54 protein-coding genes are annotated in these 42,077 nt (G+C 36.8%); 46 read left to right on the top strand and 8 right to left on the bottom strand.

The features are described 5' to 3' along the window. Positions 1-1,021: 7TM diverse intracellular signaling domain-containing protein (locus AC07XN_RS06055; RefSeq protein ID WP_494742392.1), on the top strand; the 1,021-nt coding region annotated here is incomplete at its 5' end. A gap of 893 nt (positions 1,022-1,914) precedes the next feature. On the opposite strand, the gene AC07XN_RS06050 is transcribed toward AC07XN_RS06055, so the two are convergent. Then, entirely contained in the window at positions 1,915-2,688 is a 774-nt protein-coding gene (locus tag AC07XN_RS06050) for a helix-turn-helix domain-containing protein (RefSeq protein WP_494742391.1), read from the bottom strand. Between the two features lie 109 nt (positions 2,689-2,797). Here AC07XN_RS06050 and AC07XN_RS06045 point away from each other — a divergent pair, with 109 nt between their 5' ends. From AC07XN_RS06045 to AC07XN_RS05920, 26 genes are all read left to right on the top strand, one after another. Further along, positions 2,798-3,052: a hypothetical protein gene (locus tag AC07XN_RS06045; RefSeq protein WP_494742390.1), complete on the top strand. Its 255-nt coding sequence runs from the start codon at positions 2,798-2,800 to the stop codon at positions 3,050-3,052. Then, entirely contained in the window at positions 3,004-5,001 is a 1,998-nt protein-coding gene (locus tag AC07XN_RS06040; protein WP_494742389.1) for a hypothetical protein, read from the top strand. Before AC07XN_RS06045 ends, AC07XN_RS06040 begins: the two co-directional genes overlap by 49 nt. A gap of 127 nt (positions 5,002-5,128) precedes the next feature. After that, complete coding sequence (locus tag AC07XN_RS06035) at positions 5,129-5,281, top strand: hypothetical protein (RefSeq protein WP_494742388.1); 153 nt, start codon at positions 5,129-5,131, stop codon at positions 5,279-5,281. Beyond that, complete coding sequence (locus AC07XN_RS06030) at positions 5,256-5,417, top strand: hypothetical protein (RefSeq protein ID WP_494742387.1); 162 nt, start codon at positions 5,256-5,258, stop codon at positions 5,415-5,417. The genes AC07XN_RS06035 and AC07XN_RS06030 overlap by 26 nt, the downstream gene beginning before the upstream one ends. Positions 5,418-5,438: 21 nt before the next feature. After that, a complete protein-coding gene (locus AC07XN_RS06025; RefSeq protein WP_494742386.1) occupies positions 5,439-6,353 on the top strand; it encodes an AAA family ATPase in 915 nt (304 codons plus the stop codon). Continuing rightward, the gene (locus AC07XN_RS06020; RefSeq protein WP_494742385.1) at positions 6,340-6,957 is read left to right on the top strand and encodes a hypothetical protein; all 618 of its coding nucleotides are present in this window, start codon (positions 6,340-6,342) and stop codon (positions 6,955-6,957) included. The genes AC07XN_RS06025 and AC07XN_RS06020 overlap by 14 nt, the downstream gene beginning before the upstream one ends. Positions 6,958-6,974: 17 nt before the next feature. After that, positions 6,975-7,199 (top strand): hypothetical protein, encoded by a 225-nt coding sequence (locus AC07XN_RS06015; protein WP_494742384.1) that lies wholly within the window; start codon positions 6,975-6,977, stop codon positions 7,197-7,199. After that, the gene (locus tag AC07XN_RS06010) at positions 7,177-7,500 is read left to right on the top strand and encodes a hypothetical protein (RefSeq protein WP_494742383.1); all 324 of its coding nucleotides are present in this window, start codon (positions 7,177-7,179) and stop codon (positions 7,498-7,500) included. The genes AC07XN_RS06015 and AC07XN_RS06010 overlap by 23 nt, the downstream gene beginning before the upstream one ends. Beyond that, complete coding sequence (locus AC07XN_RS06005) at positions 7,497-7,949, top strand: hypothetical protein (RefSeq protein ID WP_494742382.1); 453 nt, start codon at positions 7,497-7,499, stop codon at positions 7,947-7,949. The genes AC07XN_RS06010 and AC07XN_RS06005 overlap by 4 nt, the downstream gene beginning before the upstream one ends. Position 7,950: 1 nt before the next feature. Then, complete coding sequence (locus AC07XN_RS06000; protein ID WP_494742381.1) at positions 7,951-8,145, top strand: hypothetical protein; 195 nt, start codon at positions 7,951-7,953, stop codon at positions 8,143-8,145. A gap of 214 nt (positions 8,146-8,359) precedes the next feature. After that, positions 8,360-8,674, top strand: a complete 315-nt coding sequence (locus AC07XN_RS05995; protein ID WP_494742380.1) for a hypothetical protein — start codon at positions 8,360-8,362, stop codon at positions 8,672-8,674. A gap of 203 nt (positions 8,675-8,877) precedes the next feature. Then, positions 8,878-9,390, top strand: a complete 513-nt coding sequence (locus AC07XN_RS05990) for a host-nuclease inhibitor Gam family protein (protein WP_494742379.1) — start codon at positions 8,878-8,880, stop codon at positions 9,388-9,390. Continuing rightward, positions 9,387-9,815 (top strand): LvrA C-terminal domain-related protein, encoded by a 429-nt coding sequence (locus AC07XN_RS05985; RefSeq protein WP_494742378.1) that lies wholly within the window; start codon positions 9,387-9,389, stop codon positions 9,813-9,815. Before AC07XN_RS05990 ends, AC07XN_RS05985 begins: the two co-directional genes overlap by 4 nt. A gap of 53 nt (positions 9,816-9,868) precedes the next feature. After that, positions 9,869-10,102 (top strand): hypothetical protein, encoded by a 234-nt coding sequence (locus tag AC07XN_RS05980; protein ID WP_494742377.1) that lies wholly within the window; start codon positions 9,869-9,871, stop codon positions 10,100-10,102. 41 nt (positions 10,103-10,143) lie between these two features. Then, entirely contained in the window at positions 10,144-10,512 is a 369-nt protein-coding gene (locus tag AC07XN_RS05975; protein ID WP_494742376.1) for a hypothetical protein, read from the top strand. Further along, on the top strand, positions 10,509-10,973 hold the full coding sequence (locus AC07XN_RS05970) for a hypothetical protein (protein WP_494742375.1): 465 nt from the start codon (positions 10,509-10,511) through the stop codon (positions 10,971-10,973). The genes AC07XN_RS05975 and AC07XN_RS05970 overlap by 4 nt, the downstream gene beginning before the upstream one ends. 85 nt (positions 10,974-11,058) lie before the next feature. Next, on the top strand, positions 11,059-11,250 hold the full coding sequence (locus AC07XN_RS05965; protein WP_494742374.1) for a hypothetical protein: 192 nt from the start codon (positions 11,059-11,061) through the stop codon (positions 11,248-11,250). Positions 11,251-11,323: 73 nt separating this feature from the next. After that, complete coding sequence (locus AC07XN_RS05960) at positions 11,324-11,701, top strand: hypothetical protein (protein WP_494742373.1); 378 nt, start codon at positions 11,324-11,326, stop codon at positions 11,699-11,701. 136 nt (positions 11,702-11,837) lie between these two features. Then, a complete protein-coding gene (locus tag AC07XN_RS05955) occupies positions 11,838-12,179 on the top strand; it encodes a hypothetical protein (RefSeq protein WP_494742372.1) in 342 nt (113 codons plus the stop codon). A 41-nt stretch (positions 12,180-12,220) separates the two neighbouring features. Next, positions 12,221-12,721: a helix-turn-helix domain-containing protein gene (locus AC07XN_RS05950; protein ID WP_494742371.1), complete on the top strand. Its 501-nt coding sequence runs from the start codon at positions 12,221-12,223 to the stop codon at positions 12,719-12,721. Beyond that, a complete protein-coding gene (locus tag AC07XN_RS05945; RefSeq protein ID WP_494742370.1) occupies positions 12,708-13,151 on the top strand; it encodes a hypothetical protein in 444 nt (147 codons plus the stop codon). Before AC07XN_RS05950 ends, AC07XN_RS05945 begins: the two co-directional genes overlap by 14 nt. Before the next feature lie 11 nt (positions 13,152-13,162). Continuing rightward, positions 13,163-13,333, top strand: coding sequence for a hypothetical protein (locus tag AC07XN_RS05940; protein ID WP_494742369.1), 171 nt, complete (start codon positions 13,163-13,165; stop codon positions 13,331-13,333). Between the two features lie 442 nt (positions 13,334-13,775). Further along, positions 13,776-14,210 carry a hypothetical protein gene (locus AC07XN_RS05935; RefSeq protein ID WP_494742368.1) on the top strand — a complete coding sequence of 145 codons (435 nt, stop codon included), beginning with the start codon at positions 13,776-13,778 and terminating at the stop codon, positions 14,208-14,210. Between the two features lie 3 nt (positions 14,211-14,213). After that, positions 14,214-16,406, top strand: a complete 2,193-nt coding sequence (locus tag AC07XN_RS05930; protein ID WP_494742367.1) for an SGNH/GDSL hydrolase family protein — start codon at positions 14,214-14,216, stop codon at positions 16,404-16,406. Beyond that, complete coding sequence (locus AC07XN_RS05925; RefSeq protein ID WP_494742366.1) at positions 16,403-16,897, top strand: hypothetical protein; 495 nt, start codon at positions 16,403-16,405, stop codon at positions 16,895-16,897. Before AC07XN_RS05930 ends, AC07XN_RS05925 begins: the two co-directional genes overlap by 4 nt. 50 nt (positions 16,898-16,947) lie before the next feature. Beyond that, the gene (locus AC07XN_RS05920; RefSeq protein WP_494742365.1) at positions 16,948-17,196 is read left to right on the top strand and encodes a hypothetical protein; all 249 of its coding nucleotides are present in this window, start codon (positions 16,948-16,950) and stop codon (positions 17,194-17,196) included. 32 nt (positions 17,197-17,228) lie between these two features. On the opposite strand, the gene AC07XN_RS05915 is transcribed toward AC07XN_RS05920, so the two are convergent. From AC07XN_RS05915 to AC07XN_RS05885, 7 genes are read right to left on the bottom strand one after another with little or no spacing between them, the layout of a single operon-like run. Next, complete coding sequence (locus AC07XN_RS05915; protein WP_494742364.1) at positions 17,229-17,663, bottom strand: hypothetical protein; 435 nt, start codon at positions 17,661-17,663, stop codon at positions 17,229-17,231. After that, the gene (locus tag AC07XN_RS05910) at positions 17,663-18,217 is read right to left on the bottom strand and encodes a phage virion morphogenesis family protein (RefSeq protein ID WP_494742363.1); all 555 of its coding nucleotides are present in this window, start codon (positions 18,215-18,217) and stop codon (positions 17,663-17,665) included. The genes AC07XN_RS05915 and AC07XN_RS05910 overlap by 1 nt, the downstream gene beginning before the upstream one ends. Positions 18,218-18,219: 2 nt before the next feature. Continuing rightward, positions 18,220-19,086, bottom strand: coding sequence for a phage head morphogenesis protein (locus tag AC07XN_RS05905; protein ID WP_494742362.1), 867 nt, complete (start codon positions 19,084-19,086; stop codon positions 18,220-18,222). 20 nt (positions 19,087-19,106) lie between these two features. Continuing rightward, positions 19,107-20,309, bottom strand: coding sequence for a phage portal protein family protein (locus tag AC07XN_RS05900; protein WP_494742361.1), 1,203 nt, complete (start codon positions 20,307-20,309; stop codon positions 19,107-19,109). Further along, positions 20,309-20,761, bottom strand: a complete 453-nt coding sequence (locus AC07XN_RS05895) for a hypothetical protein (protein WP_494742360.1) — start codon at positions 20,759-20,761, stop codon at positions 20,309-20,311. The genes AC07XN_RS05900 and AC07XN_RS05895 overlap by 1 nt, the downstream gene beginning before the upstream one ends. 1 nt (position 20,762) lies before the next feature. Beyond that, complete coding sequence (locus tag AC07XN_RS05890; protein WP_494742359.1) at positions 20,763-22,286, bottom strand: hypothetical protein; 1,524 nt, start codon at positions 22,284-22,286, stop codon at positions 20,763-20,765. Then, the gene (locus AC07XN_RS05885; RefSeq protein WP_494742358.1) at positions 22,286-22,711 is read right to left on the bottom strand and encodes a terminase gpP N-terminus-related DNA-binding protein; all 426 of its coding nucleotides are present in this window, start codon (positions 22,709-22,711) and stop codon (positions 22,286-22,288) included. The genes AC07XN_RS05890 and AC07XN_RS05885 overlap by 1 nt, the downstream gene beginning before the upstream one ends. Before the next feature lie 228 nt (positions 22,712-22,939). Between AC07XN_RS05885 and AC07XN_RS05880 the strand changes: the two genes are divergently transcribed. The 19 genes from AC07XN_RS05880 (at position 22,940) to AC07XN_RS05790 (ending at position 42,002) form a co-directional block, all read left to right on the top strand. Next, positions 22,940-23,962, top strand: a complete 1,023-nt coding sequence (locus tag AC07XN_RS05880; protein WP_494742357.1) for a hypothetical protein — start codon at positions 22,940-22,942, stop codon at positions 23,960-23,962. A gap of 100 nt (positions 23,963-24,062) precedes the next feature. Continuing rightward, positions 24,063-24,902, top strand: a complete 840-nt coding sequence (locus AC07XN_RS05875; RefSeq protein WP_494742356.1) for a hypothetical protein — start codon at positions 24,063-24,065, stop codon at positions 24,900-24,902. A gap of 74 nt (positions 24,903-24,976) precedes the next feature. Beyond that, a complete protein-coding gene (locus AC07XN_RS05870; protein ID WP_494742355.1) occupies positions 24,977-25,621 on the top strand; it encodes a glycosyl hydrolase 108 family protein in 645 nt (214 codons plus the stop codon). After that, on the top strand, positions 25,593-26,048 hold the full coding sequence (locus AC07XN_RS05865; protein ID WP_494742354.1) for a hypothetical protein: 456 nt from the start codon (positions 25,593-25,595) through the stop codon (positions 26,046-26,048). Before AC07XN_RS05870 ends, AC07XN_RS05865 begins: the two co-directional genes overlap by 29 nt. A gap of 63 nt (positions 26,049-26,111) precedes the next feature. Beyond that, positions 26,112-26,450 (top strand): hypothetical protein, encoded by a 339-nt coding sequence (locus AC07XN_RS05860; protein ID WP_494742353.1) that lies wholly within the window; start codon positions 26,112-26,114, stop codon positions 26,448-26,450. Next, positions 26,451-27,614 (top strand): DUF2586 family protein, encoded by a 1,164-nt coding sequence (locus AC07XN_RS05855; RefSeq protein ID WP_494742352.1) that lies wholly within the window; start codon positions 26,451-26,453, stop codon positions 27,612-27,614. Positions 27,615-27,663: 49 nt separating this feature from the next. Beyond that, positions 27,664-28,077, top strand: coding sequence for a hypothetical protein (locus tag AC07XN_RS05850; protein WP_494742351.1), 414 nt, complete (start codon positions 27,664-27,666; stop codon positions 28,075-28,077). Between the two features lie 40 nt (positions 28,078-28,117). Then, a complete protein-coding gene (locus AC07XN_RS05845) occupies positions 28,118-28,423 on the top strand; it encodes a hypothetical protein (RefSeq protein ID WP_494742350.1) in 306 nt (101 codons plus the stop codon). Positions 28,424-28,621: 198 nt separating this feature from the next. After that, a complete protein-coding gene (locus AC07XN_RS05840; protein WP_494742349.1) occupies positions 28,622-30,691 on the top strand; it encodes a phage tail tape measure protein in 2,070 nt (689 codons plus the stop codon). Between the two features lie 88 nt (positions 30,692-30,779). Next, complete coding sequence (locus AC07XN_RS05835) at positions 30,780-31,199, top strand: DUF6046 domain-containing protein (RefSeq protein ID WP_494742348.1); 420 nt, start codon at positions 30,780-30,782, stop codon at positions 31,197-31,199. Then, positions 31,196-32,149, top strand: coding sequence for a hypothetical protein (locus tag AC07XN_RS05830; protein WP_494742347.1), 954 nt, complete (start codon positions 31,196-31,198; stop codon positions 32,147-32,149). Before AC07XN_RS05835 ends, AC07XN_RS05830 begins: the two co-directional genes overlap by 4 nt. A gap of 31 nt (positions 32,150-32,180) precedes the next feature. Then, on the top strand, positions 32,181-32,693 hold the full coding sequence (locus AC07XN_RS05825; protein ID WP_494742346.1) for a hypothetical protein: 513 nt from the start codon (positions 32,181-32,183) through the stop codon (positions 32,691-32,693). Between the two features lie 2 nt (positions 32,694-32,695). After that, positions 32,696-32,983, top strand: coding sequence for a hypothetical protein (locus AC07XN_RS05820; protein WP_494742345.1), 288 nt, complete (start codon positions 32,696-32,698; stop codon positions 32,981-32,983). Next, entirely contained in the window at positions 32,964-35,693 is a 2,730-nt protein-coding gene (locus tag AC07XN_RS05815) for a BACON domain-containing protein (RefSeq protein ID WP_494742344.1), read from the top strand. The genes AC07XN_RS05820 and AC07XN_RS05815 overlap by 20 nt, the downstream gene beginning before the upstream one ends. 12 nt (positions 35,694-35,705) lie before the next feature. After that, positions 35,706-36,530 (top strand): hypothetical protein, encoded by an 825-nt coding sequence (locus AC07XN_RS05810; protein WP_494742343.1) that lies wholly within the window; start codon positions 35,706-35,708, stop codon positions 36,528-36,530. Continuing rightward, positions 36,523-36,993, top strand: a complete 471-nt coding sequence (locus AC07XN_RS05805; protein WP_494742342.1) for a hypothetical protein — start codon at positions 36,523-36,525, stop codon at positions 36,991-36,993. The genes AC07XN_RS05810 and AC07XN_RS05805 overlap by 8 nt, the downstream gene beginning before the upstream one ends. Then, positions 36,990-37,685, top strand: a complete 696-nt coding sequence (locus AC07XN_RS05800; RefSeq protein WP_494742341.1) for a hypothetical protein — start codon at positions 36,990-36,992, stop codon at positions 37,683-37,685. The genes AC07XN_RS05805 and AC07XN_RS05800 overlap by 4 nt, the downstream gene beginning before the upstream one ends. Positions 37,686-37,749: 64 nt before the next feature. After that, the gene (locus AC07XN_RS05795; protein WP_494742393.1) at positions 37,750-39,717 is read left to right on the top strand and encodes a response regulator; all 1,968 of its coding nucleotides are present in this window, start codon (positions 37,750-37,752) and stop codon (positions 39,715-39,717) included. 98 nt (positions 39,718-39,815) lie between these two features. Further along, positions 39,816-42,002, top strand: coding sequence for a TonB-dependent receptor family protein (locus tag AC07XN_RS05790; RefSeq protein ID WP_494742340.1), 2,187 nt, complete (start codon positions 39,816-39,818; stop codon positions 42,000-42,002). Positions 42,003-42,077 lie beyond the last annotated feature (75 nt).

Raw genomic sequence — 42,077 nt, 5'->3', positions numbered from 1 at the left:
ATCAAGTATTCTGATGAAAAACTTCTTTTTAGAAATTCAAAATTATCAGTACTTGCAAAAACAAAATAAAAGCATGAATCAACAAATGTATTATTTTGTTTTTGAGAAATATAATGTGAAATATAGCCTCCTTGCTTTTACTACTTTCTTCCTATCTTTCATCACTTCACCTTTATTGGCAACGGAATATCATGCTAATAACGGGATTTTGGATTTAAGACAACATAACTTTAAAAAAGATAATACAGAGTTAAGAGGTCCTTGGGCATTTTATTGGAACCAACTATTAACTCCTCAGATGCTCGCTACTAAGCCTAAACCAAGTTATTATACCGATTTAACCAAAGTTTGGAATAAGCATGAGCAATTAAATATGCCTTATAAAGCTTTTGGGGTGGCTACGTATTCATTAGATTTGGTGATTGACCACAGGAGAAATCCTTCTTTAGCCTTCTTTCTGCCTGCTACTTACTGTACTTTTAACTTTTGGGTGAACGGAGAACTATTTGCTGTTAATGGAGTAGTTGCTAAAAATAAAGAACAGTATAAACCGCAATGGTTGCCCATCCTTAGGAATTACTATGCCACAACGGATACGTTGAAGTTAGTCTTACAGATTGCTAATTTCGAACATTACAAGGGTGGAATTTCTCAAATGATTGTGTTGGGTGATTCCGAAATAATGCATGAGCAAAGAGAAAGAGAAATTGCCTCTGATTTGTTACTCGCAGGCGTATTGTTTATGGGTAGTCTATTCTTTTTTGGACTTTACTTCATGGGGCAACGCGACCGCGAAATTCTTTATTTTGCCCTCTTTTGCTTATTTTTTATTTATAGAATCGTTGGTGTTGATAAGCAATATTATTTGCATCATATCCTGCCTAATTTAAATTGGTATTTTTCAATCCATGTTGAATATTTTGCGATATTCTTCTGCATTTTTATTTTTACATTATTTCTTAAAGACTTATATCCCGACGAAACCAAAGATTATAAGGGGGGTAGAAAGAAATGTACATAAGAGTATAAGAGAAAAAAGCCTAAAATTGACTAAAAAAGGACTGATTTACAGGTAGTTATGTGGATAACTGGTTTGAATAGGCACACAAAATGAAATGTACAATAGTACCATAGTGTACTATTATGGGTTAGTTTTTGATTTGCTTTGCTTTTGTTATTGTGCTGATACTACCATTACCCCTTGGTAAATGCTTTAAAAACGCTTAAAATGGCTTTAAATGGGCTGTTTTAAGCGTTTTTTGCTTGTATGGCATATTGGTATTAAATGACATTTAAAGCTCTCTTAAACGCTGTTTAATTGTTGGTACAAAACACCCGAAAAACAGAGAAAAACACCCGTTTGTCTGTACTTTTTGGGGTTGCGTACACAGTTGGATATACAGTTGCATACACAAGAGTATGTATTTTAATAGGCTGTAGTACCCCCCTAACAATACAAAATAAGGCTATTATTGCACAATTTTAGCGTGAAACACCCCCCTTAATTTAACAAAACCGTGAAACATTTAACGTTAAATGGTTGATTTATTGCGATTTATGAGTGTTTTTGACCTGTTTGAATAAAAAGAGGTGTGTTTTACTAGATTATCATTGATTAATACCGTACACTCTATTATGAAGCGTTTCTTTAGATTCGTTGTTAATGTTTTCAAAAACTGAGGTTGCTAAATAGAATAATGCTATTGCAATTATGACTTTTATATACGAGGATAACTTTAAATTTACTATTCTCATTAAAAAATCATGTGTAATAGGTATTAAATATAAAGCCAAAAAGAAGAATGTAAAGCTTGAAAGGTAGAAAGGACTTTGGAAGTTCATACAACCAAAAAGAATACAAAATACTGCTATAAATAAACGGAAAAAAGTAACCTGTGACATAGATATAAATGTTTAAAAGTTTCTAACTACTTGAATAATATTGTAAAGTTCGTAAACGTCTTTAAGGTATATTTTTCGGGTTGGGTAGAACTCTTTGTCTGGGTTGAGTGAAACGCAGGTGATAATACCTCGCTCTACATCGTGTTCAGATATGTGTTTGATGATTATGCCATCTTCGTGAACAATGGCAAAGTTTTGCCATTTGTTAATATGTAACTTTGATGTCCAGTACTGTTTTTCTACTTTTCTGCCTACGGCTATGTCATCTTCATAAATAGCATATTTTGAGTGGTCGTTCATGCTATCGCCTTTTACTGTAAAACTTCTGTATGTTCCCAAATGGTGTTTTTCTACTATTATTGATATTTTCGGTAATTCTTCTATATATGCTGGGTCGGAAAATCCTGATAAATAGCCTGCATAGGCGTATTGCTCAACAAGAGGGACAAACATTTGCATTCTGCCATTGCCCATGTCGATGAATTGGTTTTGACCTATCTGATAGACTAATTCATTTTCTTCAAAACTTCTTATTTCCCCAAGGTATTCGGCTTCATCATACAATTTTCTTCTTTTAATATCTCCTTCTCCTGATAGTATAAAGTCTGGATTGATTTCTACGCATTTTGCATACACTAAATCATGGTCAAAAGTGTTCCTTTTATGCCATGATGACAAGGTAGTTGGTGCAATTTCAAGAAACTTTGCAAATTGCGTATCTGTTTTAAAATCATAGTACTCTTTTATCTTATTGAGAATCAATGATTTATCTATATTTATACTCATTTTGAGGAGAATTTATAAAAAAGTTTAGAAATAATGTTGCTTTTCTACGCAAAATGCGTAATATTTGCATTGTAATATCAAATCATTCGCAATAATACGCAATAATACTATGACTGGAAAAGAATATTTATTAAACGGTGACTTGAAGATGTTAGCAATTAAGCTAAATCTCTCACAAAATCATGTTAGCATGGTTGCTAGGGGTGAAAGAAAAAGTAAAAGAGTTGAGGATGCGTTAGTAGGACTAATTAAAATACGAAAGCAGGAAGTAGAAGATTTAGTTAATGATTTAGACCCTAAAAAAATAGAAGGAATATGCCACACGAATGGAGCGGAAAACTTGCAGTTACAAAAAATGAATTGATACCAAATTTTTTCAATTCGGAACATCATTTAGCTATTACTCTTGACCGCTACAAAGACAAACCTTATGGTATTAAGCGGTTGCAGAGGGCTGGAAATGGTAGAATGTTATTGATAGACTTTGATTCGCTCGCTTTGGAAATACAGAATGCTCTAGGTGACCCACGCAAGGTTTATTTGAACAACTGGCTTGATAAGTTCTATATCAAGTCTTCTGAGGCTCTGCAATTCTATACTGCTTTTCGTTTTCCTGATGGCGGTGGGCTGAGTATCGAACACATTGAAAGTTATACGGTGAATGCGTCGGTTTTGAAGGCTTGTATTAATCTTAGAGAAGCTAGGGAACGAGAAAGAAGGACGAAAAGAGGTACGCTACTGGGAGTTATGAAAACTATTTGGGGTGATGCGATACACTTTCAAAAAGTCTTAGAAGAAAAGCACGGATGTCAGCATACTTTGCCACAAAACGAGCGTCGATTCTGTGAGGCTTATAAGAAGTTTGAGAAAGAGGGCTATCAAGCACTAATCAGCAAAAAGCATGGTATTAAGAATGCTTTGAAGGTGACGGACGATGTGGTGATGTTATTAAATGCGATGTATGCAGGGGTTAGTGTAAAGCCTACGCCTACGCACATTACAAGACAGTATAACGCTTTTTTGTCTGGACAAATAGACGTGGTTAATAATAGTACTGGTGAGGTGTATAATTCTAGTGAGTTTCCTGCTATTTCGGAAAGTACTATACAGAACTATTTAGGCAAGTGGGAGAATAGAATTGGAACATGGAAACTAAGAAGCGGAAACAGGCAAGTGTATATGAATAAGTTTAAACCTACACATAGTACTGAGGGCGTGGATTGGGCTGGTAGCTTGTTAAGTATTGATGATAGGAATCCTCCGTTTCTATCGCTTGAAAATGGAAAAAGAGTCTGGTTTTATGTTGGTGCGGATGTTTGTAGTGAAGCTATTACGTGTTGGGTACATGGTAAAACGAAAGAGGGAATTATCTATGAGTTTTACAGACAATTAGTGCGTAATTATGATGAGCTAAACTTGAATATGTCGGCTGAATTAGAATGCGAATCGTCTTTGAATACGCATTTAAAGGATACAGTTTTGAAAGAAGGCGTTTTGTTTAATCATGTGCGTATTGAGAAGAATAACGCAACTGGTAAGTATATCGAAAACATTTTTCGGCGAATACGTTACGGCGAGGACTATGAAAAGGATATTGAAAATCATACCAAACGCCCTAATGCTAAAAATGAAGCTTATCAGACTAAAGAGCTAGAAAATAAGAAAATGCCTTATGGGTGGATTATTGAACAGGTAGAGGCTTCTATAAGACGATGGAATAACTCAGAACATCCAAAAATCAAAGGGATGACACGATGGCAAGTATTTATGGAGAAACAACATCCGACTGGGACATTACCGCTAAACTGGAATGTGTTATTGCCAAACGTAGGATATGCGACTAAAACAAGCTGTAATACTGGTTTTGTAAGGTTGAATAAGATGGAGTTTTGTTTGGCTGTGAATCAAAAATTAGCATTGGGTAATGATTTGATTAACCTGATGAAGAAAGTTGAAGGACAGGAAATTACAGCATATTGGCTAGATGATAATGAGGGTAATGTTAGCAAGGCTGTTGCTTATTTGGATGGTAGATATGTATGCGACTTGATAAAGAAACCTACATATAAACGTGCATTGATAGAACGAACAGAGGAATGTGAAAGAAACTATCAGATGATTTCATCTTACGTTAGCACTGTTACGAGTTTCGGAACTAGACAAAGCAAGGCGGTTGAGAAAGTTACGGTATTGAATAATGCTGTAAAAGTTGAACGTCAGGCGGTTGAAATATTGCCTGCTTTGGATGATGAGGAAACATTTACAGTGAAAAGGTCGGCTCGTAGAGTATTGGACATTGCTGATAGATGGTGATAGTTGTGATTTAGTGAGTTGTGATTTAGTGATTATTTAAAACCCCTTCTTATTATGGTAACCGAATATGTAATAAATGCTATTGCCTTATTGGCAGAAATAGCACTAGGATTAATAGTAATATTTTATGGACTTAAAATTATGGATGAAAATGAATGATGCTACAATTAAAGCCCTTGCCTGTCTGGCTGGGCTAACCATAGAAGTGATATTAATAGTTTGGTCAGTTAACAAAATTAAAAACCTTCACAACGATGAGCATAACGATAGAAGTAAGTAACGACGAAGAATATAAGCTCGCATTTGAGAAGTATATGCCAATGTTGGGCGAACTGGGTAATAGTACTGTAGAGATTATCAAACTGTACGACGTAGAAGATAAAACGCTTGATTTCCTTTTTGTTGACGAAAAATAACCCCCTAAACACCTAACCAACATGCAAATTACAACAGAACTTAAAGAGAAGATAGTGCAAGAATTGCTTGCATTGAGAGACAATTTTGAGGGGGCGGATTCGGCTTTCTCTAAACAGTGGGGTATTAATTCAGCCGTGTTTAATAGGCTGAAAAAAGGCGAAACGGAAAAGATATTGAGCAATTCGCAATGGCTAAATATCGGGCGGGAGTTGAATGTTAGTTTGACAGAACGCAAGTGGAATGTAGCGAAAACGGATGTTTTTAAAATTATTGAACAGGATGTTTTATTCTGTAAAACATACGGTAAGTCGAAAATCTGTGTAGATGATTGCGGGATAGGTAAGACGTTCACGGCTAAGTATTTGGCTAGGACGGTTAAAAATTGCTTCTATGTGGATGCTTCGCAAGCTAAGACTAAGCAACTTTTTATTAAGCTATTGGCGAAAAGCATCGGGGTTGATTTTGGTAAGTATGCAGAGACGAAAGCGAATATTAAGTACTACTTAAAGCAACTCACAAACCCCGTCATTATCATTGATGAAGCTGGTGACTTGGAATATTCGGCGTTCTTGGAAATTAAGGAGTTTTGGAATGCTACGGAAAACGCTTGCGGATGGTATATGATGGGTGCAGATGGGCTTCGTGAGAAAATAGACAGAGGTATTCGGAGTAAGAAAGTAGGATATAGAGAGTTGTTCTCTCGGTTTTCAGAACGCTATACTACTACTGTACCGACTGGACAAGATGACAAAATTGATTTCTATAAGAGTCTTATTTCTGATGTGTTAGAGGCGAACGGTGTGAAAGAGAAGCAACTGAATGAGATTGTAAAAAAGTGCCTTATTCGTGACGCATCGGGGCAAATTGGCGGGTTAAGACGGGCGGAGTCTCTGTTAATAATTGAGAAAATGAAGGAACAAAATGAGGATAGTTAACATGGCGAATATGCTCAACGCTGAGCATGATGAATTTAAGTTTGACGGCGTATTTTTTGAAGTGATGGGCAATCCTGCGAGGGGCGGAATTTGGATAGTTTACGGCGATGAAAAAAACGGAAAGACATGGTTTTCGCTATTGCTTGCGAAGTATTTCGGGGATGCGTTAGGTGAGAAAGTTTTGTATGTGAGTGGAGAAGAAGGCATAGGAAAAGGCTTTACGGCTTCTGTGAAGCGGGCGGGGTATCAGAGAGGTACAAATGTGAAGTTTACCGAATATGTTCAGCTAAGCGAAATTAGAAGTTATCTGCAAAAACGAGGCTCTGCAAAAATACTTTTTTTGGATAATGCAACGGTGTACTCGGACGAACTGACACAAGCAGAATTGCAAAGACTGAAAAGAGACTTTCCGAATGTATTGTTTATTTTGATTGCTCACGAAAAAAAGAAAGAACCTTATCTCGCTGTAGCGGTATTAGCAAAAAAGTTGGCTGAAATAATAGTAAGAGTCGTAGGGCTTAGGGCAGACATTTCTGGGCGATGCGAAGGCGGTTCGCTGTACGTGGATGAAGCAAAAGCAAGTCTTTATCATGGAACAAATTAATCATTAAACATAGAAAAATGGAATTAGCAACACAAAGAACATTACAGGCTATTGAGGCTATTGTTGACTTCAAAATTGAAGGAACAGAAAGGGAAATTGTAGGAGAGGTTATCGAAGATGATTCTACAGATGCGATGTCTAGGGCGATGGAAATATGTGATTGTCTTGGAATACAGTACAGAGGGAACAGACGTGAAATATCTAAAACACTAATCGCACATGAAAGCAACATTGGAGATTGAAGATAGTAAGTATATCCGTCACTTACTTGAAATAAGTTGGGAAGAATGGAACGAAATGTTATTTAATGTCGGGGTGGCATTCCTCGAAAAGTGGTATCCTGATGAGTGGCTAAAAATTGCAGAGAAATCTAATTTTTGGGATTTATGGACGATGCACTTTGTGAGGGATGATATAATACTTAAAGACCGATTTTTACACGCAGTTCAAAATCAGGGACACTATGAGAACTTTAAAAATGCAATGCTATTCGATAGAGCTTTATTTGATTGCATTAATCAACACTTAATCTACAAAAAATGACAGGACAACTAAATAGGCAATTACACGCAGTACTGAATCAAGCGGGCGTGATGGAGCAGAAAGAAGCTTTAATCGCTTCATTTACGGACAATAGGACGGTTAAATCTAGCGAAATGTATGATTATGAAGCACGGCAACTAATTAATAGCTTAAACAAGCAAATAACGCAGGAAAAGGCGAAGGCTTTGTTTGCGGGTGGGGATGCTGAGAAAAATGATAGGTTACGCAAGTTGATAATTTCTAACTGGTACAAAGTCGAAAACGCTGAGACTAAGGAGCAAAAATCACAAGCGGTTAAGAATTGTTTAAGCTGGGTTTTAAAGTCATTTAAAAAGCCTTTAAACGACTTCTCTGGGGTTGAATTGTATAAAATTAAGCTGGCATCTGATAAGGTATTAACGGATAAGGCTAAGGCGATTAGAAAGGGGGTGGCGAAGGATGGAAATTAAAATGCCTAAACGAGCGGGACAGGATAATGCGGACGAGATTAGAAGGCGGAAAATGGAAAGCATGGCGGACTATTTCGAGGGCTTAAAGGATAATGAAGAATTTGAGATTGTAGGCAGTAGGTTATTGACACCGTTCGACCGTCTGAAATATCCAGTTTCATGGAATGGTGCATATTTTACAATTGTGATTGAGTGAGTTAGTGATTTTTTAAACTTTAACTAAAAAAATGAAATGTACTAAGTGTTTGAAGGAAAAAAGGGTAGTTCATAGAACTAAGCCTAAGGGTCAAAATGATGCAGGTTGGATGTGTGTTGATTGTATTCAGGGTGAGTACAAAGAATTGGCTAAGGAGTTGCAAAACGATAAGGTTTTGAATGACATTATAAACGCTACTAGAAACTAAAGCAAAATGAACAAAATAGATATTGCAATGCCTAGCCACATCGGGGCAAATAAGGTAAAAGAGATTATTGAGAATTTCTTGAAAAACAATTCTGATTTTCGATGCGAAGTAACTTACGTGAATACGGTTAGGGATGAGTCTCTTTATATGGTCGAATATAAGGAATCGTTAGCCTTATATCATATCGGTTTTGCTGTTTGTGGGATTGAAAAGGCTTATCCGAAGCCGTTGACGCATGATGAAGCGTTGGAGCGTGCGAAGATAGCATTAGCAAATCTAAAAAATGAACAATGGCAAGTACTACCTCCTGAAATGAATTGAAATGGCGGAGCGGTATCTGAATAACGATGGGACGATATATGAGATTAGTTTCTCGGAGGACAAGAAAAGTAAAACACGGGTGTGTTATGCTAGTTGCACGAACTCGGATTTAAAGCCCTCAACTCCCTTTTTAATAGATTATCCCAAATGGTTAGAAATGTTAAAATTTGGGACGTTTACAAAGCTTTAAAACAATTAATAAGATGGCTAATAAAGTAAAGAAAATTGTAGTAAAAAACGTGACAGAATCAGCGTTTAATGATTCGTTTCAGTCTTATGCAGTGTTGGATGCTAGACAAGTATCCATACTTGCAAAAATTGATGAGAAAGTCGCAAAGATTAGGCGTGAAGCAGAGGATGAGTTAAACGAGATAAAAGAGCAGAAAGAAGCTGCTTTTGAAGTTGTTCAAGTTTACTGCTCTGAGAATCCTCAAATATTTGGCAAGAAAAAGAGTTTTGAAAGCCTTCACGGTGTAGTCGGTTTTAGAACTGGAACACCAAAATTGAAAAATTTGAAGGGGTTTACGTGGGCTAGTATTACCAACCTTTTAAAAGAGTTTTATCCTGACTATGTCCGTATAAGTGAAGAACCTTGCAAAGATTTAATTTTAGCGAATAGGGATAATTTTAAGGAGGAAGATTTTAAAAAGATGGGTGTGCAGATTGTGCAAGATGAGGCGTTTTATATTGATTTGAAAAAGGAGGTGGTACAATGAGGAAATTCACTTACACCTCAAAACACATTATCGGAGAAGTTGTTTTAGGCTTCTCCGAAATTAATGATGGTTTAGTCTTCTTAGACTTATCACAAACAGAGTTGACAACCGACCAACACGCTACTTTTTTAAGACATATCCCGCTTACTTTAGAGTCTGTTAAATTGCTTATTGAAAAAGACAAAGAGAATAGGCAATTGACAGAAATAGTAGAGAATGTAACTTTTGACATGTTTTGGAAAAAGTATAATCATACTACATTGTCACATAAGAAAAAGTCTTTAGCGAAGTGGGAAAAAATGAGCGATACGGAGCGGATTAAGGCGTATAATTTTATTGCTAAGTATGATTTCTTAGTGATGAAACAAGGGACTGGTAAAAAGCATGCAGAAACTTATTTGAATGCGGAATTATGGAATAATTGATTTGTTTAGACTTTAAGATGTAAGATTTAAGACACAAGAAAAAAAGCAATAAAATGAGAATATTCATAACAGGTTTTTTACAGGTTTTCTTTGTTATCCTTAGCACTTATTTTGTGCTTAAAAAAAATATAATTGGCGTTGGTTTAGTTGGCTTTGTGATTGCAATTGTTTGGTGCTTGAATGTTAAGAAAATTTCGATAGGCACTTGGGGAGAAAGGCTAATGTATGCTACTGGAAGCTCTATAGGGTCTATGCTTAGTTTGTGGATTTCAACGCACTACTTATGATGAGTGTTGAACTACAAAAACTTATATCCCTTGCTAGTGAAATGGAAAATTACTACTCTCAACGGGTTCGGGATATTTGTCTAAAAAATTTGAGATATGCTTCTGATGGGTTTGGTTATAGTTTTGAACACTGGGAGCAGACGGGACGATGGATTAAATACACGGATTTGGAAACGGAATTAAAGCCCGTTTCCAAACCGATTAAACAGATTGATACGATAGCGGAAACGGATATAGTAGAAACGGTAAAAAAAGCCAATACACGGAATATGGGCGTATTTTCGACTGAAACGGGAACGGAAAAGGTTTGTGAATTTTGTATGAAACGGTTTGAAACGACACGGAAAATTAAACGGTTTTGTACGGATAAATGTAAAATTGATTTTAATAATTTAAAACGAAGAAAATGACAAATGAGGAAATTAAAAAATACAATAAAATGTGTGCGTTTTTTGTAGGATATTCAATTGTAGAGAATAACGAAAGAATTGAATTAAGAAACCCTCAAAATGTATTGATGGCATCTTATCCATGTGGATTTAAAGAAACTAAAGAACAAACATATAATCATGTTTTAGAGCTTGAGTTAAAGGTAGGATGGAGAAAATTTTATTCTGACTGGAATATGATAATGCAGGTGATAGATAAAATTGAGGACTTGGGTTACCTTTTTAATATAATGTGCTTTCATCCACCGTCTGGTGTTGTACTTAAATGGTATTCTATTGGTATTATGAAAAACAACTTAGAGTGTCTTATAAACAATACTTACGTTGTATCGTATCGTAGTGACCTTGAAAAACAAGAAACTAAAAAAGAGGCAGTTGTAAAAGCAATAAATCAGTTTTTGAGTAAATATTATGAATACTAGAAAGGAAATTAGAGAAAAAATACAGCAATTGAGATTGTCAATAGCTGAACAATCAAAGGAGTTACGAGAATTGCAAATACAAGATATGTTACTTAGTGATTCGGAGCAGTGGTACACAGAAGATGAAGAAGTACTATCTTATGAGCGAAGGCGTGACGGTTCAATAATGTCAAAAGTGCAAGTAGGTAGAATACACTGGGTAGAGAAGTTTGAAGAAGAAAAAACAGATATTCAGCGTAGTAAAATTGTTCGTGTGAATGGTGATTGGGTTGATTGATTAAAAATTTAGTAGTATTAAATAGCCGTCATGTTGATGGCTATTTTTTAACTTTAACCAAAAAACTAGAACAATGGAAATATACTATAAAAGGCTTTTAGAATTGAATAATCTTATTGAAAATGCAAATGATGATACGAAAATTTACGATATTGTATTTCCGATTGATTTTCCTAAAATTCTTATTAACCATAACTTGTTTCCTACTTCTAAAATAGAAGATGATTTTCTTTTTGCACAAAGAATGATGTGGAAAAAAAATCATTGGGATATTAAGTATAAAGATAAATATTTGTTTTCATCCGCTATGTTGCAAATTATTATTGAAATAGTAGAGAGCTATTCTCGACAGCAAGCGGAAATATTTTCTTTTGCATTGGATAACTTTAACGTGATTGTCGAAAAAGATAGAAGTAAAAAAGACTATCTTTTAGAGATGAAAAAGATGTAATAACCTCACCCCTTACCCCTCTCCTTCTGAGAGGGGATTTTTTTTGTCTTTTATTGAAAATAATTGCTTAAAAAGTTTGCATAGTGCAAACAATGTATTATCTTCGAAGTGTAAAACAAAAACGTTCTTTTACAATATGACAAACAAGCAACTTGCAGAAAAGCTACTGAAAGTAGCATCTGCCAACCCTAAAGGGTTCACGATTAGTTTGACTGACTTTCAACCTGTTAAAAGAGGTTGGGCGGTCGCTTTGAAAGAAACACAAGATTCTTTCGGTAAAGAGGGAGCTAGTAAAGTGATTGAGATAGCTCTCGAAAAAACAAGTGGAGTGGTTGGAGGTTGGAAATATGGCGATAAATTTTATTTTGATGCTGTATTGATAATCGAAGATGAAAACGAAGCGGTAAGGCTCGGAATTGAAAATGAGCAAATAGGCATCTATCAAATTCACACTAACACTTACAAAGAGTTAATTTAATAGGATGGGGCGAAAGCCCCACCCTTTAACATGATACGATAATGGAAAACATTGTAACAAATTTGTCTCGTTTAAGCTATTTAAGCGATTCACAAAAAAAAGCGATTGAGCAAAAAGCATTAGCACATCAGCGTTATAGTAATATTTCGTTTGAGATTATCTCTAGCAATGAAAATGATGTAGTAGTACAGGTAGTACAATTAAATCATTTAAGCGAAAATTATGCGAGTGCTGAGCGATTGAAAGAGATAGGGAAAGAGGTTTTTGCTCCGTTTCTGTATGGGAGGCGTTTGAAGGTTGGGGCAAAGCCTTATTTTGTTGCCCCTGCGGATGTGGTAACAATGCAATGGATTAAAGACCAGATGGCTAATTTAAAATTGAAAGCTACCGATTTAGAAAAGCTTTTAGGGATAGATAGAAGTACGTTGAGTCAGTTTTTATCTGGAAAAAGAGAACTTTCAAGGTCTACAAAATCAATGTTTTATTATTTTTTCTTATCTGAGAAACTAAAGCAAAAACTAGAGCAATATGAAAGCAAGTAAAAATTTGAAAATAAGATATAGCGAATTAGTAGAATTGTTGCTTTTTACTCAACGTTGTAGTACAAGAGTATATAATGTTTTAGTATTTCCAATTTTAAGAACTTATCGTATTTTAAAAGAAAAAGCTCTTTATCCTACTTTTTCTGGTGAAATTTCTGAATTGTTAGTTATATATAATATTAGAACTGAGCAAAGGGGAATTAAATTTCCAAGTAAAGAATTATTGTGTACAGAGGAAGAATTAGGCTTGCTTATTGGAGAAATTGATAAGATTAAAAAGGAAAGAATATGGATGAAGAAAAGGGATATATCAGGTTATTTTAAACCTATTATTTTTGATATGTTTGGTATGAGCATTTCTATTGATGTAGAAAGTGATTTTTTTAGAAATGAAAATTTATTTGAGATTGAGATAAAAAAAATAATGTAACTATTAACAAGATGAAAATTAAAGAAGCGATTGAAAAAGGTTTACTAATACTTAAAACGATTGATGGTAAACAATGGGTTGTAGAACATAGCGGTGAAAAGGTAATTGGGTATGTTAAGGACATTGAAAATGATGAGGTTAGTATTGATAGTGAGGGCATAGTAACAGGGGTATTTTTATAGTTAAAAACTAGCCTATCAAACTATATTAAGCTTTTAGTTTTGCAAAAGGGAATGGTCTAATTTTGACCATTCCCTTTTTTATTTTCTGCTATGATACACACAAATGAGGTCGATTTTTATAAGGTAAGAATCAAGAATATGTTTGAAATAACGTTCGTTTTTACGGATTTGTCTTTGCTAGACAAACAAATGAAAATGGAGGTTAGGCTTAGGAGCATGACTAATGTAGTGCTAACATTTAGCACATTGGACGGCTCAATTACGACGTCACTGGTCGGCGGAAATGTGGAGGTGAGGCTTTATAAGCCTGCTAACGAAATGGATATTCCACTGCGTCAATATCAGTACGATTTGTTAGTGTGGGATGTGGACACGGAGCATGTAGAAACACTTATGCAAGGCGGGTTTGAAATAATCACAAATATAACTAATCGGTAATTATATGAAAATAGTTGTTCGGAATTTTGGGGAAAATACAAGCTTTTTAGGTGCAAAAGGTAGTGAAGGGCTTTCGGCTTATGAAGTAGCTAAACGGAACGGTTTTGTAGGAACAGAATCGGAATGGGTTGCAAAGTCTTCGCCTTATCGTATTATGGGAACAGTACAGGCAATGTTTGATATGCCTTTTAACGAACGTGTTGAGGGTATGCTTGTGAAGGTCTTAGAGACTGGCGATTTATACGAATTAAAGGGAGGTGTTGAGAACGTGAATTTTGTTGTCTCTTACAATAAGTTTGAGCAAGTGCAAAACCTTGAAGATATAAGCGATAGTAATCAGCCCCGTTTAATTAGGGTTGATACTGATTCTAGTAATGACGGAGAAAGTGCTTGGTATTTGGGGATTAATGGTGTTATAGAGGAAATATTTACATTATAATATATGAAGGATTTAAGCTCGAAGATTAGAGGCAAAGATATAGGCAATAGGGGTTTGTCTAAAAATGATTATACTGATTTCGATAAAGGGTTAGTAGGTCAAATTACTTCAAAAGCTGATTTGGTTGGGGGTAAAATTCCGACATCTCAATTACCTGCTGTTGCTCTAGTAGAATTTTTAGGAACTGTCGCAAATCAATCTGCAATGTTAGCCCTTACGGGGCAAAAGGGTGATTGGTGTACACGTTCAGATACGAGTTCTGCTTATTTTATAGTCGGTGATAATCCTACGCAACTATCAAGCTGGCAAAAAATCTTAACGCCCGCATCACCTGTTTTAAGCGTTAATGGTCATATAGGTGATATTAATTTAAACATGCAGGATATTGGGATTGATAACAACTATACCACGACAGAAAAAAATAAGCTTGCAAGCATTGCGACTGGTGCGACTGTTAACGACTCTAATGCTAGTCTTAGAGATAGAGCGACACACACAGGAACACAGTCGGCGGATACTATCACAGACGGGGTTACGAATAAGGTATATACAGATGTAGAAAAAAGCTCGGTAAGTACTATTGTTCAGCTTATCAATTATCCGCTGACGCTTACAAATGGTAAGTATATCAACTTCGCAGGAACAGGCGAAAGTATCTCGGATATTAGATGCTATGCGACAATAATCAACGACGGTGCAGAACATTATATTACGTCAACAATTGGAGGGTCAGCAATGAAACTTTTGTTTTTCTACGACAATAATAATAATGTTATTTCATCACAGTATCAAGGGGATAATACGGGCGTAAATATTCCCTTTACAGACTTGAAAGTATTGTTTCCGAACAATTGTGCATATTATAAAGTAAACGGATTTGTGGCATCTGGAGGAGTTATTTTGAAAAAAAGACAAAATATGTTCTCTTATCTTGGTAATGTATTATCTAGTAATATAGTACAAATTCCTACAATTGAAGAAATAGGAAAATATCCATGGGTAAACGGGGTTATTCAAACAGAAACAACTCCAAGTAGAAAGTATAGGGAGTTTAATATTTCACCTTCTGATATATTAAAAGTTAATACTTCTGTAGGTGGTTCGGCTATGTGGGGAGTTATATATCGTAATTCTAGTAATCAAGTCGTAGGAACAGAGTTACAAGGTAGAGACGGCAATGTAGATTTTATTGTAGATTATAAGCTTACTATTCCACCTACAGCTACAAAAATGTACTTATCTGGGCTTATAGCGAATAGCTATAGTCTTACAAAATATACAGTCTTTACCAAAGCGGTATCGACAGAACAACTAGTAACGGAGCAGGATAGAATTAAGACTTTAGAGGACGCTTCAAAGCCTTTAAAAGATAAAAAAATAGTGCATGTTGGAACGTCTATTCCTTTTGGTGGACTATACCCAACAATGTCACCGCAACGACTTGGAGGCTTAGGTATCAACTTGTCAGTTGGCTCATCAATGATGCGAATTTCACGAGCTGATGGAACTACTAATGGGTTGGCTTACGCTAATGTTGGTTATTGTTTGATGGCTACAAACGCAGAGAAGTTACAGTTTATTAACGATTTCCCTACCGCCGTTTTGGGTGGTAAGCCTGCTACTTTAACGCAAGCTGAAAAAGATTTTATCATTTCTTGTAGCTTTGAAAATAGGGTTTTACCCTATTTAGATGGTCGACTTCCTGCTCCTGACTATTGGGCAATCGACCATGGGCGTAATGATAAAATAGATGAACCAGACGCTACAATGCTGGCTAATCCTGCTGTCAGAAACGACCGCAGAACTTATATCGGTGCAATGAATTATTTAATTGATTTGATTCTTAGTTACAATCCATACGCTAAGATTTTTATCGTAGGACATTACGAAAATACATTATTTAAGGCTGTCACTTTAGCACAACAATCAATAGCAGAACGTTATAATATACCATTGTTAGATATGTGGAATTATACAGGGTTCTCGCAAGAAAAAGTAGTAGGCAGTCACGTGAAATGGACTCAAGCACCTTGGAATACTGCGGGCTATATTCCAGTAGGTCAGGACTTAAATGAAGATATGACACGACTTCGTTATTTCTGTCCAGATGGTATTCACCCGCACAGCGATATATCTGGTAAAACGACTGAAGTACTTATACAAGCTTACACAAATTTCTTAAAAAGAATAGTATGACAAAATACATCATTTGCACCCTGTTAGTATTGTCGCTAATCGGGTGCGTTTCGGAATCAAAGAAACGTTTTAGGGCTGAGCAGTTCTATAATGAACACAAAGAAGAATTTGCGAATAAGTGTGCGGAGCAGTTTAAAGTACAGACAAAGTATGTGCAAGGTAGTACAGTTACACTGTATGATACCTTAATTGTAAAAGGTGATAGTGTTGATTGCCCAACACTTGTAAAATATGTTGAAAGGGCGGTAAAAGTCAAGTGTCCTGACTCGAAAATTATAAAAGTGTCTAGGGTTAGGGTTGATACTTTTAAGGTTGAGAATACGGCTAAGGTTGAGGCTTTGAAGTTATTGAGCAATCGTTTAAATACAGATATAAGCGTGATTAAAGCACAATTAAATAGTGTTGAAACGCAATCAAGTAACAGATTAAAATTACTGATTTTGTTTATGATAATTAGTTTTTTTACTGTATTTAAGCCATTTAAAAGTTAAAAGTGAAAGTTAGGTGAGTAATTACCGAACTTTTTTCTTTAATGTCCTGTTTGTCAGAATATCTAACTTTTGAAAATATGGCATATCAAGGGAAATTTCATGAAAAACAAGTAGCGTACATCATGCAGATATACGAAGAATGGAAAGAGCGGAACGGTGACCGCCCTGATACTTTCTTTGTTTCAAGAATTTTACCTCAGCGAGGTTATTTTATGAGCTATCAGGGGTTTATGAATGGATATAAAAATCCTAAGAAGAATCGTGAAACTGTAGATAGGAAACAATTAGCATTATTTTAAAGGCTCTGAATATATCAGAGCCTTTTTTGTTGTTAGACGTTATTAAGAGCTATTGAGTACGTAATTTTCCAGACTTTTACACTATCGTCTCTTTGTTGTTTCCGCTCGTTAGTTCGTATTAGTTTGCCCTGTCCTGCAAAAGGTGACCAACCGTGTAGTTTGCAGTGTAATTCCTCCTTAAAGTCCAATATTTTTAATGCTGAATCTTTCTGATTTTGCGGTGCTTTGGCAGAACTGTTTGTTAGTCTTATATCAGCTAATGTTATTACTATTAGCCCTACGCCCTGCTGTTTATAGCCTGCTGTATTAGTGAAATCGCCCGATGTGTAATCTATCAGCACGCAAGGGAATATGGCGGGCGGATATTGTTCGTAGTAGTCTAGTTGCCCTTCGTCGAAATCAATGAATTTTGCAAAATGACAGTTCTGTTCAATATGATTTTGAATGTTTAACAATAGCTGTTTCATTATTTCTTTTGTTTTAATTGTTCTTTGACTGCTTCGTTTAGTTCTTCAATATTTCTATCTATTGCACCTTTTATGATTTTATCTTGGTCGGGGTGATGTCCAACAAATTGGCGTTTTGTGATTATAATAGTATCACCTACTTTCTTCAAAGCCATCGCTTTATAAAACTCAGCATCATCCGATAATTCCTTATTCTTTTTGGTTTTAAGGGCTTCTTTTGTTTTGATGCTGAATTGTATTCCTCCTGCTGATTGATAGTATAAGAACCAAAAATATGACTTCATTTTAGCCGTCACTTTAATCTTACCGCCTTCGTTATGTATGCGAGCGTAAGGTGTAGAACTGGAAAAGCGAATGATATTATCTACTAATACAGCCTTGATACTTCTACGTAATTTGCCCGTTCGTATCAATAGCGAACCCCGTCTATTATTACGCCTTGTATCTTTCCATTTATCAGAAAAAAATCCTTTACGTTCAAAATTTTTATCAAACTCTTCTAAAAGTTCGGTTTTGATGTCGTTTAGGACGTTGTTTAAAAAGTCTTCTAACATTTTTACAGTTGGCTAATTACTTCTTTTGCACCTTCTACTTTATGATATGGATGTTCTGGTGGAAATATCACTTTGTCTTTTCCTGCATTAAAACGAAAAATTGCTAGTCGGTTAACTCCGTTTGCTCCGATTTCGGTTGTTGCTGTTTCTGCTAGTTTTGTGGCTTTTTCTTCGTCAGAAACTTCGTATTTGCTTTTTAATACTTCGATAGCTTTGCAACGACAACGCCAACCGTTTGGCGGATAATATTCGCTCCAAAAAGCACTATCAGCGGGCAAAGTAATACTATCTAAAGCTCTGTGTGATTGCCTTACACGTTCGTCGCCTGCTGTGCGATATTGAAGATTGTAACGACCTTTATTTTTTTCGATGTCAGCCCAATCGCTTGCCGTTTGTGCGGATGCCACTGCGAACTCATATTCAGCCTCTAAGTGATTAACATTGTACGTTTGATTAATCTTCTTATATTCCTGCTCAAACTCCTGAAATGAGCGTACTTTGCCATCTTCATTTGTAAGAGCTTGCGAAGCTTCTGTAAGCTGTGCATGAGTTTTCAGAGCAGAGAAAACAAATATATCTTGCTTGAGAGCTTTTAACATTTCGGGCGGTACTTCGTTATCGCCTGCTCCCTCAATTAAAGCGAGATTAAACTTGTTTTTAACGCCAATTAAAAGGTTTTTAAAATCCTTTTCCTTTAGCAGTTTTTTAGCATCGTAACCCAACTTGAAAACTTTCTTAAATGCCTTTTCGGCTAATCCTAATAAAGTATTATCAACCTGTTTTTTGTCTAAGGTTTGATACTTTGTTTGACAATCTGGACAATCGCAAGCGTATAGGTATTCTAAACGCTGATGCAATCCTTTAAACATCGCCCTGCTATGTGCAGGGCTTAGACGAAAAAATCGGCACCCGACGCAAGTTTTGTGTTTGCTGTATTATCAGGTTGCTTTTTGTCTTGAGCTTCGACACCGAAAGTGTCTTTAAGATATTCATTTGTGAAATCTTTATAGGGTAGTAGGTCTTTGACTATTGCCCATAATTGTGCAAGGTCTATTGTTTTTTGAAATTCAAATCTTACCTCTTGGTCAAAGAATCCTATCTCGTATAAAGCTGGGCAAATGGTTTGATTAAAATACATTTGTATTTGTTCCAAATCTGCTTGTATCAAACTATCTGCAATCAGTTTTGAGGTCTGTTCTTTGCTGTTAGAGCCGTTCTTTGTATCCTGTCCGATAATTACGCCTGTGATAATGTTTTGCATCGCATTATCTAATTTTGCTATAAGCTTATCGTAAACATCGCCATTGCTCGCAACCGCCTGAGCAAACTCAAATGTTTCCTCATCGTCAATAATAAAGTAGGCTGATGAACCCATCGTACGCATCATGTCCTCAGCTCGGTCAAGGGCTGATTTGTCCTGCGTATTGGTTTTCATTACACGGGGTGGTGTTCCGTATATTTCGGTGAACTCCGCCCAACATGAAGTAGAGAACCTTTTCATTAATGCTTTAGGAGCGCAGGCATTAAGCAAGCCTAAAGGCGTAGTGCCTCGGAACTCAAAAATATAAGTTTCAAATTCTGGGAGTTCTCTGTATTTTATACTTTGTGGAATGCTATAGTCTGGGAAGTATTCGCCTGTTTGTGGTACTACATTTTTCCTATCAAGTGTCACAAGGTTGTACTTTATTTCACCTCTTTTGTTTAGCTTAATATCCATTTCTGCTAAAGTGTAATCGTAGTATTCAGCCTCTTGAATGCCTGTGGCAAATTGCCTGTAAAGACCACTATCTATTAGTTTTGTTTTAAGGTCGTCGTTTTCTTCTTTGTTACTAATATTTTTAAGTACAAAGCTTCTACTAAAGATTGCTAGTTTCCTATTACGAGACTGAGAAAGTACCATGTCATCCTCTGATACAATTTCAAAAATATTTTGAAGTTTGTAGGTGCGAGGCATCTGTACGTTTTTCCACATATTGACAGCAAAGACATAATCTTTTATATCTTGTCGGGTGCGAGAAATAGCACGTGGTATGTATTGTAAGCTTCTGTTTTCTCGTGTTGCAGTAGCTTTTTTTGCTGTTTTATTTGCCATTATTCGTAATTAAATTTTTGTCTGCTACCTGAACGCCAATACTTAGTTTGTGTCGTTTCTTCTTCGTCTGGCAGGGTTGGTAAAGAGCTTAATGTTTGTGTTCCGTTTTGTATGTTAGTTAATAACTTTATTGTACGGTCGTAACGCTCTTTTACTTGTTCGTAGATAATATCTGCATTGCCTTTACGAATAATATACCATAGAGCAACATTTTTAGTATGTTCTAAAATAAACGTATTTCTAGCAGAGCCAACTGCTGAAAAAATAGCATTTACATCATATCGTACCCTTCCATCAATCCATTCTTTTTTTCCGTTAGTACTTAGAAAACTTCTTACCTCTTCAATTCCTGCCTCTATTGCTGTTTCTACAATAGAATCATCATTTTCGGTTATTTGGTCGATTACGTACTGATAACTTGCCGTTTTGAGTTCTTCTCTTGTTAAGTACATATTAGTATTTTTGGTTTGTCCGTTTGCCTGCTCTGTAAGTGTTATTCTTCTTTGCTTCTCTGCGTTCTAATATCCATACTCCGCCCTCTACGGCATCTGGAGCATCCATCATTTTGCTTTTAGGGCTTACCCCTAAAAACTGTTGAGAGGCACGTATCATGTGCGGATTTGATTCCTGTTTGCGATTAAATATTAATCGCCCGTTTCTGCTTTTAGGTTCTAATGTCCCTTCAATACGTTCGTATTTTTCTGGTTTTTTACGAGTGTCTGGGACGATGTTTAAATTAGTTCTTAGTTCCTGCTCTTTCTTACGAATAAGAGGTATTAACACTTGTGTATAGAAAGGGTCTTGTAGTGTGTTATTTTCAATATAGATTCTGTAAGTATCTACTTTCTTTTCCCTTAAATAAGTATTTGCTTCAAATAGCCAATCAACAAAGTTGTTGTTGGAAACGGTATCGCAAAAACACAAATAGACATAGTATTTTAAGTCTTTTACCCCGATTATAACAACGACTTTTGTCGATGCTCCTTTTGTTTTTTTGTCACTTGTTGCAGGGTCGGCATAAGTAATAACAGCATCACAAGTATTGATGGGCGGGCAATTGTCCCAAATTAACTCTTTGAATGTCGTACCTTCAATTACAGGATTATTCATATACTCTTTTTGAAAAGAGTTGTACGAAATCATCTTGCGAATACGGTTAATATTCTCAAGTGTGTTTTTAGCCTCCCATGTAGGTTTCCCATTTTTGTCTATGATATTGACTATATCAAAGCAATCGGCTTTTTTGCCCATTTCTGAAACGCAACAATAATCTGCGATAATGTTGCCACAAACTACGATTCTTAGCGGTCTTGAAATAGAACGGGTCGGTATTACTGCCTGCTCAATCCAGTCAATTTTTTGCTTAATTAAATCGGGATTTCGACATTCTTCGTCCGTGTCAATATCATCGAAAATTATTCCGTCTGGGCGGTATTCGTTTTTGCGAGTACCACGTGGCGATTGTCCTGCTCCTAAAGCTCTAAATGTGAAACCTTTTAAAGATGTAAATTCGTGAGCTTCCCACGAGCCTGTTTTTTCTTGTTTTCCATAATCGTTAATAATTCGATTATTCGATTCTAAGATTACTTTATAAGGCAAGAGCAAACGTTTTGCATTGTCAAAGCTGTTCGATATTAGTAAGATGTTTTTGAGTTGTCCAGTTAAGCACAAATACAAAAATTCCATCATTGTCCGCCCTGACTTACTGCTTTCTCTAGCCCATGCACGCACCTCATACCATTCAGAATTATATAGAATCCTTCGAGTTCCTTTTATGTGAAAATCAGCAGGCTCAGAAGTATAGAAGTTCTCAAAATAATACTTAAACCATTTTTCGGGGTTGGCTTCTAAATGTGCAATCCTTTTGATTTTGTCTGCATAGCTTTCAGTAAGGTCGATAGGCGTAGAATTACGCATATTTTCGCCTAGCCTTTCCCATTCAGCCCAATAGTCTTTATCTGTTTTTTTCTTTGCCATTATCGCTTGCTATTCATAAAAGCATCAAAGAGACTATACACTTCTTTTGCTTTGTTAATGTCTATGTTTCGTACGAAATTGATAAAGGCATTGCCAACGGTAAACATTTCACCTATACCCATTTCAGCCTCTAGGTTTTTAATGCCTCCTGTAAGCTCGTTAATTGCGTGTAGTTGTGCATAAGACGGCACTTTGCCCTGTATTTCCTCATTCATTAATGTAAGCGTAGCGTACATCAAATTGATATTATGAGGTTTGGTAATTAATAGTGATTGTCTAAGTTTTTCCCATCCATTAGCTTCTACCCATTTGCCTATTGTCTTTTCCGTCACACCGACCCGCTCAGCAATTTCTTTCTGTGAAAGCTTCTCTTGTACGTACAATATTTTCGCAAAGTCCTGCTCTAATTTCTTGCTTACACCCATCTGTTTTTTCTTTAATAATACTGTTTCACGATACGAAATTGAGGGTTTTTTAAGGGCTTTGAAACTTTTATGATAAGCTATAACAACATATTAGAATAGCGTAAAAAACGCCTGTAAGTTTGTCTCAACGATGCGAATAGGAGTACACAGATAGTTGTGGAAACTGAATACTGGATGTACCAAGGAGGGCGATTTATTCGCCCTACCTATTATTAAACTATTAAGAATGTGGCGAAAAAAAACGTGGTTAAAACATTCGTTTTGTGCGATGATACTATAAACGATTATGGATTTAATATAGACGTAGCAGGGATTGACCTTACAAGATTTTCGGGTAATCCTACTATGCTTGATTCGCATATTCAGTCGCTAAAAACAATTATTGGCAAGTGGAGAAATCTAAGAATTGAAAACGGCAAGTTGTTAGCTGATACAGATTTTTGGATGTCGAAAGATGGTGTTGAAATAATTGCGGATGGTGTAGAACAAGACTATATCGTAGCTGTTTCGATTGGCTTTGCCTATCTGGAAAGCGATATGGTTCAGAATCCTGATGGAAGTTGGACGCTTAAAAAGTGTGAGCTTTATGAATGCAGTTTTGTTGCGATTGGCTCAAACAAAAATGCGGTTAGACTATACAGCAAAACTAAAGAGAAATGGCTTGAAGGGGATGAATTAACACTAGCTCTTTCAAGTATTATGACTACTGAAACGAAAAAAACGGACATAGAGAAAATGGCAAAAATTAGTCTAACGTTAGCTACTGCTAACAAATTAAATCTAAGCTCGCAAGAGGTGGAGCAGAAAGATTTGGACGATGCAATTGAAAAGCTTACGGATAAGCATGCAAAGGAGTTGAAGGAGGAAAAGGACAAAGCAAGTGCATTGCAAACAAAGCTTGAGGCTTTTGAGGATGAAGCTAAAAAAAACAAAGAAGCACTTGCGGAAAAGCTTGTCAACGATGCTGTAGTGGCGGGTAAGTTGACCGCTTCAAATAAGGAAGACTTTAAGAAAATGGCTATTGATAATTTTGCTTTGGCATCTGGTGTTTTGGCGGGTATGCAGGCGAGAAATAGCTTAAAGGGTTTGGGTAGTGGTGGCGGTGAAAAAACTGACCTTAACGAAGATGAATGCTTTGATTACTTACAAAAACATGATACCGCAAAGCTTGCTTCAATTAAAGCGAATGAGCCTGAGAAGTATAAAGAGCTTGTGAGCGAATACGCAAAAGGTAAGCGATATAAAAAATAAAAACGACAGAGGGAATATCCCCAATTAAATGTGTGTTGCCCGTGCCTGCTGTAGGCACGGGCTTGGTTAAAAATTTACTCTCAAAATTATATAAAACTTTATGGCTGGGTTAAATAAAGAAATTTGGATTGCTGATTTGAAAGAGCAGTTCTTGCCAGAAACGTCATTTTTGTCTCAATCTACAGATATGAGTATGTGGATTGAAAATGATAAAATCAATTTGGCTGAGGCGGGTGTGATGCCTAACGTTTTGGTGAATAATACTACATTTCCTGTAGCTATCACAGACCGTACGGATGCACCTCTTGCATTAGAGTTGAATATGTATGACACAGAGAATACAAGATTGCGTCATGCTGATTTGATTGAGTTAGCATACGATAAGCGTAATTCTGTTATCAGAGGTCATCAGGAGGCTTTACGCCAAAAAATTGCGGCTCATGCTGCTTGGAACTGGACGCCTGCAACTACAGATACTTATAATACTGTACTTGACAGAAGTGGGAATGCAGGAATCACATTTAATGACATCATTGATTTGGCATTGACATACGACAATGTGGATGCACCTGAGGGGGAACGTACTTTAGTGTTACACCCAACTCATCAAGCTCAATTGCAAAAAGCAGATTTGGCACAATACAAGGCAATTTGGCAAAAAGGGCAAAATGAACTTTATGGATTCAAGGTTTTTAAATACTCGAAAACACCGAGATTCTCAAACCTTGGGGTTAAAAAGGCTTTTGGGTCGGCTAATGCGGGTAATGATATAATGTCATCTTTTGCTTTCTGTACTTCTGAGGTAATGACTGCGATTGGCACAGTAGATATGTTTGAACGTTTGAATGACCCTGAGGCTCGTGCGGATGTGATGGGCTTTCAAATGAGAGCTTTAGCATTGCCAATCAGAGGTAAGTATTGCTCTGCTTTGTTGAAATAGATTTGCTTTTGTTGAATGGTTAGGTAATTGGTAAAAGTGTGGGAGCTTCTCCCACACATTCTATTGAACAAATTATGAAACGATTTTTTTTATTGCTGACTGCTTTTTTATTGTTGTTGACACCTGTCAAGTCTGCTGATTTTGAAAAGGCTTTTGTTGAAACGATTCGATTTGAGGGGGTTGCTTTTACGTCATTTGCTTACGACAATGACGGGGGCGGGACAAAGTACGGGTTTACGCTCAAACGTTATGTGCAGATTGCGAAGGCAGAGGGTTGGAGAAATTATGACAATGACGGGGATGGTAAGATAACAAAAAACGACCTTAGACTGATTAAGATGGGTCAGGTGAAGCATTTGTACAAAAAGCATTATTGGGATGCGGTTGGTGGTGATATGTTGCCACAAATGACCGCCGAAATCCTCTACGATTATCTAGTTAATGGTGGTTTGAGTATCGTTAAAATGCAGGGTTGGGCGGGTGTAGCGAAGGATGGTAAGCTAGGCATAAAGACAATTGAGGCTATTAAAAAAACTGGTGATTGTAAGTATTCCGCCTTGGTGCTTAAAAATCGGGGTGATTGGTTATTTGTCAAAATGAAACAGTACCGCCCGCAAACGTATGCAGTTTGCAAGCGAGGATGGGCAAACAGGGTTAATATTCAAATTCAAAACTTTAACAAACAGTGTTATGAAAAACTTTCTTTTTATCGTGTTTAGCGTTTTAGCTTTCACTTTCGCAATGTTTAGTTGCACGCAATCGCCAAAGCCTACGAACGTAGAAGCTGATACAACTGTAAAGACAAAAGTAGTTGTAGCGGTGAACTTAGCTGATACCTTGCAAGCGTTGCAGGCTCAGAACTTTGTTTCTGATACGTCTTATACGAGTGTACAGAGTTCGTTAGCGTCTGCTCAGTCGCTTGCTAAGCAAATAGATGAAGGTACTTATAAAGCTTCTCTTGTTTATGATAGAATTAGTAATAAAATACGAAGACTTGAGAAACTTGAGCATGACTTAGATGATGCCATAGTTAAAAGTAAGAAAGTTCCTACGTCGATATTTCAGCCTGCATACGTTAGACATTACAAAGAGCCTGATACATCGCTTAGTGTTGGCTATCGGTTGTCTTATCAGTATCGAAAATAAGTAATTAACCTCATCGAATAGTATTACCCCTTACTTCAATAATGGGTATTAAATAAATGTAAAATGGAAATTGAAGAAAATAAAGCAGGTGGCGAAGGTGCTACAGACTTAAATGCTCAAGGTGGCGAAGGTACTACGGATTCGGGCAATTTGGATAATGTGACAAAAGATGTTACAAAGTCAAAAAAAAGCAAAGGAAAGGTTTTAAAAGTAGTTGAGGGTGAGGAAGGAATGTTTATTGAGAATGTGAATCCTGACTGGGTACAACCATTTTTTGACCACAACCCTACTGTTGATGTTTTGTATGGTACGCATGACGAACAGGCATTTGTAGGCATCGGGGATGCTAGAAACCATGCAAGATTTTTAGACGTGAAGGACGTTAAAACCTTCAATAGATAGATGGGGTTATTACCTAACGTATCGATAAGTTTCGAGGATGGAAATCTAGGATTTCAACCCGAAAATACGGACGGGTTAGTAGGCTTGATTGTAACGGGAACACCTCAAGGAACTGTTACAGTTTCTACAGCGTATAGAATAACACGTTTGAAAGATTTAGACGAGTTAGGCGTTACAATTGCTACTAATCCGTTGCTAGTTCGCTTTGTGCAAGATTTCTATAATAATGCTCAGGAAGGTACGCCAATGTGGTTTATGATTTGGGCATCTGTTGTTAGTGCTTATGGTGCAAATAAGGCTACTACGACTAAGTTGATTAGAGCAACCAACAATCAAGTAACAGCACTATTTGTTCTGGGTGCGGTGGGTACGTTTGCAGATGTTACTGCTTTTACAACGTTTGCCGTTTCTGCTTCAACTTATCGTAATGAGGTACTTGCTTCTGATAATACGCCAGTCATTCACGTCATTGATTTTATTGACTATGACAGTACTGTGACGTTAACGCCTATTATCACTGCTAAAGGTGTGGCGGGTTTTATTGGTAAGGATTCAGCGGGTAAAAGTTCAATTGGTGTGTTGGCGGGGAGATATGCTACTAATAGCATTCAGAGAAATATTGGGGCGGTGGCGGATGGTGGTCTAGTGGTGCAAGGCGGGGAACAATATCATGATGAAATCTTGGTGAAACAGATGGATAAAGCTGTTAACATCAATGATGCTCGTTTTATTAGCCTGAGAGTTCATAATAATCGTACGGGCTTCTATTTTATTGATGACCCTATGTTTGCTCCAGACACGTCTGATTATCGAAGTTTGACCGCTCAGCGTACAATTGATAAGGCTTACAGAATTGCTTTTTACCTGTTAACAGGTAAGTTATTGACTCAGTTAGCAGTGACGGCAACGGGTGCAATTCAGGCACATGAAGCGAAAGCAATTGAGGACGAAATTAGAAAGGAAATCAAATTGCAGATGACTGACAAAGGTCAATTGAATAGCGATTTTAATGACCCTTCTGATGCGGGTGTTATGGTTGGGATTGATACTGCTTATAATACTCAAGTTAATAGTAAGATTAAATTGAATTATTTGCGTGTTAAACCGTTTGGGTATGCTCGTTTTTTTGATGTGCCTTTGGGCTTTGTGCCAATAAGTCAATAAGCTTTGAGCTATAAGCTATAAGCATTAAGCTTTTTTAAAAACAAGTTTTATGGAAATCAATAATGAGATTTACGAATGGGGTGAGATTTGCTTGAGCATCGAAGGTGTGTCTTATGTTGGCTTTACGGGTATTAAGTATAAGTCTGGAGCAGAACAGGAGGAAGTATATGCAAAAGGACGAAACCCGCTTAAAATTGCGACGGGTAATTTAAAGTACGATGGCGAAATAGTTGTTTTGCAATCCGTTCATGCAGATTTAAAAAGGCGTTTCGGGCGAAGAATATTCTTAAAATATTTCAATGCTGTAGTGAGTTATGGCAATCCTAGTGAGGGTATTCCAATGACGACCGATGTCATTGAAAATTTCAAGTTCGTAGAAACAGAAAAAGGCATGAACCAAGGTGATAAGAAAATGGAAATCACTATGCCATTCATCGCATTAAATATCAGGGAGGACGTTTAGTTCTCCCTAGAACAATTCAAAATTTTAACTTAAATCAACAATGGCAAAAGATAAAAGAATTGCAGAGCCAACCAAAGAAGATATTGAGAGTTGGAAAAAAATACATGGTGATATTTATTTGGTGTCGCTAGATAGTAAAAAATGTTACATTAAAAAGCCTAGCAGAAAAGATATTGCTTACTCAAGCAAAGCGGGCGATTTCGTAAAAGGTAAAGAGTTGATTGCTGATGCGTGTGTGTTGGGTGGTGATGAGGATTTTTTGACAGACGATGATTTGTTCTTTGCTTTATCGAAAAGATTGGATGAGTTGACAGCCATCAAAGAGACTGAAATCGAAAAGCTTTAAGGGATTCAGAAGTAAACGAAAAAGCTGATTATATCAGAATTATGAATGCTCAGTTAAAGTATTACATGCACGTTCAGAATCCCGACGAGCTAAGTGATTTAGAATGGGCTTCACTGATAAATGATTTAAAGTATATTAGAGAAAAGGAGAAAGGGAGCGTGTCTTGATTTCTCCTTTTTTTGTTATCCAAAAAACAAAATGGCAAGTTCAATTGAATATGTTTTAAAACTTAGTACAAACGGGAAGACTGTTCTTAACGACTTGAGCGTAGGAACAGAAAGATTTGCTACAAGGTTGTCGGGTGTCGCTAGAACGTTTCAAATGACGATGGCAATACTAAGAGATAATGCCATTGTAGAAAGCTTGGAGCGGGCGGATGATAAAATAAAGGGAATGGCGGAATCTGGTATTAAACTAGATACTGCTTTGACGGAATTGAAGGCAATGACGGGTGTGACAGATACGGCACTGAAATCAATTGCGGATTCAGCTCGAAAAGCATCTAAAGAATTTGGTACAGAAGCTTATCAGAATGTCGATGCTTATACGCTCATCTTATCAAAGCTATCGCCAGAGATTGCTAAAAATGTGCCTGCCTTGGTAGAAATGGGTAGAAACGTAAGTTATTTATCTAAGCAAATGGGCGGTGATTCTGTAGCGTCTGCAAGCTTGCTTACAACTGCGATGAATCAATACGGAGTAGATTTGAGCGACCCTATGCGAGCAACACAGGAAATGACTAATATGATGAATATTATGTCAAAAGCGGCTCAAGATGGTTCTGCTCAATTGCCTGAAATTGGCTCGGCTCTTGAGAAGGCGGGGGCAATGGCGGTGCTTGCAAAAGTGAAATTCTCGGAGGTAAATAGTGCGATTCAATTATTAGATAAGGCAGGAAAGAAAGGAGCAGAAGGGGGAACGGCTATTAGTAATGCACTTAGCATTTTGGGGAAAGGACGGTTTATGCCTGCTGAGACGCTAAAAGCTTTGCAAAAAGCGGGTGTAGATGTTAAGCAATTATCGAATAATGCTTTGACGCTTGGACAACGTTTTAAGTTGTTGCAACCAATTATGAACGACCAAGCTTTGTTAAGTCAGATGTTCGGTGCTGAGGGAATTGTAGCGGGTAAAACATTAACGTTTCAAGCTGATGAATTGGACAGAATGGCTAAAGCTTTTGAGGGAACAAATAGTGCTGTTTCGCAGGCAGAAATATTGATGAGTTCTTACGCTGAAAAGCAAGCAAGGTCAGAGCAAAAAATTAAAGACTTTCAAATAAGTCTTTTTAATGCTACTAGTGAATTTTTACCATTTATAAATTATGCGACTCAGGCGGGTTCTGCGATTGGAGAAACAGCTTTGTACTACAATGCTTTTGAAACATTGTTGAAATCTGATTCAATCGTTAATGCGACAAAGTGGATAGGTTTGCAAATGACAGCTTTAAGGGGGTTGTCAATTTGGACGACATTAGCCACTTACGCAACAAATCTATTCTCTGTGGCATGGTGGTCGGCAAACTTTGCTATGCTTGCGATACCTATCGCCATCGGTGCGATAATTGGGGCGATTGGCTATGTTATCTACAAAGTGGATGGTTGGGGTGAAGCGTGGGATAACGTTGTAGAAGGTTTTAAGGATGGCGGAAAGATGATTGTAACTGCTGTTAGGTTGTATGGAAAAATGTTTGTAGAAACTTGGCTCTGGGCGTTTGACCAAATCAAATTGGCATGGTATAAGACAAAAGAACTTTTCGGTTCAAAAACGGCATCGGCTGAAATATCAGCGATAAAGATGGCAGGGGTTGAGCGAAGAAAAGCGATAATGGCAGATGCGAAATTGCTTGAGAAACAAGCAAAAGACACAGGTAAAAGTTTTGCAAATGCGTACGGGTCGTTATCGTGGAATAATGGCGAAAATAAAGGGTTTGCAAATACTTTCGGGCTTGGTGCTACTGATTTGCTAAAACCTAATGCAGGGTTTGGCAGTGTGTTGCCTGTACTTGGTGGCGGTGGTAATGGTGGCGGAACTGGTGGTGATGGTAATGGTGGTGGTAATGGTGGCGGAACTGGGAAGGCTACGGCGGATGCGATAGCGACGGGCGGAACAAAGTCAACTATCGTAAATATAGAATTTAAAAATATGGTTGAAAAGTTGACGATTACTTCAAGTACTGGGAAGTTTAGGGAGTCGGCTAGTGAGATGGAAAGGCAGGTGGCTGAGGCTTTGCAGAGGGTTTTAGCGATGTCGGCTTTGCATGCAGGGTGATTTTAGTTGTGATTGAGTGAGTTGTGATTTAGTGATTTTTTTTTAGTTGTGATTGAGTGAATTGTGAGTTAGTGATTATTATAATTCTATGGGACAGTTTTGGAGTTTGACGTTTAAAAATGAGTTAGGAAAATTTGTTTTTCCTATCGAAGTGAAAATAGATATTTCGGGCGAAAATATCATAGCGAAAAGGAATGTAGCGAAGGGTAAGCAGAGAGGAACTGTTAAAGAGCGATGGAGTCAGGACGATTATAAAATTACCATTTCGGGTGTTTTTATCAACGATGAGGAAAATGTATTTCCTGCTGAGTCGCTTGAGCAATTAAAGATGTTTTGTGAAGCTCCCTTGCCTATTCGTGTTTTTAGCGAATGTTTGCAGATGTATGATATTGATAGCATTGTGATTGAAAGTTATGAGTTTCCGTTCACTAAAGGAGAGGATACACAGTACTTTCAGATTTCAGCCGTTAGCGATAACGATATTGAATTACTTGTTTTAAGACGATGAAAAACATAAGTTGGAGTGTAGGGATTGGTCAATATGAATTGAAAGTAATAGAAGAAATTACGGTGTATCGTTCTGTTAGCCTTTTGGCTGATACTGCACAAATAAAACTGCCTACTGCTGTTATGAACAAAGCTATTCAATTACAATCGTTATTGAATAGAGGTGATGCGGTTAGTATTGAATATGGATATGATAATAATTTAGTCTTAGAGTTTAAAGGCTATTTAAGAACGATTCAGATTCAGAACGACGGAATTAATATCGAATGTGAAGATGATATTTTTCTTTTCCGTAAACCTGTAGCGAATAAGCAATTTAAAACCGTTTCGGTGAAAGGAATTATTGAATATGTTGTACAGCAATTAGGCTTAAAAACCAAACTGGACGTAACATTTGATATGACTTACGAAAAGTTTACAATCCATTCCGCTACAGGTTACGATGTATTAGCAAAGATACAAGAGGAAACAAAAGCTAATATCTATTTCCGCAATAACATACTGCATGTTGAGCCTGTGTATTTGCAAAAAGCGGGTGAGGTTCTGTATGATTTTGAAAGAAATATTGAAAGCGGTGATTTGACGTGGAAAAGTGAAGAAGATAGAAAAGTAGAGGTAGAAATTACCTCAACGACGTCAGGCGGAAAGATATTAAAAGCGACTGCGGGCGTCACTGGTGGCGAGCGAATCACACGAAATTTAGGCTCTCAGTTTGGGCAGACGGCTTTACAAAAGATTGCGGAGCAGGAATATAAGAATTACTCGTTTGACGGATATGAAGGCAATATAAAAGCGTGGTTAGTGCCTTATGTCGAACCAAGCTACACGGCTTACATTTATGATGAAGATTATCCTGAACGGGCGGGTGCGTATTACGTCGAAGCGGTTGAGAGTAAAATCTCAGAGGCGGGCGGTGAAAGGAATGTAACGATAGGCAGGCGATTGAATTAGTTGTGAGTTAGTGAATTGTGAATTAGTGATTATGGATGTATATGCAAAAATAGCTCAAGAGCTTCGGTCGATAACAGCGGGGCAAAAGTCTGTAGTTGGCGGAGCTTTGTTAGTAGCTGATGTATTGAGTGTTCAGGGGCAAACTTGCACGGTTAGTTATGATGGTTTTGAGCTTACTGATGTGCGTTTGACGGCTATCGTTGGGGAATTAGAAACGGGCGTGATTATCAAACCTAAGATAGGGTCAAAAGTTTTGCTTGCGAGCTTGGACGGGAATTTAGATAATTTATACGTGTTGAAAGCTCAAGAGTTTGACACTGTTTTGATGCAAACAGGTACTACAAGTTTTGCTCAAGATACAGACGGGTTTTTGCTCAAGAAAGGTGAGCAGAGTTTGCGAGGGCTTTTATTAGATATTGTAAGCTTGATTAAGAATTTGAAAGTTGCTACACCAGCAGGAGCATCTACTAATTTGATTACTCCCATTCCTGCGGATTTAATTGACATTGAAACACGAATTAAATCGCTTTTAAAAGACTCTTAAAGATGGATGATATACGCATTAATGATGATTATGAATTGCTAGTTAAAAATGGCGATTTCGTAATAGATAATTCAAATCAACAGCACATCGCTATTTTACTAAAAACCAACATTGGGGAGTTAAAGCAATTTCCGACGGCTGGGGTCGGTATAGATGGCATGTTACTAGGTGATGAGGTTGCAGAATTTAAACAGAAGATTAGAAAGCAACTCAAAGAAGACGGGGCAACGGTAACTAAATTAGAATTTAAGGACAATAAACTAACAGTGAATGCAGACTATAACAGTTAAAAATGGCCAGACAATATTTGATGTAGCTGTAGAGCATTGCGGTTCTGTTTACGCAGTATCGCAGATTGTACTGCTTAATCACATATCATTTACTGATAGCTTGGTAGCAGGACAAAAGCTTGTTTTGCCTGATATTTTAGAGCTTAAAGCTGTTAAGGAATACTTGATTGAAGGAATTAGTCCCGCCACGGACGAAGATGTAGCAGGATGGGCAGTTAATGCCCTACCTGACTTTAGCGTAGGTGGTGGCGATAAGGGTATCGTAATTGTAATTCCTGATGCTCCTTATCTTAGCATTGACCGAAATGTACTAACAGAAGGCAATGGACGTGAGACAACATTTAGAATTTATGTGCAATCAAATGTAAACTGGGTTGCTGAAAAGTCGGTATCATGGGTGATGCTAGTGGGTGCATCTGGTGGATATGATGGGAGCTTTGTTGTTGCTGTAGGTGAAAACGACGGAGCGGAAAGGACTACGACTATTGTAGTCAGAAATGCGGATAGTTCTATTGTTAGAAATATTGCAGTAACCCAAAAAGCAAAGTATGTTACACCACCAGTGCTTAATTTGTCGGATACATTTCTTTACGTCAGTAATGCGGGTGAAACTTTCTTTATGCGGGTATTCTGTGAAGCACCTTGGACTAGCACGCACAGCGATAACGTTACTCTTACGCCTACTAGTGGTATAGGTAATAGTACAGTGACGGTTACGGTTGCACCGAATACAGGAGCAGACAGAGACTTGTCAGCAAGCTTTACGGTTGGAGGTGCGACGGCAGTATTGAACATGAAACAGAAGAACACGAGTGGGAACGTTTTAGAAACGAGCTGGAATTTAGATGCAAATGTGCCTTATGAAGAACTAAGTTTTACTCATAGTGTGACTTGCAATGGTACGTGGAATGCTGTTGCTAATGTTTCATGGATTCAGATTGTAAAAACGAATACAAACGGAAATGGGAGTTTTCAAGTAACATTTTTGCAAAATAATACGGGTCATGCTCGTGTTGGAAAGGTTACAATTTCGACGTATGGGATTAGCATTGTACGAAATGTTAATCAAGCAAGTGAGTTTGAGTCTAATGATTTCTTTTTTGTTCCTTCTATTCCTATTTCTGCTCCTCCAATGTTAAATCAAGTTGATTATACATCTGTAGGTGAGTTTGACATACCACTACATACCGACGGTACGCCTAAGTTTCAAAGCCTGTTAGTTGGCCCGAATTTTCGTTCGCAAGCTACTGCAAGCAATGTACTTAGGAGGGGTTTTACGATGATTGACCACGGGGTAATGATAATAGGAACGGAAAGACAAGACCCAACTTATAATCCACATGTTTACGACCATGATTTTGTATCTTCATTATTGCCTAGACAACGAACCAAAAACCATACTTTGAATCCAAATTTAAAGCTAAATGGTTATTTCAGCCCTGCGGAAGATATATTATCTGTTCCTTATTCTGCATACTCAGACCCAACTGGCGACCTTACTGGTAATGTTAGTAAGTTTTTTGATGGGAGTAAGAATTACACAGATGTTGCAATTCTTTTTCTTGATATAGAAGTTCATGGATTTAACGATATGTCAATTAACGACTATGTTAATAGAATCATTGCTTTGTATCATGCAATGAAGCTAGGCGTAGGAGCTGATACTTTAGTTTGTTTGCATTATCAGTCCGCTCCTTATCCGCATGTCGGGTTAGGGGTTGTTGAGGCGAATTATGCAGATGCTCCAAATGCTCTTTGGACGACACCCGCATCAATGACACCAAATGCGATAGAAAAAGGGTTTCCAAGTGAACTAGTAGGATTGAGATTACAGGATTTAGATTACCTACTAACTGTTGTAGAGTTTTATCCGTTTTTTGAAGCTTTTCAAGTTGAAGAATATACAATGCTCAATGTGCTAAATGAGCCGTTGCGGGATTGGGGAGGAAATGATATTTCATTCTTATCTCATTTTGATATGTTATTGCCTTCATACTTTCACATTGCGTCACACCTTAACGCAATATTAGAAATTAATTTGCAGGCAGTTGGAAACCATAAGATACTACTTCAATCCTCTGTGTTTAACCAAGGTGGTGGCGGTTTTTATTTTGGCGATTTTGGGGGTAGTCAACCAAATAATACAAAATTAAAACAGTGTCATGATGAGTATGTATATGATATTCCTACTAGAATTGTCGAATACATGGAGCTGAATACACTCTTTTTGGGGTGTTGGTTCTATCCATGGATGGACACAGCCCCGATTTATCCAGTCGATAGAAGTTTAGGAAAAATTCATAATGCTACAGTAAGTCGTCGTGATTTTATTGGAATGACTGCATTATCAGCAGGAATGAAAAGGTTGTCGACCTACAAAGGAACGATAGACGGTATTGAGTACTCGGTAGCTGATTTAATTGACGGCTCGGAGGTTTATACAGGTAAAGACACTCAAGTTGATTATATCAACGCATACGGGTTTGAAGGCATAAGAGCCGTAAAAGGTACGGATATTAAGAAGCATCGTTTGCCTGTCGTTCGTTGTATTGTAAACGAAACAAAAGGGCTTATCGCTATCTTATTTTATCGTCCTTACGATGTTGAGTTACCGCCTCAAGCCAACGTCTATTATAACGATGTATTTCAGTATAAAGTAACTTTCACAGCGGGGGAAAATAAAATTTTAGTAGGAAAATTAAGAGTTTAATATAAACGAAAAATGGCTAGGAAAATAGAAGAAATCGTATTAGAGTTAGAAGCAACGAAAGCAAGCAGAGCAGAGCTTAACGCCTTTAACAGCACATCAAAAACGGCAATTTGGCGATTAATGTTTTATGTTGTCGCTGTGGCTATCTGGACATTAGAAAGTCTCTTTGATTTGCATCTTTCAGAAGTAGAGCAAAAGCTCACATTATTAAAACCGCACTCAGCAGAGTGGTATAAGAATGTTGTTTTAAATTTTAGGTATGGTCATGCTCTTGTAGATGGTCAATATAGCGATGATGGTTATACGGATGAGCAAATAACAGCGTCTAAGATTGTAAGCCAGTGCGTTGTTATCGACAATAATTCGGGCGATATAACGATAAAGGTCGCCAAAGATTCGGGTGCTACGCTTACCAAATTGAGTGTAGGAGAATTGACTGCACTAAATGCTTATATTTTGAAGATGAAAGACGCAGGCGTAGCGGTTGCCACATCTAGTTTAGATGCGGATAACCTAAAAGCTGAAATAACTGTTTATGTTGACCCGTTGCAAATCGACCTCAATGGGTATAAAATAGGTTCAGTCGTTAAACCCATTGAGCAGGCTATTATTGATTATTTGCTTTCATTGCCGTTTAATAGCGAATTGACAAGGATGAGTTTAACTGATGCTATTCAATTAGTAGAAGGCGTAAAGGTTGTTGAGATTTTGAGTATTTCAGCAAAACAACCTAGCGATATTGTGTTTGAGGTTATTCCGATAAGATACACCTCTTTTGCGGGATATATGAAGTTTGAGCCATCTGATTTGAAAATTAACTATTTAAGCTATGTTTAATCTCAATTTAAAGAAGCTTTCAAGAACGTTGTTGCCTGTGTTCTTGCGTAAAACTTCGCTTGTGGTTTGGTTAGAGGTTTATATGTATTCATTGCATACGCTTTATGTCCGCTTTGTTTCTAAGCGTAATTCGTTCAATTATCGTCTTGCCTATACATCGCAGGTATGGAGTATCGAAAAGGTCTTAAATGACCGATTTGACCCGTTAGACAGATTGATAACTATCGAAGATGGGGAGCGAATTGCAAAAGTTTATATAAATAAGCGAAGTAGCAACAAACCAAAGTATCTAGGAACTGTTTATTTGCCATCTAGGAAACGCAGTATTTACGGTTATGACTTTATTGTAAATGTGCCTGCCAGTAACGAAATATTTAGCAATAGAAGTCAGCTAGAAAGCTTTCAAAGAGTCCTTAATTATTACAAATTAGTTTCAAAGAAATATAGAATAGTAGCGATATGAAAAAGATTAATTTTGCGTACGGGGATGGATTTCCCTTTGACCAAGAAATACTCGAATTTATGCAGACTGGTTACTCCGAAGCAATTGCGGGGTTAGGCAGTTTTTTAGGGGGTAATGTGGTGTTGTCAGGGTGCGAGATAGTTGGTTCTATTATAACCAATGGAGTCGTGCTTTACAATGGCGAAGTGATGCCATTTGTGGGTGGTACGTTTACCGTTCCTACGACGATAGGTTACACAACTGTAGCGGATGCAGAAAGTGTTACGTATCAGGATGGTAATGTACACCCTGTTTTAAGAAAATGGTTTTTGTCGTTTACTACAGATAATACTGCTCCTAATTTTGTGACGGATTTTAAGAGGTTAGTACCATTTGCAGAGCTAAAACCACGCATAGAAGCGTTAGAGACGAAGCCATTTAGTATTTTGCATTCTGGGTCTGTACAGTTTACGGATGTGCCATCCGATGGGATTTCGGGGTATGTTGTTGATTTTGGCAAAACATTACCTACAGATAATTATAATGTTTTTGGTACGTTTAGGAGTGCGGGAACGCTTAATAATAATGCTAATAACCTCACATATTCGACGTTTACGCATAGAACATTTAATTTCCTGCTCAATATTAGAGAAAGTTTCTCGAAGTCAGAAACACCATTTTATTTTGATTATATTTGTGTTTCAAGGGTATAGTTTGGTATATAAAGATACAAAAAAAACACCACTTCGCAAAGTAAAGTGGTGTTTTTTTGTACAAATGAATTTGGGTTTTTGTACATTTGAATTTGCAGATTATAATTATTTTATCAAATTTGTAAGCTTTTCAAGCATATTTTATATCCTTATATTAATGCTGACGCCAATTTCTTTTTTTACGTTGGCCTCTCAGTTATTCCTTTTTATTGTATTATTCTTTATCGTATATAGTTTTTATGTAGCGATTAGGGCAGTAATTAATAAACGGGTAGGCTCGAAATATGCTTTTTTAAGTTTTTTATCGTTAGGAATTGCTATTGGACTCACTATTCTTAGTTACCTAAAAGTATTAGATGCGTCACCATTTTACTTCATTTTTGGTTTTTTAGGCTTTATATTTTTTCAAAACCTGATTCTATCTTACCGATTTGCCTTTTCTTTGCGAAAAGCTAAAGAACAAGCAGAACAAGGAGGACGAGCAAAATCTGAATTCTTGGCTAATATGAGCCATGAAATCAGAACGCCTTTGAATGGCGTAATTGGTTTTGTGGATTTATTGATGAAGACCAAACTAGACAATACACAGAAACAGTATATGTCTACGGTTTTCCAATCTGCCAACTCTCTATTAGATATTATCAATGATATTCTTGATTTCTCGAAAATTGAAGCGGGAAAACTAGAGCTGTCGATTGAACAATATGATTTATACAAACTGGGCGAACAAGTAGTGGATATTATAAGCTATCAGGCGAATGATAAAAAACTTGAAGTGTTGCTTAATATTCAGTCAGATATTCCTCGTTTTATTTGGGTAGATTCTATTCGCTTACGCCAAGTATTGGTAAATCTTTTAGGAAATGCTGTGAAATTCACAAAGGTGGGAGAGATAGAATTGAAAATTATGCTACTGAAAAGTGACTTGAGTGGTCATGCTAAATTTAGATTTTCAGTAAGAGATACAGGCGTTGGGATTGATCCTAAAAATCAAAAAAAGATATTTACAGCTTTCTCTCAAGAAGACGCTTCGACAACCCGAAAATTTGGCGGAACAGGCTTAGGCTTGACGATTTCAAATAAATTGTTGGGTTTGATGGGAAGTAAACTGCAAGTAGAAAGCCAAATGGACGTAGGTAGTACTTTTTTCTTCGATATTTCACTGAAAGCAGTAGAAGGCGATGCTGTAGAGTGGGATGCATCTTTGGAGAGTATTAAAAATGTGTTGATAGTAGATGATAATGCTAATAACCGTATCATTCTGAAAGAAATGTTGGCATTGAAATCTATTCCTTCAGAACAGGTAGTAAGTGGCCAAGAATGTATTGACTTATTGAGTGCTGGAAATCGTTATGATGCTATTTTGATGGATTACAAAATGCCTGAAATGAATGGTATTCAAGCTGCAAGAAAAATTAGAGAACAACTAAGATTATCTCCAGAGACTCAGCCAATCATGCTATTGTATAGCTCATCAGATGATTATGAAATTACGAAGGCATGCGAAGAGTTAGGAATAAAACAGCAATTAGTAAAGCCTATTAAAATACAACAATTATACAATGCATTGCATGAATTAATTAATAGAGCAGAACCCGTAGAAGCGATTCAAATAGAAGAGCAACCCCCTGTTAAAATAGGAAATAGGCTAAATAATATAACCATCCTTATCGCAGAAGATAATCCAATAAATATGTTATTGGCTAGAACAATTTTTAGTAGATTGTTCCCTGAGGCTAAAGTAGTGGAAGCAGTTAATGGAAAAATTGCGATAGAAAAGTACAAGGAGAGTAATCCAGATATTATATTTATGGACGTTCAGATGCCAGAGATAGGTGGCTATGAAGCTACAAAAATTATAAGGGCATTGGAAAAACAAGAAAGAAGAGTACCGATTATTGCTTTAACTGCGGAAACGATTGTGGGTGAGAAAGAAAGATGCATGGAAGCAGGAATGGACGATTATATCACAAAACCTGTATTAAAAGCAACAATAGAAAAAACAGTTTTGAAATGGCTCCTGAAAGATTAAACTAGACTAATTAAAAATTGCGTTCCGTATTGTTGGATAAAATTGTAAATTTCCATAATTTTGGAAAAATTATAAGTAGATTAATTTTAGCCATCAATATGAAACATATTTTATTACCATTCTTATTACTTCCTTCGTTGGCATTTAACCAAAAGACCACTATTGATTCAAGTAAGGTTAAGCATCTCGATGAAGTAGAAGTAAAAGCCTTTAAACGTGATGAAAATAGCTTATTGCCTTTAAACGACGTACATAATTCCTATATTTTCTCGGGTAAAAAGCATGAAGTAATTTCGGTTCAAAGTTTGAATGCAAATATATCCGAAAAAACTGGAAGACAAATTTTTGCGAAAGTAGCAGGTGCCTTTGTATATGATATGGATGGTTCAGGAAACCAGATGAATATATCAACACGTGGACTAGACCCACACCGTAGTTGGGAATATAACGTTCGTCAAAATGGTATAATGACGAATAGTGATATTTATGGCTACCCCGCAAGTCATTATAGTGCGCCAATGGAATCTATTCAAAAGATAGAAATTATACGTGGTACTGCTTCTTTACAATATGGAGCACAGTTTGGTGGAATGATAAATTATGTAACCAAACAGGCTGATACGACTAAAAAAATATCTTTTGAAAGTATCAACTCAGTAGGTTCGTATGGGTTATTTAGTTCTTATAATGCGATTGGTGGTAAAGTCGGGAAATTGAAATATTATGGATATTTTCAGAAAAGAGTTTCAGATGGCTATCGTAAAAATGCACAATCTGATGCCCAATCGCAGTTTCTAGCCTTGGAATATGAGTTTTCATCTAAATTAAAAGCAAAAGCTGAAATCGGAAGAAGCCAATATGTTTTTCATATACCCGGCCCATTGACAGACGATATGTTTTATCAAGACCCACGTCAGTCAACCCGTAGCAGAAATTACTTTAGCCCAGACATCGTTGTCCCTTCATTATCATTTGATTGGAGAATTAATGAGAGTACACAACTAAACTGGATAAACTCAGCCGTATTAGGAACTAGAAATAGTGTACAAATAGTAGCCTTAGCAAACGTTCCAGATGCCATTGACCCAGCGACAAACCAATATAAAAACCGTCAGGTTGATATTGACCATTTCAATAGTTATTCATCTGAATTGCGTTTAACGAAGTATTATAACATTGGTAACTTTAAGAACACTTTAGTAGGTGGGCTTCGTTATATCAATAATGATTTGAATCGTCAGCAATTAGGAAAAGGAACTACGGGTTCAGATTATGATTTAACATTGGTTGACCCAGCTTGGGGAAGAGATTTGCATTATAAAACACAAAATGTAGCGGTATTTGTAGAGAATATATTTTATGTAACACCAAAGTTTAATATTTCGCCTGCGTTTCGTTTAGAAAGTGGTACAACTAAAATGTCTGGATATATTAAATACTTAGCTCCCGATAAAGTACCTAACGAGATTAAACATTCTTTCCCTCTTTTTGGCGTTAATTCGCAATACAAAATTAACAATCATCTTAAAATTTATGGAGGTTGGTCTCAGGCGTATAGACCAGTTATTTTCTCGGATATTATACCACCAACCGCATTGGACGTTACTGACCAAAATCTTAAAGATGCTTCGGGCTATAATGCTGAGATAGGTATCAGAGGAAATCACAAACAAATTTTGCATTTTGATATTACTTATTTCCAGATTCAGTATGATAATAGAATTGGAAGTTTGATTTTACCAGATGCGTCAGGAAACAATTTCGTTTATAAAACGAATGTAGGAAGTAGTTTGACCAAAGGTTTAGAAGTATTTGTTGAAGCAAAACCAATTAGAACAAAAGCTACTGAAGTATCTATTTTCACGGCTACTTCATACTTTGATGCAAGTTATGTAAAAGGGTCTGTTACATTGAGTGGTGAAAACAAAAGCATCGTAGGCAATCGTTTAGAGACTGTACCAAGATGGATTAGTAGAAATGGTGTAACGGTTTCACATAAAATTGTAAGTGCTACATTACAGTATAGTTATGTAGCAGATAGTTATTCAGATGCCCTTAATACTGAAAAACCTAGTGCTGACGGTTCAAAAGGGTTAGTGCCATCTTATGGTATTTTAGACCTTAATACTTCTTTAAAAATAGCACCAAGCTATACTTTAAAACTAGGTATCAATAATATTACTAACGAACAATATTTTACAAAACGCCCCACGGGATACCCTGGTGTTGGTGTTTGGAGCTCAGATGGAAGAAGTATTGTGGCTACTTTGCAGTTTAAGATTTAAACATGAGTCATCCCGAATTTTGTGGATGGCTTGCCAAATAAAAACCTCCTTGTTTATTTTGTGAATTACGACAAA

The sequence above is a fragment of the Arcicella sp. GW458-12-2-14-TSB2 genome (genome assembly GCF_059423785.1).
This window is presented reverse-complemented; position numbering and strand designations above follow the sequence as displayed.

Excerpts from the sequence above, each read along its gene's own strand:
- AC07XN_RS06050 (WP_494742391.1), bottom strand. The coding sequence starts at position 2,688 with ATGAGTATAAATATAGATAAATCATTGATTCTCAATAAGATAAAAGAG.
- AC07XN_RS06045 (WP_494742390.1), top strand. The coding sequence starts at position 2,798 with ATGACTGGAAAAGAATATTTATTAAACGGTGACTTGAAGATGTTAGCA.
- AC07XN_RS06040 (WP_494742389.1), top strand. The coding sequence starts at position 3,004 with ATGCCACACGAATGGAGCGGAAAACTTGCAGTTACAAAAAATGAATTG.
- AC07XN_RS06035 (WP_494742388.1), top strand. The coding sequence starts at position 5,129 with ATGGACTTAAAATTATGGATGAAAATGAATGATGCTACAATTAAAGCC.
- AC07XN_RS06030 (WP_494742387.1), top strand. The coding sequence starts at position 5,256 with ATGAGCATAACGATAGAAGTAAGTAACGACGAAGAATATAAGCTCGCA.
- AC07XN_RS06025 (WP_494742386.1), top strand. The coding sequence starts at position 5,439 with ATGCAAATTACAACAGAACTTAAAGAGAAGATAGTGCAAGAATTGCTT.
- AC07XN_RS06020 (WP_494742385.1), top strand. The coding sequence starts at position 6,340 with ATGAGGATAGTTAACATGGCGAATATGCTCAACGCTGAGCATGATGAA.
- AC07XN_RS06015 (WP_494742384.1), top strand. The coding sequence starts at position 6,975 with ATGGAATTAGCAACACAAAGAACATTACAGGCTATTGAGGCTATTGTT.
- AC07XN_RS06010 (WP_494742383.1), top strand. The coding sequence starts at position 7,177 with ATGAAAGCAACATTGGAGATTGAAGATAGTAAGTATATCCGTCACTTA.
- AC07XN_RS06005 (WP_494742382.1), top strand. The coding sequence starts at position 7,497 with ATGACAGGACAACTAAATAGGCAATTACACGCAGTACTGAATCAAGCG.
- AC07XN_RS06000 (WP_494742381.1), top strand. The coding sequence starts at position 7,951 with ATGCCTAAACGAGCGGGACAGGATAATGCGGACGAGATTAGAAGGCGG.
- AC07XN_RS05995 (WP_494742380.1), top strand. The coding sequence starts at position 8,360 with ATGAACAAAATAGATATTGCAATGCCTAGCCACATCGGGGCAAATAAG.
- AC07XN_RS05990 (WP_494742379.1), top strand. The coding sequence starts at position 8,878 with ATGGCTAATAAAGTAAAGAAAATTGTAGTAAAAAACGTGACAGAATCA.
- AC07XN_RS05985 (WP_494742378.1), top strand. The coding sequence starts at position 9,387 with ATGAGGAAATTCACTTACACCTCAAAACACATTATCGGAGAAGTTGTT.
- AC07XN_RS05980 (WP_494742377.1), top strand. The coding sequence starts at position 9,869 with ATGAGAATATTCATAACAGGTTTTTTACAGGTTTTCTTTGTTATCCTT.
- AC07XN_RS05975 (WP_494742376.1), top strand. The coding sequence starts at position 10,144 with ATGGAAAATTACTACTCTCAACGGGTTCGGGATATTTGTCTAAAAAAT.
- AC07XN_RS05970 (WP_494742375.1), top strand. The coding sequence starts at position 10,509 with ATGACAAATGAGGAAATTAAAAAATACAATAAAATGTGTGCGTTTTTT.
- AC07XN_RS05965 (WP_494742374.1), top strand. The coding sequence starts at position 11,059 with ATGTTACTTAGTGATTCGGAGCAGTGGTACACAGAAGATGAAGAAGTA.
- AC07XN_RS05960 (WP_494742373.1), top strand. The coding sequence starts at position 11,324 with ATGGAAATATACTATAAAAGGCTTTTAGAATTGAATAATCTTATTGAA.
- AC07XN_RS05955 (WP_494742372.1), top strand. The coding sequence starts at position 11,838 with ATGACAAACAAGCAACTTGCAGAAAAGCTACTGAAAGTAGCATCTGCC.
- AC07XN_RS05950 (WP_494742371.1), top strand. The coding sequence starts at position 12,221 with ATGGAAAACATTGTAACAAATTTGTCTCGTTTAAGCTATTTAAGCGAT.
- AC07XN_RS05945 (WP_494742370.1), top strand. The coding sequence starts at position 12,708 with ATGAAAGCAAGTAAAAATTTGAAAATAAGATATAGCGAATTAGTAGAA.
- AC07XN_RS05940 (WP_494742369.1), top strand. The coding sequence starts at position 13,163 with ATGAAAATTAAAGAAGCGATTGAAAAAGGTTTACTAATACTTAAAACG.
- AC07XN_RS05935 (WP_494742368.1), top strand. The coding sequence starts at position 13,776 with ATGAAAATAGTTGTTCGGAATTTTGGGGAAAATACAAGCTTTTTAGGT.
- AC07XN_RS05930 (WP_494742367.1), top strand. The coding sequence starts at position 14,214 with ATGAAGGATTTAAGCTCGAAGATTAGAGGCAAAGATATAGGCAATAGG.
- AC07XN_RS05925 (WP_494742366.1), top strand. The coding sequence starts at position 16,403 with ATGACAAAATACATCATTTGCACCCTGTTAGTATTGTCGCTAATCGGG.
- AC07XN_RS05915 (WP_494742364.1), bottom strand. The coding sequence starts at position 17,663 with ATGAAACAGCTATTGTTAAACATTCAAAATCATATTGAACAGAACTGT.
- AC07XN_RS05910 (WP_494742363.1), bottom strand. The coding sequence starts at position 18,217 with ATGTTAGAAGACTTTTTAAACAACGTCCTAAACGACATCAAAACCGAA.
- AC07XN_RS05905 (WP_494742362.1), bottom strand. The coding sequence starts at position 19,086 with ATGTTTAAAGGATTGCATCAGCGTTTAGAATACCTATACGCTTGCGAT.
- AC07XN_RS05900 (WP_494742361.1), bottom strand. The coding sequence starts at position 20,309 with ATGGCAAATAAAACAGCAAAAAAAGCTACTGCAACACGAGAAAACAGA.
- AC07XN_RS05895 (WP_494742360.1), bottom strand. The coding sequence starts at position 20,761 with ATGTACTTAACAAGAGAAGAACTCAAAACGGCAAGTTATCAGTACGTA.
- AC07XN_RS05890 (WP_494742359.1), bottom strand. The coding sequence starts at position 22,286 with ATGGCAAAGAAAAAAACAGATAAAGACTATTGGGCTGAATGGGAAAGG.
- AC07XN_RS05885 (WP_494742358.1), bottom strand. The coding sequence starts at position 22,711 with ATGGGTGTAAGCAAGAAATTAGAGCAGGACTTTGCGAAAATATTGTAC.
- AC07XN_RS05875 (WP_494742356.1), top strand. The coding sequence starts at position 24,063 with ATGGCTGGGTTAAATAAAGAAATTTGGATTGCTGATTTGAAAGAGCAG.
- AC07XN_RS05870 (WP_494742355.1), top strand. The coding sequence starts at position 24,977 with ATGAAACGATTTTTTTTATTGCTGACTGCTTTTTTATTGTTGTTGACA.
- AC07XN_RS05865 (WP_494742354.1), top strand. The coding sequence starts at position 25,593 with ATGAAAAACTTTCTTTTTATCGTGTTTAGCGTTTTAGCTTTCACTTTC.
- AC07XN_RS05860 (WP_494742353.1), top strand. The coding sequence starts at position 26,112 with ATGGAAATTGAAGAAAATAAAGCAGGTGGCGAAGGTGCTACAGACTTA.
- AC07XN_RS05855 (WP_494742352.1), top strand. The coding sequence starts at position 26,451 with ATGGGGTTATTACCTAACGTATCGATAAGTTTCGAGGATGGAAATCTA.
- AC07XN_RS05850 (WP_494742351.1), top strand. The coding sequence starts at position 27,664 with ATGGAAATCAATAATGAGATTTACGAATGGGGTGAGATTTGCTTGAGC.
- AC07XN_RS05845 (WP_494742350.1), top strand. The coding sequence starts at position 28,118 with ATGGCAAAAGATAAAAGAATTGCAGAGCCAACCAAAGAAGATATTGAG.
- AC07XN_RS05840 (WP_494742349.1), top strand. The coding sequence starts at position 28,622 with ATGGCAAGTTCAATTGAATATGTTTTAAAACTTAGTACAAACGGGAAG.
- AC07XN_RS05835 (WP_494742348.1), top strand. The coding sequence starts at position 30,780 with ATGGGACAGTTTTGGAGTTTGACGTTTAAAAATGAGTTAGGAAAATTT.
- AC07XN_RS05830 (WP_494742347.1), top strand. The coding sequence starts at position 31,196 with ATGAAAAACATAAGTTGGAGTGTAGGGATTGGTCAATATGAATTGAAA.
- AC07XN_RS05825 (WP_494742346.1), top strand. The coding sequence starts at position 32,181 with ATGGATGTATATGCAAAAATAGCTCAAGAGCTTCGGTCGATAACAGCG.
- AC07XN_RS05820 (WP_494742345.1), top strand. The coding sequence starts at position 32,696 with ATGGATGATATACGCATTAATGATGATTATGAATTGCTAGTTAAAAAT.
- AC07XN_RS05815 (WP_494742344.1), top strand. The coding sequence starts at position 32,964 with ATGCAGACTATAACAGTTAAAAATGGCCAGACAATATTTGATGTAGCT.
- AC07XN_RS05810 (WP_494742343.1), top strand. The coding sequence starts at position 35,706 with ATGGCTAGGAAAATAGAAGAAATCGTATTAGAGTTAGAAGCAACGAAA.
- AC07XN_RS05805 (WP_494742342.1), top strand. The coding sequence starts at position 36,523 with ATGTTTAATCTCAATTTAAAGAAGCTTTCAAGAACGTTGTTGCCTGTG.
- AC07XN_RS05800 (WP_494742341.1), top strand. The coding sequence starts at position 36,990 with ATGAAAAAGATTAATTTTGCGTACGGGGATGGATTTCCCTTTGACCAA.
- AC07XN_RS05795 (WP_494742393.1), top strand. The coding sequence starts at position 37,750 with ATGAATTTGGGTTTTTGTACATTTGAATTTGCAGATTATAATTATTTT.
- AC07XN_RS05790 (WP_494742340.1), top strand. The coding sequence starts at position 39,816 with ATGAAACATATTTTATTACCATTCTTATTACTTCCTTCGTTGGCATTT.